Origin of the sequence: Bacillus sp. AFS059628 (assembly GCF_002571225.1) — a bacterium.
Lineage (GTDB): Bacteria > Bacillota > Bacilli > Bacillales > Bacillaceae_G > Bacillus_A.
In genome coordinates this window covers 57,672-100,474 of record NZ_NVEC01000023.1, presented here as the reverse complement: position 1 = coordinate 100,474, position 42,803 = coordinate 57,672, and the positions used below count along the sequence as shown (strand labels likewise).

At 32.0% G+C, this 42,803-nt stretch carries 41 protein-coding genes and 7 pseudogenes (1 of these 48 only partly in view); 13 read left to right on the top strand and 35 right to left on the bottom strand.

What is annotated here, in order from left to right; genetic code table 11:
* Positions 1-523 precede the first annotated feature (523 nt).
* The 6 genes and pseudogenes from COL05_RS09575 to COL05_RS09550 all read right to left on the bottom strand — a co-directional run.
* Positions 524-631 (bottom strand): annotated as a pseudogene (locus tag COL05_RS09575) (polysaccharide deacetylase); the annotation flags it as partial.
* Positions 631-1,137 carry a DUF3902 family protein gene (locus COL05_RS09570; RefSeq protein ID WP_180233442.1) on the bottom strand — a complete coding sequence of 169 codons (507 nt, stop codon included), beginning with the start codon at positions 1,135-1,137 and terminating at the stop codon, positions 631-633. The pseudogene COL05_RS09575 and the gene COL05_RS09570, both read right to left, overlap by 1 nt.
* 547 nt (positions 1,138-1,684) lie before the next feature.
* Positions 1,685-3,607: a M56 family metallopeptidase gene (locus COL05_RS09565; protein WP_098668436.1), complete on the bottom strand. Its 1,923-nt coding sequence runs from the start codon at positions 3,605-3,607 to the stop codon at positions 1,685-1,687.
* Complete coding sequence (locus tag COL05_RS09560) at positions 3,607-4,008, bottom strand: BlaI/MecI/CopY family transcriptional regulator (protein ID WP_097856571.1); 402 nt, start codon at positions 4,006-4,008, stop codon at positions 3,607-3,609. The genes COL05_RS09565 and COL05_RS09560 overlap by 1 nt, the downstream gene beginning before the upstream one ends.
* A gap of 623 nt (positions 4,009-4,631) precedes the next feature.
* The gene (locus tag COL05_RS09555) at positions 4,632-5,096 is read right to left on the bottom strand and encodes a hypothetical protein (protein WP_098668435.1); all 465 of its coding nucleotides are present in this window, start codon (positions 5,094-5,096) and stop codon (positions 4,632-4,634) included.
* A gap of 31 nt (positions 5,097-5,127) precedes the next feature.
* Positions 5,128-7,452: a C39 family peptidase gene (locus COL05_RS09550; protein ID WP_180233441.1), complete on the bottom strand. Its 2,325-nt coding sequence runs from the start codon at positions 7,450-7,452 to the stop codon at positions 5,128-5,130.
* 182 nt (positions 7,453-7,634) lie between these two features.
* On the opposite strand from COL05_RS09550, the gene COL05_RS09545 reads away from it, so the two are divergent.
* The 3 genes from COL05_RS09545 (at position 7,635) to COL05_RS09535 (ending at position 9,913) form a co-directional block, all read left to right on the top strand.
* Positions 7,635-8,168 carry a polymorphic toxin type 44 domain-containing protein gene (locus COL05_RS09545; RefSeq protein WP_180233440.1) on the top strand — a complete coding sequence of 178 codons (534 nt, stop codon included), beginning with the start codon at positions 7,635-7,637 and terminating at the stop codon, positions 8,166-8,168.
* 241 nt (positions 8,169-8,409) lie between these two features.
* Positions 8,410-9,147, top strand: a complete 738-nt coding sequence (locus COL05_RS09540) for a geobacillin-26 family protein (RefSeq protein WP_098668432.1) — start codon at positions 8,410-8,412, stop codon at positions 9,145-9,147.
* Between the two features lie 385 nt (positions 9,148-9,532).
* Positions 9,533-9,913, top strand: coding sequence for a DUF4878 domain-containing protein (locus COL05_RS09535; RefSeq protein WP_142337411.1), 381 nt, complete (start codon positions 9,533-9,535; stop codon positions 9,911-9,913).
* Positions 9,914-9,951: 38 nt separating this feature from the next.
* On the opposite strand, the gene COL05_RS09530 is transcribed toward COL05_RS09535, so the two are convergent.
* From COL05_RS09530 to COL05_RS09515, 3 genes are all read right to left on the bottom strand, one after another.
* The gene (locus COL05_RS09530) at positions 9,952-10,407 is read right to left on the bottom strand and encodes an SMI1/KNR4 family protein (RefSeq protein WP_098668431.1); all 456 of its coding nucleotides are present in this window, start codon (positions 10,405-10,407) and stop codon (positions 9,952-9,954) included.
* A gap of 12 nt (positions 10,408-10,419) precedes the next feature.
* Positions 10,420-11,652, bottom strand: a complete 1,233-nt coding sequence (locus COL05_RS09525) for a WXG100 family type VII secretion target (RefSeq protein WP_098668430.1) — start codon at positions 11,650-11,652, stop codon at positions 10,420-10,422.
* Positions 11,653-12,022: 370 nt separating this feature from the next.
* Positions 12,023-12,265, bottom strand: coding sequence for a hypothetical protein (locus tag COL05_RS09515; RefSeq protein WP_044822005.1), 243 nt, complete (start codon positions 12,263-12,265; stop codon positions 12,023-12,025).
* 100 nt (positions 12,266-12,365) lie between these two features.
* Here COL05_RS09515 and COL05_RS09510 point away from each other — a divergent pair, with 100 nt between their 5' ends.
* Both COL05_RS09510 and COL05_RS09505 read left to right on the top strand, forming a co-directional pair.
* Positions 12,366-12,968: a hypothetical protein gene (locus COL05_RS09510; protein WP_098668428.1), complete on the top strand. Its 603-nt coding sequence runs from the start codon at positions 12,366-12,368 to the stop codon at positions 12,966-12,968.
* A gap of 302 nt (positions 12,969-13,270) precedes the next feature.
* Positions 13,271-13,810 (top strand): hypothetical protein, encoded by a 540-nt coding sequence (locus COL05_RS09505; RefSeq protein ID WP_098668427.1) that lies wholly within the window; start codon positions 13,271-13,273, stop codon positions 13,808-13,810.
* A 274-nt stretch (positions 13,811-14,084) separates the two neighbouring features.
* On the opposite strand, the gene COL05_RS31270 is transcribed toward COL05_RS09505, so the two are convergent.
* Positions 14,085-14,240 carry a hypothetical protein gene (locus COL05_RS31270; protein WP_172793976.1) on the bottom strand — a complete coding sequence of 52 codons (156 nt, stop codon included), beginning with the start codon at positions 14,238-14,240 and terminating at the stop codon, positions 14,085-14,087.
* A gap of 353 nt (positions 14,241-14,593) precedes the next feature.
* On the opposite strand from COL05_RS31270, the gene COL05_RS09500 reads away from it, so the two are divergent.
* Positions 14,594-14,848 (top strand): hypothetical protein, encoded by a 255-nt coding sequence (locus COL05_RS09500; protein ID WP_000045595.1) that lies wholly within the window; start codon positions 14,594-14,596, stop codon positions 14,846-14,848.
* Between the two features lie 290 nt (positions 14,849-15,138).
* Here the strand turns inward: COL05_RS09500 and COL05_RS09495 are convergent, their stop codons facing one another.
* Positions 15,139-15,651, bottom strand: a complete 513-nt coding sequence (locus COL05_RS09495) for a helix-turn-helix domain-containing protein (protein ID WP_098668426.1) — start codon at positions 15,649-15,651, stop codon at positions 15,139-15,141.
* A 21-nt stretch (positions 15,652-15,672) separates the two neighbouring features.
* Complete coding sequence (locus COL05_RS09490; protein WP_000202840.1) at positions 15,673-16,023, bottom strand: zinc-finger domain-containing protein; 351 nt, start codon at positions 16,021-16,023, stop codon at positions 15,673-15,675.
* Between the two features lie 232 nt (positions 16,024-16,255).
* Between COL05_RS09490 and COL05_RS09485 the strand changes: the two are divergent.
* Both COL05_RS09485 and COL05_RS09480 read left to right on the top strand, forming a co-directional pair.
* Positions 16,256-17,297 (top strand): annotated as a pseudogene (locus COL05_RS09485) (tyrosine-type recombinase/integrase).
* A gap of 209 nt (positions 17,298-17,506) precedes the next feature.
* The gene (locus COL05_RS09480) at positions 17,507-17,836 is read left to right on the top strand and encodes a helix-turn-helix domain-containing protein (RefSeq protein WP_098668425.1); all 330 of its coding nucleotides are present in this window, start codon (positions 17,507-17,509) and stop codon (positions 17,834-17,836) included.
* Positions 17,837-18,455: 619 nt separating this feature from the next.
* Here the strand turns inward: COL05_RS09480 and COL05_RS09475 are convergent.
* Together COL05_RS09475 and COL05_RS09470 are read right to left on the bottom strand one after the other, a co-directional pair.
* A pseudogene (locus COL05_RS09475) lies at positions 18,456-18,733 on the bottom strand (AbrB/MazE/SpoVT family DNA-binding domain-containing protein).
* Between the two features lie 103 nt (positions 18,734-18,836).
* Positions 18,837-19,268 carry a hypothetical protein gene (locus COL05_RS09470; RefSeq protein WP_098668424.1) on the bottom strand — a complete coding sequence of 144 codons (432 nt, stop codon included), beginning with the start codon at positions 19,266-19,268 and terminating at the stop codon, positions 18,837-18,839.
* Positions 19,269-19,576: 308 nt separating this feature from the next.
* On the opposite strand from COL05_RS09470, the gene COL05_RS09465 reads away from it, so the two are divergent.
* Together COL05_RS09465 and COL05_RS09460 are read left to right on the top strand one after the other, a co-directional pair.
* Positions 19,577-19,825: a ribbon-helix-helix domain-containing protein gene (locus COL05_RS09465; RefSeq protein ID WP_257152553.1), complete on the top strand. Its 249-nt coding sequence runs from the start codon at positions 19,577-19,579 to the stop codon at positions 19,823-19,825.
* Positions 19,826-20,845: 1,020 nt separating this feature from the next.
* Complete coding sequence (locus tag COL05_RS09460) at positions 20,846-21,730, top strand: GNAT family N-acetyltransferase (protein ID WP_098668423.1); 885 nt, start codon at positions 20,846-20,848, stop codon at positions 21,728-21,730.
* Between the two features lie 840 nt (positions 21,731-22,570).
* On the opposite strand, the gene COL05_RS09450 is transcribed toward COL05_RS09460, so the two are convergent.
* The 3 genes from COL05_RS09450 to COL05_RS09440 form a co-directional block, all read right to left on the bottom strand.
* The gene (locus COL05_RS09450; RefSeq protein ID WP_098668421.1) at positions 22,571-23,629 is read right to left on the bottom strand and encodes an NAD(P)/FAD-dependent oxidoreductase; all 1,059 of its coding nucleotides are present in this window, start codon (positions 23,627-23,629) and stop codon (positions 22,571-22,573) included.
* A gap of 116 nt (positions 23,630-23,745) precedes the next feature.
* Positions 23,746-25,179 (bottom strand): IS4 family transposase, encoded by a 1,434-nt coding sequence (locus COL05_RS09445; RefSeq protein WP_098668420.1) that lies wholly within the window; start codon positions 25,177-25,179, stop codon positions 23,746-23,748.
* 112 nt (positions 25,180-25,291) lie between these two features.
* A complete protein-coding gene (locus tag COL05_RS09440) occupies positions 25,292-25,837 on the bottom strand; it encodes a CGNR zinc finger domain-containing protein (protein ID WP_098668419.1) in 546 nt (181 codons plus the stop codon).
* Between the two features lie 400 nt (positions 25,838-26,237).
* Between COL05_RS09440 and COL05_RS09435 the strand changes: the two genes are divergently transcribed.
* Positions 26,238-27,434, top strand: a complete 1,197-nt coding sequence (locus COL05_RS09435; protein WP_098668418.1) for an MFS transporter — start codon at positions 26,238-26,240, stop codon at positions 27,432-27,434.
* Between the two features lie 674 nt (positions 27,435-28,108).
* On the opposite strand, the gene COL05_RS09430 is transcribed toward COL05_RS09435, so the two are convergent.
* The 3 genes and pseudogenes from COL05_RS09430 to COL05_RS09420 all read right to left on the bottom strand — a co-directional run bounded on the left by COL05_RS09430 (position 28,109) and on the right by COL05_RS09420 (position 29,397).
* Positions 28,109-28,552 (bottom strand): GNAT family N-acetyltransferase, encoded by a 444-nt coding sequence (locus COL05_RS09430; RefSeq protein WP_098668417.1) that lies wholly within the window; start codon positions 28,550-28,552, stop codon positions 28,109-28,111.
* Between the two features lie 175 nt (positions 28,553-28,727).
* Positions 28,728-28,919 (bottom strand): annotated as a pseudogene (locus COL05_RS09425) (GNAT family N-acetyltransferase); the annotation flags it as partial.
* A gap of 25 nt (positions 28,920-28,944) precedes the next feature.
* The gene (locus COL05_RS09420) at positions 28,945-29,397 is read right to left on the bottom strand and encodes a MarR family winged helix-turn-helix transcriptional regulator (protein WP_098668416.1); all 453 of its coding nucleotides are present in this window, start codon (positions 29,395-29,397) and stop codon (positions 28,945-28,947) included.
* A gap of 111 nt (positions 29,398-29,508) precedes the next feature.
* Between COL05_RS09420 and COL05_RS09415 the strand changes: the two are divergent.
* A pseudogene (locus tag COL05_RS09415) lies at positions 29,509-29,774 on the top strand (DUF6198 family protein); the annotation flags it as partial.
* Between the two features lie 205 nt (positions 29,775-29,979).
* On the opposite strand, the gene COL05_RS31265 reads toward COL05_RS09415, so the two are convergent.
* Both COL05_RS31265 and COL05_RS31260 read right to left on the bottom strand, forming a co-directional pair.
* Positions 29,980-30,138, bottom strand: coding sequence for a hypothetical protein (locus COL05_RS31265; RefSeq protein ID WP_180233439.1), 159 nt, complete (start codon positions 30,136-30,138; stop codon positions 29,980-29,982).
* Between the two features lie 149 nt (positions 30,139-30,287).
* On the bottom strand, positions 30,288-30,446 hold the full coding sequence (locus COL05_RS31260) for a hypothetical protein (RefSeq protein ID WP_218937607.1): 159 nt from the start codon (positions 30,444-30,446) through the stop codon (positions 30,288-30,290).
* 74 nt (positions 30,447-30,520) lie between these two features.
* Here COL05_RS31260 and COL05_RS09410 point away from each other — a divergent pair.
* Positions 30,521-30,750, top strand: a pseudogene (locus tag COL05_RS09410) (recombinase family protein); the annotation flags it as partial.
* 73 nt (positions 30,751-30,823) lie between these two features.
* Here COL05_RS09410 and catA read toward each other — a convergent pair.
* The 13 genes and pseudogenes from catA to COL05_RS09350 all read right to left on the bottom strand — a co-directional run.
* The gene (gene catA, locus COL05_RS09405) at positions 30,824-31,471 is read right to left on the bottom strand and encodes a type A chloramphenicol O-acetyltransferase (protein WP_098668415.1); all 648 of its coding nucleotides are present in this window, start codon (positions 31,469-31,471) and stop codon (positions 30,824-30,826) included.
* A gap of 368 nt (positions 31,472-31,839) precedes the next feature.
* Positions 31,840-32,511: an ABC transporter ATP-binding protein gene (locus tag COL05_RS09400; protein ID WP_098668414.1), complete on the bottom strand. Its 672-nt coding sequence runs from the start codon at positions 32,509-32,511 to the stop codon at positions 31,840-31,842.
* Positions 32,511-33,575 (bottom strand): ABC transporter permease, encoded by a 1,065-nt coding sequence (locus tag COL05_RS09395; protein ID WP_098668413.1) that lies wholly within the window; start codon positions 33,573-33,575, stop codon positions 32,511-32,513. The genes COL05_RS09400 and COL05_RS09395 overlap by 1 nt, the downstream gene beginning before the upstream one ends.
* A 471-nt stretch (positions 33,576-34,046) precedes the next feature.
* Positions 34,047-34,731 (bottom strand): annotated as a pseudogene (locus COL05_RS09390) (IS4 family transposase); the annotation flags it as partial.
* A 319-nt stretch (positions 34,732-35,050) separates the two neighbouring features.
* Positions 35,051-35,680 carry a DUF1349 domain-containing protein gene (locus COL05_RS09385; protein WP_098668412.1) on the bottom strand — a complete coding sequence of 210 codons (630 nt, stop codon included), beginning with the start codon at positions 35,678-35,680 and terminating at the stop codon, positions 35,051-35,053.
* A 921-nt stretch (positions 35,681-36,601) separates the two neighbouring features.
* Positions 36,602-37,000 (bottom strand): cytidine deaminase family protein, encoded by a 399-nt coding sequence (locus COL05_RS09380; protein WP_098668411.1) that lies wholly within the window; start codon positions 36,998-37,000, stop codon positions 36,602-36,604.
* Positions 37,001-37,184: 184 nt separating this feature from the next.
* Positions 37,185-37,763, bottom strand: a complete 579-nt coding sequence (locus COL05_RS09375; RefSeq protein WP_098668410.1) for a pyridoxine/pyridoxamine 5'-phosphate oxidase — start codon at positions 37,761-37,763, stop codon at positions 37,185-37,187.
* Between the two features lie 480 nt (positions 37,764-38,243).
* A complete protein-coding gene (locus COL05_RS09370; protein WP_098668409.1) occupies positions 38,244-38,753 on the bottom strand; it encodes a GNAT family N-acetyltransferase in 510 nt (169 codons plus the stop codon).
* A 792-nt stretch (positions 38,754-39,545) separates the two neighbouring features.
* Entirely contained in the window at positions 39,546-40,307 is a 762-nt protein-coding gene (locus tag COL05_RS09365; protein ID WP_257152551.1) for a GNAT family N-acetyltransferase, read from the bottom strand.
* A gap of 227 nt (positions 40,308-40,534) precedes the next feature.
* Complete coding sequence (gene ant(9), locus COL05_RS09360; protein WP_098668408.1) at positions 40,535-41,311, bottom strand: aminoglycoside nucleotidyltransferase ANT(9); 777 nt, start codon at positions 41,309-41,311, stop codon at positions 40,535-40,537.
* A gap of 110 nt (positions 41,312-41,421) precedes the next feature.
* Positions 41,422-41,766, bottom strand: a complete 345-nt coding sequence (locus COL05_RS31645) for a hypothetical protein (RefSeq protein WP_218937606.1) — start codon at positions 41,764-41,766, stop codon at positions 41,422-41,424.
* The gene (locus tag COL05_RS09355) at positions 41,763-42,518 is read right to left on the bottom strand and encodes a serine hydrolase domain-containing protein (RefSeq protein ID WP_218937605.1); all 756 of its coding nucleotides are present in this window, start codon (positions 42,516-42,518) and stop codon (positions 41,763-41,765) included. The genes COL05_RS31645 and COL05_RS09355 overlap by 4 nt, the downstream gene beginning before the upstream one ends.
* 27 nt (positions 42,519-42,545) lie before the next feature.
* Positions 42,546-42,803: the 3' portion of a GNAT family N-acetyltransferase gene (locus COL05_RS09350; RefSeq protein ID WP_098668407.1), read on the bottom strand. 198 nt of this gene lie beyond the right edge of the window; 258 of the gene's 456 nt are visible here — the last part of the coding sequence; its start codon lies off the right edge, out of view — the gene reads right to left on this strand; it ends in the stop codon at positions 42,546-42,548.

The window sequence follows — 42,803 nt, the reverse complement described above, 5'->3', positions numbered from 1 at the left end:
TAAGTTGATGGATGTGGGGTGGTACCCCAACAGTAAATATTTATTAATAATAAGAAGCGTGGAAAATAAATATTTCTACGCTTTTTTTGGGTTTATAAATTTTAACTTAATAGCAATTTGATGCTACCCCTAGTAGAGATAGAATTTCAACATTCAAGTGTTCGTTAAATGAGAATTTAACGAACAGTTTAGATTTTTTAGTTCATCCTCTCTCCCCCTCTGTAGAAAGACATGAAAGTGGATACTTTTTAGACACGAAAGTAGATACTTCTTGAATATCTTTCGCTACTAATATAAATTCCAAATGAATTTTCAGTTCACATTTAATTAAGTTTTGCTGAAATGCAAAAAAAGAGAGCAAAACTCTCTTTTTCATTTAATCAATACTATTTTTTAAATTTATATAATAAAAAATAGCCAGTTAAAATAGTGTGTTGTTATATGTTTTGCTAAACACGCTCTTACAAATATTTAAACCCTGCATTAATTTCTTAGTCCATTCATTTAACTAATAAATAATTTTTTATATTCGGTTATCATGCCAGAAGTTTATTGGAAAATGATTATTCTGGTTATAAGCTTCAAGTTCATAACCTTTTTCTTTTAACCCTTTTATAATCTGTGGAGCTGCTACCATCCTGCACTTGCATTCATACCAGAACCCATAAAAGTAATAAATAACGGCCATAATAACGGCCATAACGTAAGAAGTATATTTACAAGTATAAGTATACTATATACCCCAGGGAAATTATGATTTTTACAATTTACCAATACTAAAATCACTAATAATATTATGGGTATTAAATATAAAAATAGCATTATAAACCAATACCATGTCATTAAAGTAAGGCTCAATGGTCCTAATATCATGTGTACAACTCCGAATGATAATCCTAATGCTCCAAAACTAAAGGTTGTAATTATTGTTTTTAGAAGCACTTTAGCTAATTTTGAGTCGTACGATTTTCTACTATATAGACCTATCACGATATACAACGATAGATATGCCATTAATACACCTATCCAAATCAATAGCCAGTCTGCATCTAACATAAAGATGTCAAACAGCGCCCAACACACCCCTAATATTGAAAAAACAAGGGAAATAATTATATATTTTAAAACTGGTTTCATATTCATTTCACGTCCTTTAAAAACTTAAGAATACATTATTAGCTTGTATTCTTCTTTTTCTACCGCTTTACTATAGTCTGTTGTATATTCAATAACAGTAATCTCTTTACTTCTAAGTAGATTCTTTTTCCACGTTTTCGCATCAGTTGACAGTATGAGTTATTCTCTCCTAATTTAGATGGATCACTGGAATTGGCTTTAATATGAATCTGCTACCTCAAACCGCTTCATCTCAAGTAAAACTATATCTAAATGATGAGGTTTTACTTGAGATCCAGGTGATAGCGGTAAAATACATCACCATTTGCTAGTATTCTTCCATTACTTCTTTTTGAATTATACTCCCTCCTGTTCTCCATACAATATACCTACCTAGATTCAATTTATGTTTTAAATTGTTATTTTTTATCCACCTCAATCAAGCTAGCAAAACTAAATATCATTTTACTTTTTTATTATATAGACTATACTAATTTCTCTTCCCACTTATAGGTTTCGTTTAAGCTAAAAAATATAGCCTCAAGAACGGGATCCTGAGACTCTATTTTTATTTTAGAAAGGACAGCATAATTTTCTCTGTTTCTTCTTTACTTAAATCACCTGCAAGAATTATGACTTGATAAGCGCTATTCTTTCCTTTTGCAGGAACAATCATTTGCATTACTTTATAGGTTTCCTCTGTATCAAGACTTTCAACTAAGGTTATTTTTGTACCTTCTAATTCATAATTTGTTACCTTTTCATTATAATCCGCTTTTTTATTCGAGAATTCTATTCCCGCAGCAGTAACTGCAGATTGGTGCACAATATATACATTATCTTTACTTTCATTTTGATATTCATAAATAAAATCGGGATTCATTTTTCCAGTAGTCTTCGGTGTTGTAACACCTTCTCCAGTTAATTTAAACCCTTTTACCACATAACTTGGGGTCTTAATTGGAAAATCAACATATTTCTGTGCTTCCTTTTTAGTTAATCTAAATTCCGAAGTGATTTTCTGTCTAAATGGTCCAATTTCTTCACTGTTTTTCTGATATTTTTTTTGTTCTTCTGAATCTAACTTTTCAGGACTTCCTACTAACTTTACTTTTTTACCCAAAGTATATGCTTCTGTTTCTAAATCAATAAATCGTTCAAATTCTTCTTTTGTAAACAGATTTCGTGCCAAACCAACTTCTTTAAGTAAAGTATTATACTCTCCCTCTGAAACAAAAAATTCTGCATCTGCCTGTTCTTTTGTACCAATCATTTTTTCTACAATTTGCTGTATAGGAATATCGGATTGTGTTTTTAATTCCTTTATATTATTTTTCACTTCTATTTGTTGTTTCTCAGGGCTAGTCGGCTTATCAGCACGGGCGTTTAATAAGGATACAGATGAAACGACAATAATTGCCACAGCCCCTATCGCAGACCAACGATATGATTTTTTTTGGAATTTTTTAATCATTAGAATTCTCCTTTTTAACGCTCTCTTGTTTTTACTAAAATTTGCCATACTTGGTACTTGATAATAACTTGAGTAGTGTTCCAATAGACTAATAATAGTATGTCCATACGCAATTTGTTCCTCTGCATCTATACATGTAAGAGCTAATGCATCGCATGCTAGTTCTTGATCTTCCCGCATACATGAGTAGGCATACCATAGAATTGGATTAAACCAATTTAAAATGAGTAAGCCATGCATAAGCCAGTTCACACCAACATCTCTTCTCTTGATGTGAGCTAATTCATGATGAAAAATATATCGTAACTGTTGCTCATCTAATATTTTCATATGTACAGTTGACAATAGCAACTTGGGACGAATAAATCCAAACACTGTTGGACTGGAAACCTTTCCAGATACAAATAGAGGGATATTCCGTTGAATAGACATAGATTGTTTACACTTTTCAAAAATCTGGACAATCTTCTCGTCTGTAATAACAGGTTGTTTTTTTATGTAAAGTAATAAACGCCTGTTCATTATAAAAGTAGCAACACTTAGGAGGATAACGCCAGTAAGCCAAATATACATACAGATTGTATAGAATGCAATTGTCTCATCTTCCTGCTTTTCATTAATACCTGCTTGTGTCTTGTTTGCCTGAACAGTTTTTGTTGAACTTGAGGTATAAGTATCTTCTTTTGTGTGAACCTTTGTATTGTCTATACCTTTTAATTCTTGCGTACTCTCTTTTGTAAGAAACTTAGCTACAGGATTTCCCCTAGAAATGAATGCATCATCATTCTTGTAAGTAAGAACAGAATAGATACTATAGGAACTATCTGGCGACCAAGGTAATACAAGTCTTATAATTAATATGATCCATAGCATATATTGCCAACGTGGAGTTAACTTATTTCTAAACAAGACCTTAATACATAAGATTAGGCCCACTAATATACTAGCCATAATAGTGGTCTCAATCGTCCAATCAAAAAAAGCAGGTAGATAGATATTTATAAATTTTTCTATCACTATAATCTATCCTTCCTCTGATTTTCCTCAGTTTTCTCATCCAGAATACGTTTAAGTTCGTTAATATCTTCTGAAGACAGCTTTTCTTCTTTTAAGAAATTTACAAGTAAAGGTTTAAATGCTGCACCATAGAAACGTTTAAGTAAAGATTTCGTTTCTACTTGTAAATAACTATCTTGCGATACTAAAGGATAATAAGAGTACAAACGCCCTTTATCTTGATGGTAAGCTACTGCTTCTTTGTGAACTAATCGATTAATCAGCGTTCGAACCGTTTTGGGTTTCCAATCCATTTTCACCTCTAACGCTTCAATCACCTCATTTGCCGTTTGTGGAGATTTTGACCATAATACTTTCATAACTTCTAACTCAGCTTCTGAAATTTTTGGTAATTCATTCATTGTTTATAATTACACCCCTCATATTACATTTGTAATCTGTAACTGAATATTACACTTGTAATCTATTGTTGTCAAGCTTGTTTGGTGTTTGTGGAATCCTTTCCTATACCCATCAACATAAGAATGGAAAAAATTAAAAGAAGTTTAGACTCTCATGTCCTGCTAATGAGATAAGAAAGTAAATCCTTCATGAATATTTTTGTTACTAATATAGAACTGGATTTTAACTTCACATCTATTTAGTATTTGCTATTTTTACAAAGTATCCACTTTGGTGTCTTAATTTAAAAAAGTACCCATTTTCTTGTCATGATATGAGGACAAAATAATGGGTACCAAATGAACTGTATCTGTTAATAATTCAGTATTTTACACTATAAGATTAGTTCCTACTTTCATGTCTTTGTACACATCTGTAAATGTAGAAAAACATGAAAATGGGTACTTTTTAGAAAAGAAAGTGGATTCAAGTTCATGACAACGGAATCCTAAATAATGCTATACGCCCATCTCTCCATTTACCCAAATTAAAGAATCCATTTAGATTTTTTCAAAATGGATTCTTTTTTATATTACACTAAATAAGAATTTGTAAATAGATTTCTTCTATTGTTGAATGATTTTTATTGAATTAGTCGTTGGTAAATAAAATCTATATCCTCCTGGATTACGTATAAATCGCTTGTTGTCTGTAACACAGAATATATAGAAATTATTAACAATATAGAGATAAGTAGTAAGAACCATTTAGGTGTTTCCAATCTTTTCCATACCAGGATTATTATCGAAAATAATAGTAATAGAATTGTGTAAATAATTGATGCACATAATTTAAGTTTTTGTTGGTCTAATTTATTTAGACTATCACGAAATCTCTCTAAGTATAATCTATTTTCGTCAGTTTCTTTTAGTGTTGAATTTGAATTTTTATAACTTATGTCCCATACATAGTTATTATCTTTCTTTTTAACGCTATAATTATATTCACCCACTTCTTTTTTTAAAATAATTTCTTCACTAGCTACAGTTTTTGTAATTGGCGTTAAAATTCCTATTAAACACAATATAATAATCAGTTTGCTCTTCATATCGATACTCCCAAAAATTAATGATTAGTATTTAATCTATCTTTTTGTAATTCAATTGTATATTAGCATCACCTTCTAATTCCAAATATTTTACTAAAATTCTAGTATTGCCTGATAAATAAACTTGTTTTTTTCTGACTTCCCCTGCGCTTGGAATCCATGAATCAATAATTTTGTTAATGTTATTAACTGTTACAATTACCCCATCATCTGCTTTCACTTCAAATTCATACATGCCAGGCTCAAAGTCCTCAACTTTCATAAATAATGCTGAAAAGTTATCTTTTTGTATACCTGGATCAGGTGATTCGCTACCCCAATTAAATTGTAATTTATCAATTTTATTTAGTGAAGTCCGTCCACCTTTAACAATTCCAGGGCCTTGCAACTCTTTATTATTATAAAATGCTGCTAACCATCCATCTTTAGGCTTGAAATAACTAGAATCCCAAAATTCTTGAATATCAAATTCTACATGACTTACACTAGATTCTTCAAGGTATTGTACTTCAATAAGGTGAATGTTTTTTTCGTTAGAATTTCCAAATGCCCAACTGGCAGTCCCATCTTCAATTTTTATGACTCGTGCATCCTCTCGAAACGCACTTGCTGTCCAACGATCTAGAACAACTTTCCCATCTATTAATACACGAATTCCATCATCTGCCCTACCTCGTATTACATATTCTCCAGGAGGTAAACGCTTTACAGTGGTGTAACGTGCAGAGAATCCATCTACTGGAACTTTAGCAGTTGGTGCTCCAACTCCATTATTCTCTAAAAGGATTCCGTTTACTCCCATTGGAGGAAGGACTTTTGCATCAATAGGAAGGCCTTCTAAGTTTTTATTTGGATAATAATATGCTAGCCAAGAATCAAAAGGAACAATATCCGAATAAATAGCAGCATTTCCGGAGTTCTCATAAAAATCAGTAGTCAAAGAATGGTTGCCATACTTTACATTAGTAAGTAATGCCCTGTCAATTTGTCCACCAGAATCGGTCCACCGATCTATGATTTTATTATTATCAAAGGTTACACGAACACCATCGTCTGCTAATGTTTGCATAAAATAATCTCCGGATTTTAAAAATTGAGATTGATCAAATTTAGCTTGAAATTTATCTTTGGGTTGCCCAGCAGGAGCGCCTGCTCCCCAATTATAATGAATAGCAGTTCCTTTTTCCGTATATATTTTACTATTTTCGGAGTTTAAATCAGTTCCTGGTTTAATAGAGATAACTTCATCAATTTGTGGAGCCCATATAAGATAATAATCCTTAATGGTACTATCCCAAGTATCATGCACTATTGCAGAACGATACCATTGCTGTTCTGTAGGATCAAAAAATTCTTCATACCCTACCCCAGCCAGAGAGTGTTCACCAAAAATAGGATGTTTGCTTGTATTCAACCACACAGGTCTTTCAGCATTGATTTCCTCTTTGTATATATCAAAAAAAGTATGATGTGGGTCCTTGTTCCAAGTACTGTGTTGTTCAATATTTACTGAATATTGTCCTATTGTGTTAAAATATTTTTTCAAACCTTCAATTCCTTTAGTTGCATATGTTGCCCCCTCAGGAGTAGTTTCCATAAACTTTGCTAAATTGGCAAGAATCTTATCGTATTTAATTCCATACGCAACCGTATCTCCATTATATCCATCTAAACGCGGATAACTTTTAGCCCAGTATCCCACAATATTAGCTACTGCAGTAGGAGTACAACCGTATGTCCATGTCAAATCTGGAACTCCTTCGATGTACTTCTTAGTATATTGTGGCATCTGTCCTGAAAGTGCCCTACTATTCTTATCTTTTTTTTCATTATTTTCCTTAAAATCATTAATAATTTTTGGGTTTTCAAAAATATTAGATGATACCAATTTTGATTCTTCTACTATTTGATTTGTGTGAATATCTACAAATTCCCTATTGTTTGCCGTTTTTTTATAGTGAGTCAACGGTCCCAAATATATGCTGTTTTCTTTCGCTACCCCATGATAGGGATTATTCCCCTCTCTGGCTGATTCCAAGATTCCTGAAATATTTTTATTTCCACTAGTAATTAAAAATCCTGATTCAACCTGTTCCTTATGTATTATAAATAAATATGCTGTTATTTTTCCTTTATAATCATATAGAACTCTTTCAAATTTTAATTCTCCGCCATTCCAATTGGACTTAGTATTTTTTGTTACATAATTAAAATACGTCTGAGCTTGTACTGTTGCTTTTTCAAGTGGAATCGCATTCTCTTCTAAAGATTCTGCTTTTACATTAAACGTAAATAATAAAACTAAGAAAAATATCCCAAAACTGATGCTAGTCTTTCTGCCGAAATGTTTAAACATACACATCCTCCTTTAAATTTAAATAATAAGAACTATAAAAATGATACTCCATTTATCGCGAATTACAAACAGAAAATTTGTTTTTTATATAAAATTCATAATATTAAATTTTATTATTTCATTTTTTTGTTAAAAGTTGTACAATTTAAATGTTTCAAAATTTACCAAAAGGGGTTTTACTTATGAATAAAAAGTTTTCTTTTTTATTTCTTTTAATTATGGCTACTTGTTTCGGATTTAGTAGTTCTGTATTTGCAGCAGGAACAGTACCACCTAATGATCTTACAACAACTTTTTCCTACACATTGAAAAGAAATGCTTTACTGATTTCATATCAGTGTGAAGTAGATAAGAAATATGGATCATATCCTTCTAAAACGTATAGCTTTTTCGTGAATCGACATTTAGATGGCGGAGAATGGGACTATAAATCAATTTATGGTAGTGAAAATACATATATCTTTGATAATCGTGCTATGACAGGTGAAGACTTAGGCAATATGCACTTTGGATATATAGGGAGGGCTTTAGGGTTAACTACCACACAATTACTTAGTCATGAAGAAATGAATAAAATATGGAGTTCAGAATATGTAAAGGATTGGTCAAAAGGTTATTTCGATGAAGTAAAAGATAGAATTTGGATTATGAAAGGTGCTCAAATGTGGGATAATAAAACACTTCCCAAGCCAGTATCTAATATTCAAATAGATTAAAAGTAACCATACTTCAGATAAATATAACTTAATAGGGTAATGAATTAATTCAGAAATGATGTAGAAGATTTATATTAAAATAAATAAAAAACAATACTAAATTTTAAATAAGTTTATTATATAACTACCATTTACAAGAGTTATAAAAATACAATTTTGGAAATAAATTAAATGAATATTGTCATATTTTTATTTTTCTGGTATTTTATAATAGTCAGATAAAAAGGATGGGTGAGTTTAAATGAATAAATTTACGAAAAAAGTACTTACTTCGATTACTTCATTAAGTCTATTAGCTACAATGACACCGACGGTATCTTTAGCTGCCAAGATTGATTCATCAAGTGAAAATTCCAGTGTATTTAATAATACAAAAACTAACGACAATATTTTATTAAAAACATTAAAAGATAATGAAGAAGAACGTATAGTACAATCCTCAGATGATAATCTAATTTCTACCTCTAAATTAGATAAAAAAACTAATCAAGTTGAAATCACGGTAAAAAATATTAAAGAAAATACGACCTCATATCAAACAATTGATTTAGAGAGACGAAAAAATTTGAGGAAATTGAAATCTGATGTTCAATATATGCAGCCTTTAAAATTAATTTCATCTAAATCAAATACTTTAGGTGGATATGCATATTATTTTTATACAAATAACATTTGGGTTATTCAAATACCAGAACGAAATGCGAAAAATGTAACTGAGAATGATAAAAATAGTAAAGACCTTACTGGTTTTCGTAATAGTATCATTAGCTTAGATCAGGCGGAAATGTCTTATATAGGTAAAGTGGGTGGAGAAACCGCTGCTATGGCACTTGCTGCTATAGAAACTCCGACTCCTTGGACAGTAGCACTAGGAATATTAACAGCTTTAGGAATTGCAGCTTGGTCAATTCCAGATTTGAAAAAAATTTCAGATGAACAGTGGAATTGCGTATTTTATTTTGAAAGAGTAACGGTTTAATTGTACATAAAAAGATTTGTACTCGTTTGTTTATTTCTAATAGAGAAAGTATAATTGAATATTTGAACAAACCTAAAAGTCCTCCTTCAATTAGGAGGACTTTTAGGTTTCATATAAGTGAATCCGATTTTATGATTTTAAAAATGAATGTCGTCTGTTATACCCCTATAACGCTGACTTTATTATTATACTAATGTATATAACGGAAATCAATATTATAGAAATAGGTAGATTCCCCCTGCTGCCCTTCTTTTTAAGTGTAATAACATCGTAAAAATTACATCTAAATATATATAGTTTTATAGTTTTGATTGTTATATACTTATACAAGTGATTTAGCCCTTTTTAAGAGTTAAAATTACGTTATATACAAGGAGTGGTTTGAATGAAGAACAAATTTACGCGTATGATCATGTTAATAGTGGTAATGGCTTTATCAGTTACAGCACTTGCAGCATGTGGAAATAGTCGTGATCCTGAAGAAGTAGCTACAGCATATTTCGAAGATGCAAAAGAAGGAAATGTAAAAGATTTTGGAGAGTTATTCACTCCTGAAGCAAAGAAAATAGTTGCTTTTGTAGGCGGAAATGCAGATCTAATGAAATCAGTTAGCAAAGATCTTAAAAGCTATAAAATTCGAAAAGTTGAAGAGAAAAATGAAATTGCTACTGTAACTGTTGATGCTGTATATAAAGATAATCCTAATAAAGTAATCGTAATTGAACTAGAGAAAACGGATGATGGTTGGAAAATTAGTAAATCATAAAAAACGGTCTAGAATTCTAGGCCGTTTTTTTTGTTACCTCAATCTTCTTCTTCTTCAAAATCACGTAGACTAGCAAGTAATTCTGTAAATGTTGAGCATACAGGATGTATTGCTTCCTCTATGTTTTCTTCCTCATGCTCCCAAAATACTACTGTCGGTGATTCAGGATTACTACGGTAGTCAAAGCACAGATGATTCCCAAATGAATCCTTACCAAAGGGGTATACTTTATTTGCTAATCTATCTTTTATATCATCATAAACTTGAATGATTGAATTTCTATTTTCTAAATCAAAAGTTAAAAGCTTACTAAATACATTTTCATCCTGTCCGGGTACATCAAATATTTTTGGTCTTGGATAACCACTATCATATTTTTTTACACATTCTACAAAATCAATAGGGAATTTAATATTGAAATATTGTTCTACTTTCTGAATGTTTTCATCGGTAATTTCTTTTTTATTTACTCCAATCCAAGTAACGTTGCTCATATATACTCCTCCTTACTTATCGCTGTCTTTTCCCCAAATTTTATATCCGCCAGTGTGACCTGTTTTCCTATGTGTTTCGTAATCAACAAGTTGCATTCGTCCTGCTTCTTGATGATGATGCCATGTATAATTTTCTGGTACCTCGCCTAGCTTAAATAACTCTATTTCATCTTCTGTGAATTTTGCAGCTAACTTAGGATCTTTCATTATTTGTTCGTATAATGCTTTACTACATATTCTATCATGTGTTGGTCTAGATTTTTTAAAATCAGCTTCTTTTAATTTAACTTCAGAAAGGGGTTTAAAAATAGGGAAACCATCTAAATCATACGGGATGCCTGTAACTGGATGTTTATTTCCCGCTAACTCGCCCAATCTTAATCTTATTGTTTTCGGACCATTTGGCCCCTCATAAGTATATGGAGCTGCTTTCTGCAAGTACTGTTTAATACTTCCGACTCCCGCATATGAAAGATGATTTCCAGCTTTGAATTCATAGTTATTTAATATATGTAATGCATTTCTGTATGCCGGAGAATTAATTACAAGTGATTTCCCTTTAGTAAAACCTGTAATAGCAGCTACCTTCCCAACTTGTCCTGCTTTACTAAGACCCTTATCCCCCAGAAGTCCGAGTCCTAACGTCGCTATACCATAAGCTACATAATGCTCTCTACTTTCCAGATCCCCATTCCAAAATTTATTCATAAATGTATCTGATACAGTGTTCCATGCAGCAGGAATAGTCTCCCTATAGTTTACAATTGCATCTCGCATATTAAGCCAGGTTTCTTTATCACCTAAGGATATCAGTCCTTCCCATGCATCCACTGCACCATCTACAAACCCATTAGAAATACCAGTCCACGCAGCATTTAAATCTTTTTTATTGAAAAATGACTCTTCTGATTTTGTAGGGAGTTTTCCACACATGGCTCCTTCTTGAATATCAGAGTCAACTAAATTTCCGCCATACAATTCATCCGCTTCTCGGAATTTAACAGCTGCACGTTCTAATTCTACTGCGATTTTATCTAATTCTTGCAAGATGTTAAACATCATTGGCTTTGCTTCATTAAACATCTGATAAAAACGATCACTGCTTGCTCCACTCCACTGAGAAGCTATATATTCAGTGTGAGAGTATAAATCTTTATGTATATATTCTAATGATGATCTCGTATTTCTTACGGTTTTAGCAGCTTGTTCTAATTGTTCCGGTGTTACCTTAATTTGTGTGCTCATTCCATCCCTTCTTTGCATATATATTATGAAAATTATAACATATCATCATTTCATTAATGGTTATCATTTGAAAATATCCGTTCCTAAAATTAAAAGGATGTCCCATTATAAAAACAACCCAAATTCCTAATGAGAAATTTGGGTTGTTTCTGTTATAAATATGTTTTATTTTATATTTTTTCATAGACTTATTTCTTTCATTACTGCCAAGGAATCTTAATTATTTCAAGATTTTTAAATAAAAAAATGGCATAAACCCCTTAAATAATCGATTTTTCCTAACTAGCATTATATTAAAATTGTTAGTAAAATATTCCATTTATCTAACAATTTGTTATAATCGTATTTAATAAGAATTATTGTTATTATTTTACAATTTTATGATGTATTCTCCTATCCAGAAAATGAAACATAATGCTACAAAGCCAACAAGATTTATCATTACTTCCTTTTTTGTAGGTCTGTCTCTAAATATAAAAGCGGATAAAAATAATAAAAACGCCATTCCATACAACCACCAAACTGTACGAGATATGCTAAACAACCCTATAGACAGTGCAACTACAATAATTACGTAAATACGTTCATTTTTTGAAGTAATCTTACTAAACATATTGACTCCTACCTCCTATTTTTAGAAAATAATTACTTTTCAGAGAATGACTGTATAATATATTGTATTAAATTTCTTATACAAATGAAAGGGGATTATTATGAAAAAAACATTATTAGCAGGAAGTTCATTGGTTTTATTACTAAGCTCAGGGTTTGTATTTAGTTCAACAACGCAAGCAGCAGAGAACAAGGAAGGAAATTCACCTGCAGTTTCTTACAACCAGGATGTATCAAAAGAAAATAGAGCAATTGATATTAGTTCATTACCTCAACAAGATTTAGACTCTTTATTCCTAAATGGACAAGCTCCATTTAATCCAATAACACCTAAAGATTCGGATCAAATTCAATATGTTCACCCAACAGCTGGTACATTCAACTGGAAATATGTAACGACAACTTATGGAAACAATGTATTTTATAATGCCTCATATCGTTTTATGGTTAACGCAGCTATAGCAGGTTTAGGTGCTGGGGTTATAGCGAAAATCGGAAATACGTTTGCTTCTGGTGTAGCTGGGTATGTAATAGGCGGACTCTCTCTTCCTAAAAGTAAAAACTATTGGTGGACTGTACAAAAATGGCAGGATCAAGATGCATACAATGTTTATATTAAATACAACATTAAAGTTTATTCTGACTCTGGACGTACAAAATTAGTCGATTCTTATACCGAGCAATTTGCACAAAGATATAGATAAAACCATTGCTGTAAAATATATATAAGACTATCTATCAAGTGGGTTTGCTTGTTTTCAAAACAAGCAAACCCTTCACTATAAAACTACTTTTATTTTTATATCATTTACATTATGAATTACAGTATAAACCTCTTAATTTAGTTGTGGGTTTGAAAAAAGTTGCACCTTTTTGCACCTTTGGATATGCTTTATCTGAAGGGGTTCCTATGGTAAAAGTAATATAAGGTTATACGAACAGGCCATTTTGTTGAACTATTAAGGGGAAACAAGTAAGTGCGTGCGTCGTACAAAGGGGTGCTGGGGTGAATGTAATTGCGTGGTTAATCGTTGTATGTGAAATAGGGTTTTGGGTTGTTATTACTTTAGGTCTATTCACACGATATATCCTTAAAAGAAATAAATTAGGATTGTTTTTCCTAGCATTGACACCTGTCATTGATTTAATTTTATTGGTTGCTACGGGTGTAGACTTGTATCGTGGTGCGACTGCTACCAAAGTGCATGCAATTGCTGCTGTGTATATTGGAATCTCTATTGCATACGGTAGAAGTATGATTGAATGGGCTGATATACGCTTTCAATATTATGTGATGAAACAAGGAATGAAACCAGTTAAAAGATTTGGCATCGATTATGCGAAACACTACTTTAAAAGTTGGGGACAACATGTGCTTGCCTTTCTAATAGGTGCTGGCATTTTACTCGTCTTAATCTATTTAATTAACGATTTTTCCCGGACAGAAGTGTTGGTTGGGTTTCTAAAATTATGGACACTTGTGTTAGGTATTGATTTTGTGATTGCCATAAGCAATTTTATTTGGCCAAAAAGGGCAAAGGGGTAACAATTTAAAATATCGCAAACGGGCGCGATTGTTTAAGATCATCGGTAGAAAATGATCAAACTTTATTCCAAAACAACATTAGTCCCTCATATTTCCGAACGTTGACCAAAAAATAAAAATATGGTATGTTTACTTTAGATTAGTTATATATTGAATGCATATTCAGTATATATAAAGTATAGTACTTAACTGAATTGCATAAACTAAAAAAAGACGAGATGCTGTCAACATCCCGTCTCATAACTGCTACTGTCAAGGTGGCTGTTATTATGCATTATCTTTTTCTTTTAGACCCACGCTTGTACTTTGGTCGGTGAAGCGCGGGTTTTTTGTTGTCTTTTTTTTCGAATTGCTTTTTCAGTGCGTATGCTGAAACCTCACGCACAACTGCTTTTGCAATTTCTTTTAAAAGTTCAAACAAAAACTCCATGTTATATCACCCCCTTTCCTTCCAAATGGAAAGAAGGGATAATAACAAGCCCACCTTCACACGATATACAGTTATACTTCTATTTTATCATATTCCTATTCATTTAAATAGAGAATCCACAGTGATACATTCTTTTTCGAATAATCTAGTTTACTATAATTAAAATATGTTTACTTGAAGGTATTTACACTTCCCCTTAAATTTAATTAGAAACAGTAATTGTTTTTTGAATTTTATAATATTTATTTATCAAGTTTTATTGATTTTAAACACCTGTGGTATATGTTACCATTTTATTAACCTATTAGTTACATTATTCTAATAAGTTAATAAAATAATAAGGGGGATTATTTATGTCAAAGTCAAAAATTAAAAAGATAGTTGGGGCGCTAAGTTTAACATCTGCATTACTTATTTCTGCAATGCCGGCAAGTGCTGGTTCAGGTTTAATATGGGTTAGAGACAAATACCCTAATGCATATGAATTTGATTATAATGGCGCTAAGGGGACAGTTAAAATTTTTTACAGAGATAAAAAAGGGAATACTAAAACAAAGATAGAAAAATGCTATATGGATAACAACACATGTTATGTACCAGATAAATGATAAAAAAAGCACTCAATTCGAGTGCTTTTTTTACCTTGAATAAAATCGTCTTAAATTTTTTATTGTTCCCTCCACTATTATCCATATATTGTATATATGTTACTTTTTTTGTATTTTAAGAGAATTTTTTTGGGACACACTCAAAAAAAGGTCCTTCAAATTCGTTTGTAAAGAGCATTGGTTATGTAGGTAATGCAATGATATTCGATAATTAAAAAGCTCCTTAAAAACAAAAATAGACCCCTTATAACGTTTTTTCGTTTTTTAGGGATCTATTCTCTCTGGTATTTCTATTCTTCTATGTCTTCTTTTACTTCTGCAGATAAAATGTCTTCAGCAAACTTCTTGTAGCCATTATACCCTTTCTTTGCAGCTTTTTTCTTGATTGCTTCTACTACCTTTTCATCAAGATAGAGACTTAAATGCTGCTTTTTTTCTTTCGATTCCTCTTTTGCTCTGTTTTCTATTTTTTCTTTGAAAACTTCCAAATCCTTTTTTAAATACAATCGTTCAGTAGATTTCCCTTTAGCAATCTCTTTAAAGGGTAATATCCCGTCTTTAGCGGCATTATGAACGTAAGTCTTAGACTTATTTAGAAATTCTGCTGCTTCTTTTAATGTTAAAGAGTCTTTGTATAATTCCTCTAACTTTTTTACATCTTCTTGCTCAAAGCGATATCCGCCATCTGCTTTCCAGGTAGCCAGATTGATAGGTTCGATCTGTTTATATTTAATTAAATAGCCTAATTGATTTTTTGTTAAACCTACCCTATCACATACCTCTTCTAAAGATAAATAGTCCATTTCTCACCTCGTCCGAAACTTTCATTCTAGCTGTTGTTTAAATTTTCTTAGTTGATACTTTGTTAAACCTGTTTCTTTTACTACATCTGTAATTGAGTACTCCTTATACTGCAGATACTTAAATGGATTCTCCATATAACGTTCTCGTACCTTATTAAATGTACTCTTTTTCGATAAAGAATTCAATTGCTCTCCTTTCTCTCGGATGGAATCAAAAATGGGACAACCTTTACAATGTTTGTAGTTTCTCTGTTTTGCCTGTTCTTGCTCATCTGTACAATTCACTGATAGGTTGTTCAGAGGGCAAATTGAACAATGGGTATCTTCTAAATTATGGATTTCTTGTAAAATTTTCAGACGAAGACTAGTCAAAAAAAATCTCCTCCTACCGCACTTGGATTGAAATGTACAAAAAAAATCAATTAAACATTTCCATTACACATTATCTAAACAGAAACGTTAAATAATATGATGAAAATATATATTTAAACATTTCATTTTATACCACAATAAATAATGCGTTTATTGTGGTATAATAAGAATCATAAAATTTTATAAAAAATTCATGTGTATCTTTTCATTCTATTAAAGAGTGTGTGTAAATTTGAATATTATAAATTACCAATGTAATAATCAACTTGTAAAATCCAAATCGGATTTTTTTGATAGCGTCATTTCGAAAAAATTATGGGTATGGGTATTCGAAATATTGACTATTCTCAATTGAGCGAAGAATCATTAGTTTATTTATTCTTACACGATGAGCCTTCTTTAACGAAAAAAAGAAGTGAGCGAACAAAAAAACTTTATCTGCATGATCTTTCTCATTTTCTTCTTTATATAAAAGAAACAATCGGAACCATTAAGGAGTTATCCCATAATGAGATGGAAATCTACTTCTATCAACTAAGTAAGAAGTATGCGGCCACCACATTACGTCGAAAGAAAACTGTGGTGCAGCAGTTTTTGAAATATGTGTATGATAACAATGGACTCTCGGACAACTTTAGTAGTCGTCTCAAAAAAGTATCTGTAAAAAAGAAGAGCTAGTCAATCGTGATCTCTTTCCAGAAGAAGTGAATGAGATTCTAGATACACTGAAGAAAACAAATTTCTTTATGTATTCCTTGTTTTTTCTCCTTACAACTACTGGACTCCGGATTGAAGAAGTCGCAAATGCAAAGTGGGCTGACCTTGTATTCCACCCTTCTTTAAATGTTTATCTCTTACGTGTAGTCGGAAAAGGAAATAAAACGAGAGAAGTTCGTATCTTTGAAGATGTACTTAACGATCTCTGTCGTCTTCGTCAATTACGAAAACAGATAAGTGAATTAGATGCCTCTAGTTCATCTGCCTTTCTACCTAAAGCAGACGGTACTCATTATAGGGCAGACTACTTATCAAAATATGTAGCAGAAAAAATTGAAGAAACTAACTTACCATTTCTGCGTTATCGAAAAGATAGAATAACTCCCCATACTTGTAGACACTTCTTCGCCAATCATTTGATGGGAAAAGGAGTCGAACTTAAGAAAATACGGGACTATTTAGGACATGAGTCTATTATGACGACGGAACGTTATTTAAGAGAACGTACAAGACGCCAAAACTTGGCCACAATAGATATCGGAAATTCATTATTTTAGTAAGTATATATAATAGGAAGAAACTCGATTCAACATTTCAGTTTCTTCCTATTTTTTTGCTCATAGAATGCTAAATATTGCTCTTTCATCATAACGTTTTAACTAATTATTACATGTTACTTTAAATTATGACTTATTATTAGTTATCGGGACACAATTTATCCTTTCTGTTTTAAACTAACGTTATAATTCAGAAAGGAAAAGGTGATATGTCCCATCTAAGCAAGCGACTTGCTGAATTGAGAAAAAAACAAGGATATACCCAATCCGATATATCATATCGCCTAAATATTGCTCGCACTACTTATGCAAATTGGGAATATGGGAAAGCTAATCCTGATGCAGATTCAATAATGCGAATTGCAGAGCTGCACAATATCTCCATAGATGAATTGTTTGGAAGAAATAATCCTCTAGAAAGTAAATTAGAATCCATTAAAGTAGCACTAGCAGAAGATCTACCTGCTGAAAAACAACAAGAAGCGCTAGATGTTCTTATCGATTATACATATTTTATTAAAAAGCATTTTAGCAAATGATATTTGTCGTGCTTAAATAACGAATTTTCTATCATAAGGTAGAAAAATTAAGTTTGAAATCGATGAAAAGGTATGTGTTTGGATCATCCAGCCATACCTTTTTTTAATATTTGTGAATACTACACTCTACGTTACAATTTACGTACAATGGATTGATAAAACTAAATACATCAATAACAACTAATGTCTTATTTAATGCTATCAATCTTATGTAGTATAATCCCATCTTTATAATGTCAGAGACCCATTTCTACTCTTGTCTGCATATCTCATATTAACACTTGATTTTGTATTGTTTTGAAAAAATGATTAGCCATACAATACATTATCCTAATGTTCCGGAACAATTGTTCTTATTATATTCCTACTCAACTTAAATAATCAAGTCGTTTTACGAAAGTACGTTCGTTTTGTAAGCGAAAATTATGTATTTTTCTTGAATTTATATTATTATATATAGAATATGATATGTTTTGTGCTAAAATGAATGTGATATGAAATCTTGCTGATATATTCACCATTGTAAAAGTAGTTTTAGTAGAATCATGTTGGTTTAAGTCAAAGAAAAAGACATCTATATAGATGTCTTTTTCTTTGTAATGTACTAAGGAGAATATTTTTATTTAACTAAATGCTGCTTAATTTCCTTAATTAAAAGTTCAGCGCCTTCAGGACTAAGAACGATTTGATCATTTGCTAATGATATATTTCTTTCTGAAATATCACCAGTTATTACACAAGCATCGTAAGATTTGTATTTTGTATAATGATTTTTTCATTTTCTACAAATATTTCTACAGGATCTTTTTCTGCTATTCCTAACGTTGTTCTTAACTCTTTCGGAAGAACAATTCGCCCTAATTCATCTATTTTTCTTGTACCACCTGTTGATTTCATGTTTATACCACCTTTTATTTTTCTAGTTAATAATCACATATTAACAAGCGGATTTAATGATATTTTTCCGGTATCATCTGTATGCAATACTACAATTATATCTCTAAATTCCTTTGTCGTCTTTTATCTCATTTTCTCTTTCTTTAGCCTCTAACATGAATTTAGCGTAAGTCGTTATTTTTTCAAGCTCACTTTTGGACGCGTTATAATCTTTGATATAACGTTCTTTTCTACCTGGGCTCATATATATATTTTTTTTCATTCCATTTATTGTTTCTATATTCATGATTTTTCGTTTTCCCTTTTTCTCACATAAGAGTTTTAGATGTATAGCTAGGCCTATGCTCCAAAGAGTAAACCCCATAATAAAAGAAAGTAATAAATGTGATGAAAGAGAATGATCAATAATCATGAGATAGAGAAAATAAATAATCGAGATTGCAAACAAAAATGGATTATAGTATTTTTGGATATTTTTGTACTTATGTATTTTTATTTCGTGTTGCTTTTTTCTCATTTCAAGAGTCTCTAACATGTATAATTAATCTCCCTTTAAATAGGACCAATTGGTTGTTTTTTATACTCTCCCTTTTCAGGTTGATTAGAAATAATAGTGAAGCCAAAGGGACTAATCCTTTTATATTGCTAGTGTTTGCATATTAGTGTGCCTCCTTGTTTGGTTGTAGTTCACACACAATAAACAGCTTAATATATTGATTATATAATGATGATAAAAGTTAAACAACAATAAACTTCATGAAGTTTATTGTTGTTTAACTAAATTGCTAGAAATTCAATAATAATGCTATTATATATCTATGAATAAGTAAAAGGATGTTCAATATGACTAAGAAGAAGCAGTATAAGGTAGTGAATAGAACAGAAGTATCTACAACATTAGCCAATGATTTGAATGAAAAATTAGTAAGTCTTAGTATGGATACTGGTATAGCTAAAACAAAATTATTAGATCAGGCAGTTTCTCTGTTGCTACTCTTTCAGTCTAATTCCACAAAATATTTTATTGGTGAGCTGAATGAAATAAAAGAAAAAAAGGGTTTAATAGTAGTGAATTGGCAGAACATATCTTAAGTAAGCTTAAAAAAGAGTGAAGGATAAACTAAAAGGAAGAGCCGTAATTGTGTATCTACTTCCATTTGAAAAAAGTTTTATAATCATATCAGGTCCTTTTCAATAGCCTTTTTGTTCATAAAACAAAAAGTATCAATTGAAATACATATCTTAATGCATGTAAAATTTAATATATAAACACTAAAAATAATATTATACTAAAATTAACCAAGAAGCATCCAACAATCTTTGATTAATCACTACATTATCTTTAGAGCTGTATCAAAAAAAAGACACTGTATAGTGTCTTTTTTTTATGTTTCGTACTTTTGATAAATAGTAAGAGTATATATATCTATGCCCTTTTAGGGGTAGCTCCACATCGCTATCAAGCTAAGCTCATCCAACGTCAATTATAGTAGAGGTTGTTTCTTTTTTCTAAAGACTACGTGTAGGGAATTTAAAGATTTGCATAAGAAATAAACCCTATTGGGTTTCATTTTTTTGATTTAAGCCGCTTGATGTGACTTTGAAATAAAGTCGCGACGTTTATAACAAAGTTGTAAAACTTTACCCCTTTGTTATTTTTTAACCAACCCGGTGGAGTATTGATACTAATAAAAAAATTCATGAAATAAAAAGGTAGAAAAAAATCTAAATAGGTGGTATTATAACTTTATTCTTAAAAACAGAAGGGAGATTAGACTTTTATGCTAAAACTTATTATCGCAAATTAAATTCCAATGAATTTAATAGAAGGGTTGTTCTATAATTTTATTATAGGTTTATTTATGATGCCCTTTTGCGATAATTAAGAGAAGCGATATAATGTCTAATCCGTATAAGTATATAAATAAATTTATGTAATCAAACTAAAGGCAAGCATTAGCTTTAGTTTGGCTAATTTTATTTTTTGCGTATAAAAAGACTTTATGAGTTTATTATTCTCATAAAGTCTTTTTCTGTTTTTAGGAGGTGATAATTCCCATAAATACATGTAATATACCAAAGCGATTGAAACAAAAATTGGAGGGAATTTAGATGGAAAAATATGAATTAGTAAGTGATTATCGAAATAATGAAAGTTTGAAGGAGAGTTTTAATGCCTTAGCAATGAAAACATTTGAATTAGATTTTCGAGGCTGGTACAACAGAGGGTATTGGAATGACAAATATATACCGTATTCATTTGTTGATGAAGGTAAGGTTATCTCAAATGCTTCAGTTAATAAAATGTCAATAATTATTGATGGTAAAATGTATAAAGGAATTCAAATTGGTACAGTAATGACTGATGAAAATTATCGCAATAAGGGTTTAGCTAAGCAATTAATGCAGCATATTATGAAAGAATACGAAAATACCTATGATTTCATGTATCTTTTTGCGAATGATACAGTATTGGATTTTTATCCGAAGTTTGGCTTTACACGTCTTCATGAAAGCGAATTTAGCTTAGACCTAGCAAAAAGTTCAATTCAAAGGAGTATAGATGCGAAAGTAAAACAGCTTACAATTGAAAATGATCTTGCATTAATTGAAAAGTTTGCGAAAAATCGCCATGTAAACTCAATGATTTTAGATGTTGAGAATAATGAAAGTTTATTAATGTTTTATTTCACATTAGTATTTTATGAAGCCATTTTCTATGTGGAAGATTTAGAAACGATTGTGCTAATGGAGGAAGAAGAAGATACTCTGCATATATTCGATATCATTTTGTTAAATGAACCAGATGTTGAAGCTGTATTAGCAAGCATTGTGAAAGAAACAACGAAAAAAGTGATATTTAATTTCACACCTGGTTTTTCAATAGAGGGTATGACAGCAACCATTATGCCAAATGATGATGATGCTTTATTCGTCTTAACGAAAGAGTCGTTGCTGAAGGGTAACTTTATGTTCCCGTTAACATCACATTGTTAATTGTAGTGAAATATCTAATACTGGGAGTATTGATACAGCTTGCGCTTTAGGGTTTTGCCCGAACATAGCGCTATTGCGAAAATGTCGAAAAACTTAAAAGCTCTTGTAGGGATAGAAAAGGATGTGGTACTAACTTTAAAAGGGTTAGTACCTTATCTTAATAAGCATCTCTATAGAATTTAGACTTTTATTCTATTGAAGAGCGCATGTTTGTTGAAGATCAACAGAAGAAAAAAATCAAACATTTTTATAAAAATTGAACAATACTTCACAAGGAAAGAATCCATTTTGATCAATCTTTTTTCAAAATGGAGTTTTTGAAGTTGCTATTAGATAAGGATTGAGGGATATTTTTTAATCAATCTTTATTCCAAAGCTACACTTAATTCAAAAAATGAAACCCGTTATGGTTTATTTCGTATGCAAATCTTTAAATCCCCTACACGTAGCCTTTAGAATCTACTATAATTGACGTTATATGAGCTTAGCTTGATAGCGATGGTGTATCACCACATGCCCATCAAGCTAATTTTTTAAAGTACCCCAAAACAAAAATTTTATCTTTCCACAATTGTCCATGAGAGTTCAGCTCATTTTTTCCGTTTTGGAGGTATCTAATTTCGTTAGATTGATGGGCATGTATGGTGACCCCTAGTAAGTGAGCCTTATTGTGTACCACCTCGACACGATAGCTCTCCATTAACTTGTTCAGTTTCTCTTTACTATCTAGCTTCGTCTCGTCTATACCCGTAAGGATCTCGATTTCCGCCATGGAAATCGTGGATCAGTAGTCAAGAAAGGTCGTGGATGACTAACCAGCCTTACAAAAACATTAAAGCATTATTCATTTACTGGGTAAAATCGAGATAGTCTACAACCTTCTAGTTCTTCTAACTGCACATTATCTACGATTTCCTTCGCAACCAATCGACTAATAACAGGAGATAACGTGATTGCGGAATGCATAACTGCTAAATAAAGTCCTTTTATTTGATCATGAAAACCAACAATAGGGTAGCCGTCTTTAGGCATTGGTCGCTTTCCTACTTGAATACTATCTAGCTCAAGATATTCTCCTTTTTTCAAATCATTTCGAAGGGTATCAAAAGCTCTTCTTCCAACCTCTTCTGGTCCGTTTTCTCCATGGTCATCCAAATAATCTTCAGCAGCAATTATAGTAGTATCAGATAGTTGTCTTGCCTCAAATCTTGAATTAGAAATTAATGTGTGAATAAGCTTTTTTGGAGATTTCATACGAATAATAATAGAAGGTGATGACTCAATAGGAACATCAATACTAAGAGGCTTACAAAGCTCAGGTATAGCTGTACCAGTTGCCAATACAATGACATCTGATTCTATAAAGCCTTTTGAAGTATGGATGCCAACTACTTTTGTGTTCTCCTTTTTAATTTGTGTTACTTTTGTGTCAAACAATATATTCACCCCATTTTCTTGCGCTTTCTTTACTAAAAGATTCGTTAGAATATTAGGATCTACCGCACCTTCTTTAAAAGCATATAGAGCTTCCTTTGGATATTCTTTTAAATGAGGTTCTAAGTCCCATACTTGCTGGCGAGTTATTTTTTCTATATAAGATTTATGGATGTTTACAAGGTTTCCCCATGAAAGGGAGCCGTTCCAATCTACCTTTAATTCTGGGATCTCTTTTTCTAATACATGATATTCTGCTAATGACCCGTCATACAAATGTTGAAAGTTATCTGGAACACGCCCTGAAGGATTAATCCAAGCAAAGGAAGTTGATGTTACACCACATCCTGCTTTTGAATGGCTCTCAACTAAAGTGACATCCTGATGTTCCTTTGATAGATTATAAGCAATAGATGCACCAACAATCCCTGCACCAACAATTATAACCTTTTGCTTTTTAGTCATTACTTTACCTCCTTGTTCTATTTGTATAATTTATAGTATACGTTTAATCGTCTAAACTCAGTTTACCCTCTTGCTCTATTAACAAATAAACCTATTAACTAGGCATTTTAAAAATATTATGCAGCTTTGAAACTTTTTGACAACATATAATCATAGACAACACCTAAGATATCAAAGACGGTTTTCTGTTCGTACCGGTGAGATTTTCTTCCGTTTTTCTCTAAAAGGTAAAACAAACGCAGTAAAACTTTTAATAATTCATGGCTGCCCTTCTGTAGTCCCTCATAAAACAATAGATAATAATTCTTTATCATATAGATGGATTTGTATTCACTTAACTCTTTCTTTTTCTTATCCAAGAGTAACTGACGCATTTTAAACATCGTCGATGAACAGAGTAAAATACTAATGAGCTGTCCATATAAATGGCATTCTAAGCGTTCTTTCTTAATTTCTTTGCACTTGTCAATTTGAAAGAAAGATTTCCATGTTTTGAACAAAATTTTAATTTGCCAGCGTAATGAATACAAGTCATGGATATGTTCCGTTGGAACATTTTCTGCAGGAAGATTCGTAATATACATATTGATCCCACTCAACCGCTTACTCCGCTCTTTGTAGGTAATACCTTTCTTCTTTTCTTTTTTGGCTTGTTCCTTCAACCTTTTCTCTGTTTGTTCCTTTGTTAATCGATGAATAATAACACGAGCTGGCAATTTTTGATACTGTCCAATGCATGCCTCTGAAACCTCCATTGTTTGACCAGGAGACAATTGATTCATGAGTTCTTCCATATCTAACTGAATATAGAGTGATCCTTTCTTTACAATCCCATTTCGAAAATACTCTGGCTTATCATTCTTACGATAGATTCGAGAATTTAATTTCAAACGTGAGATATAGTAAGCTTCTTTATCATGGATTTTCTGTAAGTCATGTAAGTCGAAATAGCCTAAATCTCTTATGTACAAATCTTTTGGTCGAATAGTTTGTAGGCTTGTTGAACCAAATGTTTTATCATTTTCTCTTCCTTCCCCTACATAAACGTGCAGAAACTTTCCACTCAACAGGTCATACTCCAATTGAATTTTAACTCCTGCCGTATGGCTACTTCCACCTGAACCTTGATAATGTGGAGAAAACTTATCTGGAAGCTGGAATGTTGTAGAATCTAGAATCCGAATGTGCTTAAAGGTCGTGGTATATTGATGAATTATTTCTTTTGTTGAATGAATTCTTTGAATTAGAAGTTTAGCTAGCACTTGTTCAAGAAACTGTACTGCGGAGGCATTAAATCGTTGGTTAAGTCCTTCAGGACTGATAAGAACACCTGTAGATACTTCAAGACAGCTACATAATTGTGTGAGTGATGTACTTGCAACCTGTTGACTAAGCCATACACATAAAGCAATTAACTCCTGTGCTTGATATTTACTCTTTCGCTGAACGAATCCTTTTTCTTTGGCTAGGTGTTCTAGAGTATGAGGAGACATATGTCGTTGTAATTCTTCCGCAATCGGTTGAAGTTCGTCAAGAATTGAAAGATTCATAAAGAAACGCCATCCTTTCCTATAATTCTACAGAAAGGATAATGCCTTTTTCGCTTTATAGGTAGTGCAAAATATTAAATTGATAGCGATGAGGCGGTACCCCTATATATTCTTATACTTTTGAACTACTCTTATTTTTTTTTCGATATCGTTGTACTTTTGCTATGGTACCACATGACCTTCCTTTTGGTTCGGATGCATACATCCCACACCAACGCTTACTCCCATTTCTAGAGTTATCATAAAAAACCCATTTACAATCTGGACATGCTTTAAGACGTTTCCACTGATTTGAGGAGATGTTTTTAACAATTATAATCAAAACTTCACTAAAAAAGTTATGTTTTTTAATAGCATTATATTGAATATTATCAATATCTAAAATGGATACATTTATAGGGTAACTTGTTAACCACTTTGTTAATTTATCAACATTATTTGTTTCTAATGAAATGCGAATATCTTTTCGAAATTGAAGGACATCCTCTAACTCACCGAAAAATTTAATATCATTAAAATTCTCTGATATAAAGTTTTTTATATCTTCTTTAGAATTTAAATGTTCTCTAGGCTTACGTGTTTCATTTGGAATGTCCCAAGTATTTAAGAAACTACGTATAATTTCTAAATTCCCTGGTGCTATTTGATTATTAATCACCTTCGTTCACCTCCAAATATTCAGTATTGACTATATTATACAACTATTGGTAACATAATAAAAGAAAATGTTAACCATTAAAAACTAATAACAGTTAACAGAGGCGAACTTAAGTATTAAAGGTGGTGATAGTTTGTATTATGACATTGTTCACTTGATAGAAAGTATATCAATCAAAAATGAAACTCATCATGACCACTTTATGAAAATTGTAATGTATACCATAGTTTTCAAGTAGGAAGTTATGGAAATTAATTATTAGTAAAATGTGCATTTTTTTGTGATTGAAGTATCCAACTATTAATAAAGAAAAATAACTGCATATAAAATATATAGGAGACTATTCAATGGAACTAAATGTTGAAGTAAATATAGAAGAGATACAGAGGGGGAACAAAAAATGATTAATGAAAAAATTCCTGTTCCCATCAAAATGTTGCTTTTAGCTGTGTTACTTATGAATACAGGAAGTTTTATGATTATGCCTTTTTTAGCACTACATTTAACAAATAATCTTCATTTTTCTTCTTGGGAAGTGGGGACTATTTTAACTACAATACTCATTGCGCATCGTGGACTACCAGTATTTACGGGCTTTATAGGTGATCGTGTAAGTCATACAGTAAATGTGATTGGAGGAGTGATGGTAAGAGCATTAGGGTTTGGAGCATTTGTTTTTGCTGACAGTTTCTGGTCTGTAATCATTGCAGCACTTTTTTTCGGATTTGGAGGAGCGTTATTTGATCCTTCAGTTACTGCCTTTTTTACATCGCAAAAAGAGACAGTTCGAAAAAAAATATTCACTTACTTTAATCAGATGCTTAATACAGGAGTAATTATAGGTCCATTAGTTGGGGCATTATTGATTCAGTTTAATCCAGTATATCCATTTACTATTGCAGGTATTACTATGCTAGTTTTAAGTTTTATTCTTTTTATATATCGTAGTAAATACCCTAGAACTATTAAAGATAATCAAAAAGTATTATTAAGTTTAAAAACTGCTATTTCAAATAAATTGTTTGTTTCATTTATATGTGTACTGTCTTTATTTTGGATTATGTTTGCTCAATTAAATATCTCATTTCCAATTAAAGCATACGATTTATCTGGAAACACCCAATTAGTAAGTTCCCTTTTCATAATAAATGGGGTTACAGGATTACTGTTAATGTTCTTTTTAAGAAAGGTGTTTATTAATCAAGATCCTATGATTATGGTTAAAATAGGTGTCTTGATTATGGGAATAGCAATAGGAATAATCCCTCTTATTCCATCTATTTATTGGATGTTATTTTGTGTTTTTCTTTATACATTAGGAGAAACACTGGCTCTACCAGGAGCTGAAATGACAGTGGCGCAATTTAGTGCTAATAAACCTGCAGGGTTGTTTTTTGGAATGTTTCAAGCCTGTTGGGCTATTGGTGGCTCCTTAGGAAACTATCTTGGAGCTTGGTTAAATAAATATAATGATATTCCATGGTCTTGGTTTATATTTTTAGCAATAGGTGTTTTGACTTCAATTTTATTTAATATGATACATCAAAGGATGAAACGAAACTCATCCTTTGTAGAAAAGCAAACTAAGAATTCATGAACTTAATTAAGAATTGCTCATATTAATGAGAAAAGATTATATTTTTTAAATAAGTGTTTTTGCAATACAAAAACGGTTCTTACGTATATTTGGTGAAACATTATATGACACTTTCCGCTTCACTTCTTCTGGATAACATACTCTTTTCTTCAAACGAAAAAGGGGGTCAGCCGGGATACATGTAATTTTGGGTCATAGGCTGTATTTTATTTACATTATCAGATTTCGATGTAGTAAAAAGATGTTTTACTAATAATGTTACGAATTATTTTTGATACAGTATTTTGTTACAGCTAGTTTAACGGTTAGGATATTTCATATTTTCAAACATAGCCGTCAAGCTAACAATCGATATATCCCCCAAAATAAAAAATTTAAGCTTTATCCAATAAAGAAGTTCTAAAATTTTCGTTTTGGGGGTAATTGTTTTTCTTAGCTTGATGGGCATGGGGTATCACCAACAAAACGCAAATTTCGTACGCTAAGCGAATTTGAACAAAGGTTAGTTAATTAATCCTTCTAATTTTTTAAAAGGATTTTTCATTTTTCTACTCCTTTCCAATTATATTTTGATTTTAAAGAAGCCACTCTTTCTTCACGCCGTCGTAAGCCCGGAAAGAGTGGGTATCAAGTTCTTACATAGTATGTTTTCTTTTTGTCAGTAATTTTATAGATTAGATTTTTAAAATCATATCAATATGAGGAATATTATCTTCTAAATACGTTTCAGATACAGATTTAAACCCAAAGGAACTGTAAAATTCATGCAAATATTCTTGAGCTTGAATCTTAATAGTGTCTTCTTTTAACTCATTCTGAATAAAATCTAATGCTACGTTTACGAGCTCTTTAGCAATTCCTTGTCCTCTATGCTCTTTTTTTACTAAAACTCTACCAAACGAAATTTCCTCATAAGCAATACCAGCAGGAACAATTCTTAAATATGTAATAATCCTTTCTTTCTCTTCTTTAAAAACATGGTAAGAATTAAGGTCTTTCCCATCTATTTCTTCATAAGCGCAATTTTGCTCAACTACAAATACCGATGTGCGCTCCCTTAAAATGTTGTATTGTTCAATATTTGTTAGTTCATCGAATTTTTTTATTTTCCAGGTCATATAAAACATCTCCTAATGAAATAAACTTAGATCAAATGTTGCATATTCCGCCCAAGACAATTTAACCGCCAAACCACTATTTTACTTTTGGTGACGTGATCCCAACTATATCATGCGAAATTATAAAGTTACTGTGGTACTCATTTATAATTTTTAACCCTCTATTTCATTACTAAACAAAAAAGAATTGCGAAGAAATATTGGATAATTCTCTTTCTAATTGTTTTAAGTTAAATGCCTTTTCTAAATAAGCATTCATATTTTTAGGTGAATTCTGATGCTTAAGTGTCTCATTGTATGTTTAATAACTAATCGCTTGAAGTTTGTGTAAGTCTTCAAGGGTACAATTTTTTATATTTGTAGTCATTTAAATACTCCTCTCCTTTATATAATCAATAATCTCTCTTGTTTCCCTTTTTTACGAATTCCCAGTCTTTTTCTATATTTTTTCTTACTCTTTGAAGAAGATTGAAAACGGTTTCTACTTCTTTTTCGGAAAAATTCTCTAATGCAACAGTATTTGAATATTCATTTTCTCTTTTTATAAAGGGATAAACATTTCTCCCTTTCTCTGTTGGAAAGAGCCTTTTAATTTTTTTGTTATGTTCATCTTCTTTCTTTTCAATAAATCCATTCATTTCAAGTTTTTTGATAGCACGAGCTGTTGTTGTTCGATCTACTTTTATCATCTCAGATAACTTTTCTTGAATGATTCCTGGGTTTTCACATATTCGTACAAGGTACAAATACTGTCCTTTTGTAAGGTCATATTCCTTAAATTCTATATTACTTATAGAATCTAATGCTCTTGCTATCATTCCAATTTCACGAAGAATTCCCTTCATAATTAACTCCTTATTGCGTTTTTTATTGCAAATGCAATAATTTAGGGTTACATTTAATATAACACTTTTTTTATTGCAAATGCAACAAAAAACAATAAGAGGTTGACTAAAATGAATTATATTTTTTATGTATTAGGAATTTTAATATTAACCCTTGGTATTTCTTTCACTAAACAATCAGACCTTGGAACTTCACCTTTTGATGCACTTTTGGTAAGACTGAAACAAAAACCAGAAGTTGTGGAGGTGTTAACAGCATTTATAACAGGTATTGGTATTGATATGTGGCTTTTTTACTGCACAATTTGATAAAACCTGAACTATGGTACAGCAAAGTTATTTGTTTTGGAATCGGATTAGGGACTGTAACATTTTTAGGGGTTCAGCCAAGATGGGGGAGTACCAGCGAAGCTGACACCATCCGCAATAAGGAAATGTCAAGCAAGGTTATAATAAGTTGTTAAAAGTTAAATGTTTCCAAAATGTATACCCCCGTCCTGTTTTGGATGGGGGTAAAATAAAGTTTTATTCAACAACGGAATACCACCTGAGCTTCTATTAGCTGGTTAAATAGAAGATTGACTATTTTAAGAATACTTTATCTCCCGCATTTACCTTACCGTTACGTTCAACTGTAGCCCAAACACCAAACGTTGCACCATGATTTTTAACTAAAGTTCGTAGTAATCCATTATCCTGTTGTAGTTCCTGTTGTAGTTCCTTTTGAGAATTATTAACCATTACACACCTTTAATGTGGGGCCATAACTCTTAGGATTACTGTTGTTCCAACCTTGATTTGCTTACCTACTCAGTTATCCTCTATTAATCCGGTTGATTCTGTATCAATTAAGAGATTGGCTCTAAAGCGACCAGGGCCTATTTGCTGACTCAACATGCGTCCAATGATGTCGTAATGATACATATCGGTCCCTCGTCAAAATACGATATTGATTCTTCTTGCACTAAGGTTACTGGAAATCCGAGTCGCTCACTCAATGCCTTATTTACGTCATTATCGTCACCTCGATATTCCACTCCATCAGGCATAGTTACAATCTGAATATCCCCTTCATATCTTGTTCGATAATTAAATAGACCTTTCATATTTTGAAAACGGTGTGTTGCTAAAGGTATTTCGTAAAGGCGATAAGATCGTTGCTTACAAACTTGATCGAATTTCTAGCTCTACAAAATACCTAATTGAGTTAAGTGAAAAATTCAAAGAACTAGGTGTAGATTTTATTTCTATTCATGACAACATTGATACATCTAATGCTATGGGGAAATTCTTCTATCGAATGATGGCGCAAGTATTGCAGAATTAGAAAGAGATATTATCTATTCACAAACTTTGGTGTATTTCTATAAAAAAAGGAACTGATTTAACAGTTCCTTTTTTTATAGAAATACACCCCAATGAACAACTAGATCCAGTCCGCACTTTCATCAGCAAGTTTTTGTAAATCATTCATAAAAACACTAGCGTGATAACCATCACAAACAGCATGATGAATTTGTAATGAGATAGGTAGGAATAATTCATCATTTACTTGTGAATATTTCCCTCCAGTTATTATTGGTAAGAGAAAATCTCCACCATTATTAATATTTAAATTAAATGCTGTAAAAGAACTCCAAGGAATCATAGATATCGGAATATTATTATCTGGTATAGGTATTTTTGGAAATAAACTACCTGTACCATTGTATTTTTCTACATCCTTTTCGTATTGAGAATAAAACTCAGAAAACTCAGCTAAATTTGGTGACCAGATGCTAGAAAATGTGTGCGTCTTCTTATCAAAAATTGTATAAGAAGGGAAAATTTCTGTCCAATAACCTAAATTACCTTCTGAGTTAAAACTAGTTCTAAATTCTCTGTGGGAATTAACTATTTTTGTAACCATAAAAATAAAAGCAGGATATAACTTGTACTTCTTATTCTTTAAATTCTTCATAAGAATAGTAATATTAATTTCATTCGTAAGACTGAATGTTGTTTGTTGTTGTAAATAGTGTTCAAAGTATTCTTTTCGATACCAATTGTCACGATTAATAATATTGAATTTCAAATTCAACGCCTCCTAAAATACTTAATTTTATCTTAGGAGGCTATTTTCACTGCTTTTTTCATAACAATCATCCTTTTTTATATACAATTTCATACCACTATATTATCAAGTATTTCTAATTAGAGTCAACCGATGTTCTTCCACTATCCTGCACCGATAAGTACATTTGTTCACAATCTCTCTCATAAATTTCAACATAAATGTCCATTTAAGTTGTCGCATTTAATAATATAATTCGTCATATGAAAATAATAAAGTTGTTTTAAAACAATAAAACTATGATAATATTTTTTCTTTAAATTCATCTAAATAGATAATAATCCAGAAAAACAGCATAGGAGGAACTCCTGTGCTGTTTCACATACTTTCTATACTAAATTTCCGTCTCTAAGTGTTAATGTTCGATCACATACATCAAGAATTTTCTCATCATGCGTAATCATAATCGCTGCTTTTTGATTTTCTTTTACTTCTCGTTTCATCATTTCGACAACTTCTCGTCCACGTTTTGAATCAAGGCTTGCCGTTGGTTCATCTGCTAATATTAAATCTGGATTATTCATAAAAGCACGAGCAATCGCAACTCTTTGTCTTTCTCCACCAGATAATTGATGTGGATAGTGATTTTTTCTCTGAGATAAACCAAATACTGTTAGCAAGTGATTCACACGCATTTCAGATTCTTTTCGGTCTTCTTTCTTTAATTTTGCAATGTATAGTAATTGTTCTTTTACATTTAAATAAGGGATAAGATTAGCGAACTGAAAAATGAACCCGATTTTTCTTAACCGAATATCTGTCATTTCCTTTTCTGATAAATGGGTAATATTTTGCTCACAAATATAAATATTACCTTTTGATGGTGATAATAATGCTCCAGCAATCGATAACAATGTACTTTTTCCTGAACCAGAGGGCCCTACAATACCGATAAATTCTCCAGCCTTCACATCAAGTGAAACTGGATGAAGGGCTGTTACCTCTGTGTTCCCTTCACCATATACTTTACTAACTCTATCTAGTTTCAATAGCGATGTCATTACATTCCCCCTCCAATCGCCTCTAATGCATCCACTTTTAATACTTGATATAAGGAAATCAGTGTTCCTAATATACTAATTACAATAAAGATTCCTGCATATTGGCCAATCATAGTCGTTGTCAATAAGAATGGCATACTTTCTGGCAAAATTCTTTGCAAACCTTCTACTAAGACAATACCTATAGCCATTGCGACAACAGATAAGAATAATGCTTGTATAACTAACGTAGTTGTTAAATACGAATTTTTCGTTCCAATTGCTTTTAGTACACCTAATTGCTGTGTTTTTTGTAATGTAATAACATAGAAGAATACACCGATTAAGAGCGTTGCAATCACGAGTAAGAATGCAATAATCATTGTTAATGAATTTTGTTGCCCTTTATGGCCTGGAATACTTTGAAGAACTTCGTTTTTCTCTATTACATGTGCATTTTTTACTTCCTTATCAGTACGAAGAGCAATTGCATTGTAATCCTTTTGGTTTGGTTGTGCAATTTCCCCCCATACATCTCGATTCACATAAACAACAGGTGCATGACTGAACTTTTGACCTTTTGTAAAGCCAGCAATTTTAAATTCTTTTTTTGAAACCGGATCGATAATCATGTCTCCAATATCTATACCTTTTTCTTTAATCGATTCGTCAGCAATCATTTCATTTTTTGCTGTTCCTAATGCATCACCTCTCACAATCTTTGGTTCCAAGAATGTTTCGCGTTCACTTGCAAATATTGCAACATCAACCTTTTTTGAATTATTTTTTTTTTCATATGTCGAAACTTTTACATGGAATGGTACAGCATCTTTTACACCAACTTGCTTTACTACATCATCCACATCTTCCTTCTTAATTTGTGAACGGAGTAATGAATTTTCTGCATCATTTGCTAATACAAACTTTTGGGCATCCATATTTTGAATGGAAGATACAGTATTATACGCTAAACCATTTGCTAATCCAGAAATCACAAGGACTAAAAATGATAATAAAACCATCATAAGCCCAATTAATCCATATTTTAATTTTGATTGTTTTAATTCACGCAGAGCTAAAAACATGCTGCTTGAACCCCCTTATTTATTTCTATTTCTTTTTTCTCCTTAACTTCATGTACTTAACATGGATAAATAACGTTGCACAGCAAACAAGCAGGAAATAACTCATATAGTATCTAAACAAACATTACTATTGCAGCAATTCTTGAACCCATTCCTGTAATTGAGTAAGAATTGAACAATCAATAGCGAGATTATATTCTTTTCATCATATTTCCCTTTCTTATTGTTATGCAAATCATATGTTTATAATATTGTTTTATTAATATTTACACAATGGATATAGTAGTTTTGAAACAAATAATTCACAATTTTAAAGCAACCTTCGGAGTTTTAAAATTGTCGATTTCGCTATGCATTACTAGGACTACTTTCAAGATAGGAGAGTATACTACGATTAAATAGGGGATACGGTATTCAAAAATGTACATTGAATAGTGTGAATGGGCAATTGAAGTGTTATAAACAGTACATGAAATAATCAGGTTTAGGATTTTTCGGATAAATACGTGTATTCGATTTGATACGTGAGATATAGTAAGCCTTTTTATCTTGTATATGTTGAAGATTTTTTAAATGAAAATATCTTAAATCTCGGATACATAAATCATTCGCTATTACAGTTGGGACACACAGGAAACCGTAGGTTCAATTATGTTGTTTACCTGGACCTGTATGAAGGAATTGTCCAATTAATAAATCCTACTCAAGCTGAATCTTTACTCCCACTGTATGGCTGCATCCTCCTGCACCCGGATAAACGAATGAAAAGGAATCTGGGAGTTGAAATGCAGTTGACTCTAAAATACGAATACGCTTGAAAACAGAAGTATATGGAAAAGAAATCGGCATAGATGAGGCCGATTTTTGGTTTAGTAGTTCAGCTAGTATGTGTTGTAAAAATTGGATGGCTGCTTGATTAAATCGTTGATTCAGTCTTTCAGGACTAATAAGTACTTCTGTTGATGCTTCTAAACAGCTAGATAACTAATTTAAAGACGATCCATACACATAAAGCGACCAAATCTTTTGCTTGGTACTTACTGGTTCGTTGCACAAAACAAACATCTCTAGCAAGAGTTCGTAAGATATTTGGGAATAAAAAGCTTTGAATTTCTTGAGCAAATAATTGTAATTCATCAGATACAGAAATAGACAAACAAAAACGCCATTCTTTCCTATGATTCTACAAAAAGAATAGCGTATTTTTTCATTTTATGTGGTATTTTATTTTGTTAGCTTGATAGCGATGGGGTGGTAATCCAAGATAGCTACTGTTCATGAGTATATATGCATCCCTGATAATGGCTGTATACATCATAGACCAAGTATTGCTGCTGAAAGCTTAATTCTATGTTTCATTTACACTACTTAAGGACTAAATGACCATATGCCAATTATGTATAAAAAGTTTTCAAGTTTTATTGAATCAACTTTTCACCCGATAGTCCTATAAAAATTATAATCACTTTATACTTTTAATAAACCTTTGTATTATCATCTATACTTTCAATCTTAATAAAGTCAAACTCTGCTTCATATCCCTCTCCTTGTGGACTGCAAGCATAAATACCAACTTTAATACAATCTTTTTCCTCAAAGAGGTGAGCCATTCTTATTTGTTTCCATAAAGTCCCATCTAATGAATAATCGACATAGTAATTACTTCCTCTTCTTGTTATTCTATAGAAAAGTGAATTCAAATCTCCCGAAAAATCTTGACTAGACCAATCGGAATATCCGCTTTTTGTTACAACAACACCTAATTTATTATTATCATCAGGTATATATTCAACAGATGTCTTTAACCAAGTATCTTTTGAAAATCGAACCATTAAACCTGCTTGATCATATCTATTCACTGGTTTAGATTTTACTTTCGTAATCAATCTAAAGTCTCCATTTAGTTCATAGTATAAAAAATGGCCATTATCAACCTGAAATTCATAGTGTGTTTTTTGCCAGAAATCTGTCTCTTTATCCGTTTTGATTATTAACTTCGATTTATTGCTATTAACCTCCCAATTTTCAGGTGGTGAAAACCATTTTAGATTATTATCTAATTTCACATTATTGAATTCTTCTATAATTATATCGTTATTTAACATTAATATTATCTCCCTTACCTGTTATATTTATTATGGAAATGTACACACACAGTAAAAGTAGAGATCTGTGTAGTAATGGAACAAGAGCGGCAATAAGATTTAATCACATTATCAAAAATGTAGGTTTTTGTTAATAATAAAAATAGTATTAAATAAATCTTGGATACGTTAATACTGTGTTATCAAAACTATTATCATAATCAAATTAACAATAACAACCGTTTTTGATAAATTTAATAAATATTGAGTTTTTAATCAGTAAAATTTTTATTTCTAGGTATTATGAGTTCTTAAGTTGATGAACATTTATAATGCCCCCTTCTATATCTTTTTTGAAAACAGCAACCTTATAATCACTTTTCATAAATACTTGCTGTTCTTCGTTAAAATACACTACGTTTCATTCTTGCTCTGCACAAAATAATTCCAATCAAGTCAATGCATTAGCGCTCAACAAGCTTTTTAATGTAATCAGTTTAACTTGTTTTCCTTTCATTTTGAATAAAGAAAACGACATTGCTAGTTACACCTTTCAAAGCACCACAACACCAAAGATTTTCATAACTCTATACACCTTCTTTCTCATTGGTACCACTCATTATTTTAAGACAAGTAAGCGACTTTCCATTATCATTAGATGTAATGGGTACAACGACTTGTGACCAAGCCTCAACTGTCGAAGAACTCGATAAATCCTCTTCTGGTGCACATGATTCACACCTAGATCTAGTGCAATTACTGCCATACTTTTCGGGAATCAATATTTTTCTTAAACCGGTTTCCTTTGAAATAACGTATTTGTGATTCCCTTTACTTCTTTTTTTCTAGCGTGTAGCCTCATTTAGAAAGCTTTGCAGTAGAGCCGAAATATTCAAAATGCCTATCTCTAAAATTATTAAAATTTAAATACTTAAGAAACAATTACCACCTTCTTTCTCGGTTGGTTTTCCAATCATACGGCAAAATCTCTTTCAATAAAACAAACGTTTCATTTTCAACCTCTACAACAGCTTCTAAATTTTCTTTCGAAAGCTGACTAATCAACTCACGGCACCGTCCACATGGTGGAACCGCATTTCCTTCAGTATCCACTGCAACAAAAGCTTTTATTTGATACTCACCATGTTTCAACATGTCAGCAACTGCTGCATGCTCTGCACAAAAACCCATAGAACAAGCTGTATCTATGCTAATCCCTGTATATATATTACCGTTTACGGTTTCAATGGCTGCACCAACACCTCCGTATTCAACAAAATCATTTAATTCCGTAGGTGAAGTAATTGCAGTTGCGATCCTTTTTAATTCTTTATGATCCATAAATTATAACTCCATTCTATTTGGTATATTAATTTCTATTAGGAGTATAGCCGCATGCCCATCAACTTAAGAAGTTATGCTGCCTCCAAGAGTAAAAAAACATTATTCTTTCTAAACAAGCTAGGTAGTTATACATATATCTTATCAACAGATTTTCATTACACTAAAAAAAATTTCCATTGACTTAAGGCTGCAATAGACTTTTTTCCCATCCATCTCCAAAAGTCGAATATAATTCTCTAATATGCAGACGACTTTCTTTAAAAGATAGAAATTCAATAGACTTAGGTTTAACGATAAAACCTCCCCAGTTTTCGGGTTTTGGTATTTGCATTTCTCCTATGTTTCTTTTAGCTTCCTTAAACTGTTTATTTAAATCTTGTTCTGATAAAAGAGGCTGACTCTGTTTACAACTTAATGTGGTTAATTGTGCATCTCTTGACCTCATTTCCCAGTATTTTTCTGAAATAGTAGATGGAACTTGTGTTGCAAATCCATTAACCCTCACTTGATAACCGATTGCTTCCCACCAGAAAGTTAATCCTACCTTTGGATTTCGCTGGATATCCCTTCCTTTTTGAGAATCAAGGTTGGTACAAAAAATAAATCCACTGTCATCAACAGCTTTTAAATCTACAAAGCGACCAGATGGAAAGCCGTGCTCATCAATCGTAGTAATACATACTGCACTGGGATACTTTAATGTCGAATTGCTTTTTGCTTTATCCCAACATGATTTAAATTTTATAATTGGATTACTCATCTTTTTCACCTCTAATGATTTTAAATAGATTTAATACAGACATTTTTATTCTATAATCTATAACTTGCAGCATCTCAACTTATTTATTAATGATTAATCATTTAATGGATAAAACCTAGATATTCTACAGTTTCCCAAGTCTGCCACCTGTACATTATCCACAATTCCCTTCACAACCAATCGACTAATAACATAAGATAACGTGATTACAGAATTCGTAACTGCTACATGACGTTCTTTTACCTAAACATGAAAACAGACAATGAGGTAACATCTTTAGGCATTGGCCGCATCACTATTTGAATACTGTCTAACTCAATATGTTCTCCTTCTTTTAAAATCATTCTAAAAGGTTTCAAAAGCTCTTTTTCCACCCTCTCTAGGTCCGTATCTATCGGGAATCTAAACCTTTCCTTTTCAGTTATTTCTTTTCTTTGTAGCTATTAATTTGGTCTTCTTTGATTGATAGTTAGCATATTTTTAATCCTTAATCTTATATACATTTCTATACAAAATTTCTTTATAAAGAACAAATTCTTCCCTAGTTAAAAGTTGAGGATAGCTCATGATTTTAAGCGGTAAATCATCCTGCCCCTTCTGAAGAGGAGGCTGTACATGTTCAAAAGGATTGAGGTGAAAACCCAATCGCTCATAAAAGCCTATTCTCCGTTGCGCCAATTCCGAGTCAGGATACTCAACCTCCAATAGAATAGGATACTTTGACTCTTCCATATACGCGGTCATGATTTTTCCACCTATTCCACTTCCTCGTGTAATAGGATCGACAGCAATATGTTCCACAAATCGGAACAAAGGAAATTCCCATGCAGCTAAAAAAGCAACAATTTGGTTGTTGTTATCTGTTTCCGTAATAAGACGATAATATGGAACATTCAGCAGCTCCTTCTGTCTCTCATAAGTTCTTCGCTCATTTTCTGGAAATGATACTTCCATAAGTGCGAAAATTTTATCAAACTCTCTTTCGTTCATAATCAAATCTCTCCTTTTTCTAATATGCTTAATGTAAAATTAGATATAATATAGATGAATGGAAATACCTCGGTTAAATCAATAGAATTGAGCATATTGTTGGGTATAAATTCAATCGTAGAATGAAGGTTTAGCTGGTTTTAGTAGTATTCGATTACCCAGTAGCTGCACAAAATCCAGCGCCAGGACTCATTGTACACACGAATTTAGGTTCTCAATATACAAGTGAAGCTTTTTGCGTGCGCTTACAAAAATATGAAATGATTCCGTCATACAGCCGAAAAGGATGCTCCTATGACAATGCGCACATTTAAAAAAGAAGAAGTTTACCGAACATACTATGGTTGCTTTGAAACCGCTCGTACTGCATTATTCAAACACATTTAGGGCTGGTACAATCGTAAGCGTATTCACCGTGATATAATTAAAAAAAAGCAGATTGATTTGCAGGATCAGTCTGTCCAAAATTAAAATATCTTTATCAATTAACTGTTTGCATTAACGGTACAAAAAAGATTTCGGTAAGAATTCTCTCTTTTTGTTTAATATATCATTTATTTGCATCCGAACCAAAAAGGATCTTTCAGCTATCAGTGACAATTTTTGAAGTATATCATTACCAAAACGGCAAAATTATTTTCAAATCCCAAAGAAGTATATTATATAAGTTTTCTAGGTACTGTACCAACGAGAAATCTGATCATTGCGTATCTAACTTGATATATTATACTAACTATTTCTATTAAAAAATATTATTTCTTAACTTCAAACTTCTAAATAAACCACCATTAACTATAATTTTTTTATCATATAAACTTGTTGAGCTATTGTTTGAAAACCTATCTGCTTTAAAACGCTATAGGTTCTTTCACTTTTGTTAATTGGCAAATTAGGAACTGTTCGATTGATATCATCATTAAAATTTCCAAAAACTTGACCTAACATAAAATAAATAATTTCCTCTGCATCTCTCCGATCTGATTTCGGCTCACACTGAAACAAAGTGGTACTTATATGACTGCCTTGAGGATTAAATATCCTATGGTAATATGCATAGCCAATTTCATTATCATTATCATCTTTTACGATGATAACTTCACCATTTTTGGTACTTTGCCACTGAGTCTGCCATGGATTCATCGCTTTATAAAAAAGAAGTTGACCTACTTGCTGGGGTGCTACTCGTTCAACAGTATATTTTCTGTTTGAATCTTTAATTGGATTTTGTCCTAGCTTTCCATTGAGATTTAAATATTCTACATTGTCTTCGACTAAATAACCCTTATTTTTATATAGAGAAATGGCTTTAGTATTATCACTTATTGCCTCAAGTGTTGCTATATCTACTCCTTCTTCTTTAAGAATAGAGAGAGTTGACTCCATTAATATTTTTCCAACGCCTTTTCTTCTATATTCCTTAGCAACACCTGTTCCCCCATTCCAGCTAACTTTTTTTCCTTTAACCTCTCTTACACCACTCATTACAATCCCTATTGGTTGGTTATTTTCAAATGCTACGATCGATAATAAAGGGGAAAGATCTTCATTGACCATCCTTTTTATAAAATTTTCAGGAGTCGTTGTCGCATCAATAGAATACCCTTCAAAACCTTCATTTCAAGCTTTTACAGCTTCAGCTATTGTACACTCTATCAATCTTTTAATTTTAATCATGTTTTAATTCACCCAATCTTTTTTAGTAATTTTCAAGAAATTCTACCTACAACAGAATTGGCTGTACTGACTCTTCACTTCCAAAAATTGCTCCCTTTTATACAGAATCAACAAGATTCTATAGAGTTTTTCATATGATTAACGAGTACCGTCACTTCAGAATCCATTCCTTCCCACTTATCAACATATTCTCCTCGATATGCTTTTCTGGCTAAGTCGAGTAAAGTCGAATATTCTTTGGGCAACCGAGGTATAGCCCATTCTGCAGCCACATCTTTTGGAGAAATTTCACCGATAGACACTGTCTGCCACATTCGAGCCAGGGTTAAAATAACATTGCGCTCATCACCTTTGATACCCTCAATCAACCCAGGCAAAGATTCTTTAATTGCTCTTTGAATATCTGTCATTGAAATGGGGGCAAGTATATCTGAAGCATCAGGACCGGATAGAGAAATGCTATTCTTTCTCACTTGTGCTAAAACAATAGCTAAATCAGGGTCATAGGTTGGTTCCTGGATTTGTCCTTTCTCATACTCACTCCTGAGCCACTCGCCATAGATAAATTCATTTCTTGGAGGATATAGCCAAGGTACAATGTCGCTATGGTTTATAACCGTGACTTCAAGTGGTCTCATAGAATCTGTATTGCCTACCTTTCCAGATATAAGCATTAGTCTATCTTTTAGTCTATTTCGAATTTCATCAGATAAACTATGATTCACGACCACTAGTACATCTACATCACTGTTAATGCGTAAACCACCATTTACTGCAGAACCAAATAGATAAACCCCAACTATCGAATTTCCAAGCAACCCCTCTACGATTTTTAATGCTTGCATAGCTTGCTTTGGTATTTTTTCATTTCTCAAATCGCTCATCAAAAACAAACTCCTCTAATTATGTTCATAAAGTACGTTTATATTAATTTCATTGGTATTCAATCCAATGACCGATTACTGAACAAAAGAAATATACAAATGACAAAGTTTTACTTAATCGGGCAATTTATTAGTAGTTTCATTAATTCATCATATTTCTCTCCATCCAAACTGGAGTTGTCAGTGTTTATAAAAGTTATTATACCTACGTTGTTTGAATTTACATACATAGATGTATCTACTCCGGGATCACTGCCGGTATGTCCCCAAACCTTTTCACCATTATAACTCCAGAATAATCCTATATTTTCATCAGTTTCTTTGCATTCTGGAGGAACATTCGTGTCGTTAAATTGTTTTTGCAGCATTAAATCAATGCTTTTCGCGGTAATAAATGTATCTTGTCTGTTCATTATAGCTTGCAAGTATTTCGATAGATTATTTACTGTTGTCATAACCCCGCGTCGGGATATGTAATTAACTCATAAGCAGGCAATGGCTCAAGCGTGGCACCCATGGATTCCGTATGGTTGGTAAAATCAATCCTCAGTTTAGAATAATTTAAAGCTATGTTTACTGGACTGAATTCACCCCTATTCCATCCGCTGCTGCTCATAGACAGCTTTTTAAATATATTTTTCCTCACATAATCGGTATATGTCATCTTGCTTCTTACTTCGATGCAATATCCTGCAAGCGCAGACCCGATATTGCTGTAAGAAAAGCTTGTCCCTGGTTTATTGTTTGAGTAATTATCCTTTGAATACCATTTGCCCTCAGGATTCAGATAGTTATATAAGAAATCTTTCAAGGTCATATTCTTGGCGCCATAAGCACTGTATGAATTGATATATTTCGTGTCGTCATCCTTTATTCCGGATGTATGTGAAGCAAGATTTTTCAAAGTAATTTTCTCATTTGAGAAATATGAATTTACAACTTTGAAAGGAAGTATGTCATTGATGTCTTCATCCAGGCTAAGCAAGCCCTCTTCCTGAGCTTTTGCCAATGATCCCCCAATAAAAGTTTTACTTATAGAAGCAATATTGGTAACTGTGTCCAACGTGTACGGAATTTTCTCTTCAATATTGGCATATCCGATTTCTTTCTTGTATAATACTCTATCCTTCGTAAATACAAGTACAGCTACGCCAGGAACTTTAAGCAAATCCAAAAGTGACGTCAGTTGGTTGTCGAATTGCTGCACTTCTTTAGATATAGTAGCAGATGTTTTTTATAACTTTAGACATAATACCACTTCTCCTACTGCAATTTCCCCTGTTTGTTCAAACCCAACTTTTTCATATAAATTAATGGCGGCGCTATTTTCGGGTGCCGTTCCTATTCGGATCTCAATATTCCCATGTTTTTTTCTGAAAAAATCTAGAAACCTTTTGAGTGACTCCTTACCATAACCTTTATTTTGATAAGCCTTATCAATCATAAAACGTTCTATCCACCATGAATCCAATGAGTAATCCTCATCTACAGG

What these genes read in the sequence shown, in the direction of transcription:
- COL05_RS09570 (WP_180233442.1), bottom strand. Translation starts at nt 1,137, where the DNA reads ATGAAACCAGTTTTAAAATATATAATTATTTCCCTTGTTTTTTCAATA.
- COL05_RS09560 (WP_097856571.1), bottom strand. Translation starts at nt 4,008, where the DNA reads ATGAATGAATTACCAAAAATTTCAGAAGCTGAGTTAGAAGTTATGAAA.
- COL05_RS09555 (WP_098668435.1), bottom strand. Translation starts at nt 5,096, where the DNA reads ATGAAGAGCAAACTGATTATTATATTGTGTTTAATAGGAATTTTAACG.
- COL05_RS09550 (WP_180233441.1), bottom strand. Translation starts at nt 7,452, where the DNA reads ATGTTTAAACATTTCGGCAGAAAGACTAGCATCAGTTTTGGGATATTT.
- COL05_RS09545 (WP_180233440.1), top strand. Translation starts at nt 7,635, where the DNA reads ATGAATAAAAAGTTTTCTTTTTTATTTCTTTTAATTATGGCTACTTGT.
- COL05_RS09540 (WP_098668432.1), top strand. Translation starts at nt 8,410, where the DNA reads ATGAATAAATTTACGAAAAAAGTACTTACTTCGATTACTTCATTAAGT.
- COL05_RS09535 (WP_142337411.1), top strand. Translation starts at nt 9,533, where the DNA reads ATGAAGAACAAATTTACGCGTATGATCATGTTAATAGTGGTAATGGCT.
- COL05_RS09530 (WP_098668431.1), bottom strand. Translation starts at nt 10,407, where the DNA reads ATGAGCAACGTTACTTGGATTGGAGTAAATAAAAAAGAAATTACCGAT.
- COL05_RS09525 (WP_098668430.1), bottom strand. Translation starts at nt 11,652, where the DNA reads ATGAGCACACAAATTAAGGTAACACCGGAACAATTAGAACAAGCTGCT.
- COL05_RS09515 (WP_044822005.1), bottom strand. Translation starts at nt 12,265, where the DNA reads ATGTTTAGTAAGATTACTTCAAAAAATGAACGTATTTACGTAATTATT.
- COL05_RS09510 (WP_098668428.1), top strand. Translation starts at nt 12,366, where the DNA reads ATGAAAAAAACATTATTAGCAGGAAGTTCATTGGTTTTATTACTAAGC.
- COL05_RS31270 (WP_172793976.1), bottom strand. Translation starts at nt 14,240, where the DNA reads ATGGAGTTTTTGTTTGAACTTTTAAAAGAAATTGCAAAAGCAGTTGTG.
- COL05_RS09500 (WP_000045595.1), top strand. Translation starts at nt 14,594, where the DNA reads ATGTCAAAGTCAAAAATTAAAAAGATAGTTGGGGCGCTAAGTTTAACA.
- COL05_RS09495 (WP_098668426.1), bottom strand. Translation starts at nt 15,651, where the DNA reads ATGGACTATTTATCTTTAGAAGAGGTATGTGATAGGGTAGGTTTAACA.
- COL05_RS09480 (WP_098668425.1), top strand. Translation starts at nt 17,507, where the DNA reads ATGTCCCATCTAAGCAAGCGACTTGCTGAATTGAGAAAAAAACAAGGA.
- COL05_RS09470 (WP_098668424.1), bottom strand. Translation starts at nt 19,268, where the DNA reads ATGTTAGAGACTCTTGAAATGAGAAAAAAGCAACACGAAATAAAAATA.
- COL05_RS09465 (WP_257152553.1), top strand. Translation starts at nt 19,577, where the DNA reads ATGACTAAGAAGAAGCAGTATAAGGTAGTGAATAGAACAGAAGTATCT.
- COL05_RS09460 (WP_098668423.1), top strand. Translation starts at nt 20,846, where the DNA reads ATGGAAAAATATGAATTAGTAAGTGATTATCGAAATAATGAAAGTTTG.
- COL05_RS09450 (WP_098668421.1), bottom strand. Translation starts at nt 23,629, where the DNA reads ATGACTAAAAAGCAAAAGGTTATAATTGTTGGTGCAGGGATTGTTGGT.
- COL05_RS09445 (WP_098668420.1), bottom strand. Translation starts at nt 25,179, where the DNA reads ATGAATCTTTCAATTCTTGACGAACTTCAACCGATTGCGGAAGAATTA.
- COL05_RS09435 (WP_098668418.1), top strand. Translation starts at nt 26,238, where the DNA reads ATGATTAATGAAAAAATTCCTGTTCCCATCAAAATGTTGCTTTTAGCT.
- COL05_RS09430 (WP_098668417.1), bottom strand. Translation starts at nt 28,552, where the DNA reads ATGACCTGGAAAATAAAAAAATTCGATGAACTAACAAATATTGAACAA.
- COL05_RS09420 (WP_098668416.1), bottom strand. Translation starts at nt 29,397, where the DNA reads ATGAAGGGAATTCTTCGTGAAATTGGAATGATAGCAAGAGCATTAGAT.
- COL05_RS31265 (WP_180233439.1), bottom strand. Translation starts at nt 30,138, where the DNA reads ATGGTTAATAATTCTCAAAAGGAACTACAACAGGAACTACAACAGGAT.
- COL05_RS31260 (WP_218937607.1), bottom strand. Translation starts at nt 30,446, where the DNA reads ATGCCTGATGGAGTGGAATATCGAGGTGACGATAATGACGTAAATAAG.
- COL05_RS09400 (WP_098668414.1), bottom strand. Translation starts at nt 32,511, where the DNA reads ATGACATCGCTATTGAAACTAGATAGAGTTAGTAAAGTATATGGTGAA.
- COL05_RS09395 (WP_098668413.1), bottom strand. Translation starts at nt 33,575, where the DNA reads ATGTTTTTAGCTCTGCGTGAATTAAAACAATCAAAATTAAAATATGGA.
- COL05_RS09385 (WP_098668412.1), bottom strand. Translation starts at nt 35,680, where the DNA reads ATGTTAAATAACGATATAATTATAGAAGAATTCAATAATGTGAAATTA.
- COL05_RS09380 (WP_098668411.1), bottom strand. Translation starts at nt 37,000, where the DNA reads ATGGATCATAAAGAATTAAAAAGGATCGCAACTGCAATTACTTCACCT.
- COL05_RS09375 (WP_098668410.1), bottom strand. Translation starts at nt 37,763, where the DNA reads ATGAGTAATCCAATTATAAAATTTAAATCATGTTGGGATAAAGCAAAA.
- COL05_RS09370 (WP_098668409.1), bottom strand. Translation starts at nt 38,753, where the DNA reads ATGAACGAAAGAGAGTTTGATAAAATTTTCGCACTTATGGAAGTATCA.
- COL05_RS09365 (WP_257152551.1), bottom strand. Translation starts at nt 40,307, where the DNA reads ATGGTCAATGAAGATCTTTCCCCTTTATTATCGATCGTAGCATTTGAA.
- COL05_RS31645 (WP_218937606.1), bottom strand. Translation starts at nt 41,766, where the DNA reads ATGACAACAGTAAATAATCTATCGAAATACTTGCAAGCTATAATGAAC.